This is a genomic window from Bradyrhizobium sp. UFLA05-109 (genome assembly GCF_054185165.1).
This window is the reverse complement of the sequence record NZ_JBBIAR010000006.1, coordinates 55,636-112,806: the sequence shown is the minus strand read 5'-3', so window position 1 is coordinate 112,806 and position 57,171 is coordinate 55,636. Positions and strand designations below refer to the sequence as shown.

The window sequence follows — 57,171 nt, the reverse complement described above, 5'->3', positions numbered from 1 at the left end:
CCGCGCTGTTCGGCATCCCGGTGGCGATGCTGATCGCGGGCTCGAGGACGGTGGAGAGCTACGTCTATCCGCTCTTGGTGTTCTCGCAGTCCGTGCCGAAGATCGCGATCGCGCCGCTGTTCGTGGTCTGGTTCGGCTTCGGCATCATTCCAAAAGTGATTTCCGCTTTCCTGCTCGGCTTCTTCCCCGTGGTGGTTTCTGCCGTGCAAGGCTTCAAGTCGGTCGATCCCGATATGGTCGATCTCGCCCGCGCCATGCAGGGCAGCCGCTTCCAGGTGTTCCGCGCGGTGAACCTGCCGCATGCGCTGCCGGCAATCTTCTCCGGCCTGAAAGTCTCGGTGACGCTCGCGGTGGTCGGCGCGGTGGTCGGCGAGTTCGTCGGTTCCAATTCCGGCATCGGCTACGTCATGCAGCGCTCAATCGGAACGTTCGACCTGCCGACGATGTTCGCGGCGCTGGTGATCCTGGCGCTGCTCGGCGTGGTGCTGTTCTGGATCGTCGACCGGATCGAGCGCCTCGTCATTCCCTGGCATGTCAGCCAGCGCGAGGACGTCATTTTCGCCTCATGAGCCAACCAACGGCCAGCAACGGCCGAAGCCAAAAAAAAGGAAATGGGAGGAGTAGCGATGAAGCGGTTGATAGGAGCTGTCTCGGTGGCGCTGATGGTGCTCGGCGTCGCGCCGGCGCAGGCCGCTGACAAGGTCGTGCTGATGCTCAACTGGTACGTCTATGGCGAGCACGCGCCGTTCTATTACGGTAAGGCCAAAGGCATCTATGCCGCCGAAGGCATCGACCTCGAGATCCAGGAAGGCCGCGGCTCGGCTGCAACGACACAGGCCGTTGCGGCCAAGACCGCCGACTTTGGCTATGTCGACGTCCCCACCATGATGCGTGCCGCGATCAAGGGCGCGCCCGTGATCGCAGCCGGCGTGCTGCTCCAGACCAGCCCGATGTCGGCAATGGGTTTCGTCGACAAGAACATCAGGAAGCCTGAGGACATCAAGGGCAAGACGGTGGCGATCACGCCCGCGGACTCGATGACGCAGATCTGGCCGCTGTTCCTGAAGAAGACGGGCCTGAAGGAGAGCGACTTCCAGACCGTTGCCGGTGACGGCCAGACCAAGCTCAACGCCGTCATCAACGGCCAGGCCGATCTCCTTCTCGGCTACGTCATGGACCAGTCGATGAAGATCAAGGATGCGACCGGCAAGGATGTCTATCCGATCAAGTTTGCCGACTACGGCATCAACATGGTCTCCTCGGGCATCATCGCCAACGCGGACTACGTGAAGGCCAATGCCGATCTCGTCCGCCGCTTCATGTCGGCAACGACCAAGGCAGTGGAAGCAGCCGAGAAGGACCCGAAGGCGGCCGCACAGTCGATCCTCGACGCCAATCCGAAGGGCGGCAAGATCGATACGCTGACGCAGGGCTTCGAGCTGACCATTCCGCTCTACCGCACGCCGGAGACGAAGAACAAGCGCCCGTTCGAGGTCACCGACCAGAACATGACCGATACGGTCAACCTGATGGTCGAATATGGCGGTCTCGACGCCAAGGCCAAGGCGAACCCGAAGGCGTTCTACACCAACGATTACCTGCCGAAGGGCGACTGATGAAATCGGCGGCCAGACCAAGCAACGCCGTGCAGCCGGCCGCCCATCTCAGGCTGGTGAGCGACCGGGCCGACAGCGACACGTCGGGCATTACGCTGTCCGGCGTGTCCAAAACCTACAAATCGCGCGACGGCGACGTGCCGTCGCTCAAACCGCTCGATTTCCATATCAATGAGGGCGAATTCTTCGTCGTGGTCGGCCCGTCCGGCTGCGGCAAGTCCACGCTGCTCAAGATGATCTCCGGGCTCTTGCCGCCGTCGAGCGGCGAGATACTGGTCGACGGCGAGACGGTAACGAGGCCGCACGGCAATGTCGGTATCGTCTTCCAGAACGCGCTGCTCCTCCCTTGGCGCAACATCCTCTCCAACGTGATGCTGCCGATCGACATGCAGCGGATGCCACGGGACCAGTATCTCGTCCGCGCCAAGCAGCTCTTGAAGCTGGTCGGCCTCGAAGGCTTCGAGAAGAAGCTGCCCTGGCAGCTCTCAGGCGGCATGCAGCAGCGCGCCTCGATCTGCCGCGCGCTGGTGCACGATCCCAAGATCATGCTGATGGACGAGCCGTTCGGCGCGCTCGATGCGCTGACGCGCGAGCGCATGAATGTCGAGCTGATGCGGATCCAGCGCGAAACCGGCAAGACGGTGCTGCTGATTACGCATTCGATTCCGGAGGCCGTGTTCCTCGCCGATCGCGTCCTGGTCATGACCGAGCGGCCCGGCGCCATCGCGGCGATCTACGAGGTGCCGCTGCCGCGCCCGCGCTCACTCGACGTCATGGCAGATCCGATCTTCACTGAGCTCGTGCAGCGGATCCGCAAGCATTTCTTCACGCAGGGGGCACTGGATTAAGGCAATGCGATTGGTTTCGGCCGCTACCAAGAAGACGGTGCGCTCCTTCCCCCGCCTGCGGGGGAGGGTTGGGGAGAGGGTGTCTCCACGATGGGACAATCCCCAAGAGGAAAGAACCCTCACCCGGCGCTACGCGCCGACCTCTCCCGCAAGCGGGAGAGGCGCGTCGCCCGCGGCTATACCGCTCGCCTCAAGTTCACTTCGCTTCGTTGTAACACCATGCCCCCGCGCCTGAAGCTGCGAGACATCGCATTCTTCGAACGTCCCGTGCGTTTTGCGAGGTCGTTCCGCTTTGGCGCGATTACGATCAACGCAACGCCCCAGCTCTTCGTCCGAGCCGAGATCGAGGTCGAGGGCAGAGGCGTTGCGGTCGGCGCCAGCGCCGAGCTGCTGGTGCCGAAATGGTTCGACAAGCGGCCGGATCGCTCGCCGGCACAGACCGTCGATGACCTCCGGCGTTCGCTTGGGATCGCGCGAGGGCTCTATCTGGCGCAATCGGGGTTCCATACCGCATTCGGCCTGCACGCCGCCTGTATCGGTGCGCATGTTGCCGCCTGCGCGAAAAGCGATATCCCAGCGCTTGCGGCTGCCTACGGCCCCGCCGAGATCGACAAGGCCGTTCTCGATGCGCTGCTGCGGGCGGTCGGGACAAGTTTCTTCGATGGCATGACCGAGAACATCGCCGGTGTCGATGCCCGGCTTGCGCCCGATCTGGTCCGCGCCGACATCGCAAAATTCCTCGGCGACCGTAAGCCGCTGGCGCGGGTCGCGGTCAGGCATACGGTTGGTCTCGACGACGCCATCGAAGGGAAGGGCGGCGTCGCCGATGCGCAGGAAAACGGCGGGGCGCGCCATTTCAAGCTCAAGCTTTCCGGTGATCCGCAAGATGATGCGAAGCGGCTGGCGCGCATCGGCGCCGAGCTTCGGACGCTCGGGCATGACTACATGGTTTCGCTCGACGCCAACGAACAATACGCCGATCCCGCCACGCTGCGCGTTCTGATTGATCGGCTCGACCGCGACGCAGCGCTGCGGCCGATCGCGGCACGACTGCTCTACATCGAGCAGCCGATGCCCCGCGATATCACCCGGCAAACGCCGCTCGGCTCGCTCGCGGCACGCAGCTTCATCATCGATGAGGCCGACGATACCTACGATGCGTTCCCCGCGGCGCGGGCGCTGGGCTATCACGGTATTTCGTCGAAATCCTGCAAGGGCCTCTACAAGTCGATCATCAACGCGACACGTGCGGCGAAGTGGAGCGCGGGCCGGGAGAGGTTCTTCATCACCAGCGAGGATCTGACCTGCCAGGCGGGCCTGGCACTGCAGCAGGATCTCGCCCTCGGCGCGTTCATCGGCATTGCCCATGCCGAGCGCAACGGCCATCACTATGTCGACGGCTTCGGCGATGCGCCCTCGGCCGAGGCAAGAGCGTTCGCTGCCGCGCATCCCGATCTCTATGCCGACGCTGGACAGGGCATCCGCCTTTCCATTCACGACGGCGATCTTTGCACGGGATCGCTCGTCACACCGGCCTTTGCGACGTCGGTCCATCCGGACTGGTCGGCGCTGGCACCGCTCAAAGAGCCAGGATCACTTCAGGAGCAATTGGCATGACCACGCAACGCCTCGGCCTCATCATGAACGGCGTCACCGGCCGCATGGGGCTCAACCAGCATCTGATCCGCTCGATCGTCGCGATCCGCGACCAGGGCGGCGTCAAGCTGAAGAACGGCGATCGCGTGATGCCCGACCCGATCCTGGTCGGCCGCAGCGTCGACAAGGTCGAGCGGCTGGCCAAACAGTTCAACATCGCGCGCTGGACCACCGATCTCGATGCGGCGCTCGCCGACAAGAACGACAGCGTGTTCTTCGACGCCGCGACCACGCAGGCGAGGCCGAACCTGCTGACTCGCGCCATCAACGCCGGCAAGCACGTCTATTGCGAGAAGCCGATTGCGACCAGCTTCGAGGAAGCTGTCGAAGTGGTGCGGCTCGCGAACGCGAAAGGCGTCAAGCACGGCACGGTGCAGGACAAGCTGTTCCTGCCAGGATTGAAGAAGCTCGCGTTCCTGCGCGATTCCGGATTCTTCGGCCGCATCCTCTCGGTGCGCGGCGAGTTCGGCTATTGGGTGTTCGAAGGCGGCTGGCAGGAGGCCCAGCGGCCATCCTGGAACTATCGCAATGAGGATGGTGGCGGTATCATCCTGGACATGGTCTGCCACTGGCGTTACGTGCTCGACAATCTCTTTGGTGACGTCGAGAGCGTGGTCTGCATCGGCAATACCGACATTCCCGAGCGCTATGACGAGCAGGGGCAGAAGTACAAGGCGACGGCCGATGATTCAGCTTACGCCACCTTCCAGCTCAAGGGCGGCATCATCGCCCATATCAACATGTCCTGGGTGACGCGCGTCTATCGCGATGACCTCGTCACCTTCCAGGTCGACGGCACGCTTGGCTCTGCGGTGGCGGGCCTCTCCGACTGCGTGATCCAGGCGCGGCAGGCGACGCCCCGGCCGGTGTGGAATCCCGACGAGAAACGCCTGCACGATTTCTACGGCGACTGGCAGAAGCTGCCGGACAACGTCTCCTACGACAACGGCTTCAAGGAGCAGTGGGAGATGTACATCCGGCACGTCTGCGAGGATGCGCCGTACAAGTTCACGCTGCTCGAAGGCGCCAAGGGCGTACAGCTCGCCGAATGTGCGCTGAAGAGCTGGAAGGAGCGGCGCTGGATCGACGTCGCGCCGATCAAACTCTGAGGAGGGAGCCATGAACAAGCCAGTCCCGCCGATGTCGTCATTGTCGCTCAAGTTGCCCAGGGCGGATCGTTCGATCGAGACCTATCGGCTCGCCGCCTCGCGCAGCTTCCCCGCAAAGCTCGAGGGCACTCTGAACCGCGTTGCGTTCTCGGCCGCACACATGGTGGCCGATCCGCTCGCCGACAACGATCCCTGGCTCTCCGCCGCTATCGACTGGGACAAGACCATTGCCTTCCGCGAGCACGTCTGGGATCTCGGCCTTGGTGTTGCCGAAGCCATGGACACCGCACAGCGCGGCATGGGGCTGGACTGGCCGACATCGCTGGAATTGATTACGCGCTCCGTCGCGGCCGCAAAGAGGCGTAACGCGCTGGTGTTCTCGGGGGCAGGCACCGATCACCTCGCGGTCGAGGACGCCAAAAGCCTCGACGATGTGATCCGCGCCTATGAAGATCAGATTGCGGCGGTCGAGAAGGTCGGCGGCCGCATCATCTTGATGGCTTCGCGGGCGCTTGCAAAACTCGGCCGCAATGCCGACGACTACGCCAAGGTCTATGACCGGGTGCTGTCGCAAGTCCGCGAGCCCGTCATCATCCATTGGCTCGGCGACATGTTCGATCCGGCGCTCACCGGATATTGGGGCACCAGGGATCTGGACAAGGCGATGGACACCGCCGTCGCCATCATCAAAGGCAATGCCCTCAAGGTCGATGGCGTCAAAGTCTCGCTGCTCGACAAGCAGCGCGAGATCGACATGCGCCGTCGCCTCGACAAGCGCATCAAGATGTATACCGGCGATGATTTCAACTATGCGGAACTGATCGCCGGCGATGAACAGGGCTTTTCGCACGCACTGCTCGGCATCTTCGATGCCATCGCGCCTGCGGCCTCTTATGCGCTGTCGCGGCTGGCGGTCGGCGATGAGGCCGGCTTCCACGATGTGCTTGGGCCGACGGTGCCGCTGTCGCGCCACATCTTCAAGGCGCCGACTCGCTTCTACAAGACCGGCGTGGTGTTCATGGCCTATCTGAATGGCCATCAGGATCATTTCACCATGGTCGACGGACAGGAGAGCGCGCGCTCGACGCTGCATCTGGCAGAACTGTTCCGGCTCGCCGACCAAGCCGGGCTGCTCGCCAATCCGGAAGCCGCGACACAGCGGATGAAGACAGTAATGGCTTGGCGCGGAATCGAGGCCTGATGCGCGATTTCTCTTCCGATCATCGCTGGCTGTCGCTGAACACGGCGACGGTCCGCAGGCAGGGCGATCTCGTCGCCATCATCGAGGCCTGCGCGCGGCACGGCATCCGCGCCATCGATCCCTGGCGCGATCAGGTCGCAGCCGTCGGGCTCGATCGTGCCGTCCGCGCGGTGCGCGACGCCGGGCTGGAGCTTTCAGGCTATTGCCGCGGCGGCATGTTCACGTCTGACGCTGCGCGCCGCACGGAGGTGCGCGACGACAATCGCCGCTGCGTGGACGAAGCCAAGGCGCTCGGCGCCTCCTGCATCGTGCTGGTCGTCGGCGGTCTGCCGCAATATTCACGGCCGGGCAGTGGCGCCTCGAAAGATATCGTCGCAGCGCGTGCGCAGGTTGAGGATGCTCTCGCTGAAATGCTCGATTACGCCAGACAAGCGGAATTGCCGCTTGCGATCGAGCCCTTGCATCCGGCCTATGCCGCGGACCGCGCCTGTGTGAACACGACGAAGCAGACGCTCGACATCTGCGATCGGCTCGACCCGGGCCGTAGCGGCATGCTGGGCGTTGCGCTCGACGTCTATCACATCTGGTGGGATCCGGAGCTGCTGGCCCAGATCGCGCGCGCGGGCCAAGACCGCCTGCTGGCGTTCCACGTCTGCGACTGGCTGGTGCCGACCAGGGACATCCTCAACGACCGCGGCATGATGGGCGACGGCGTCATCGACATCAAATCTGTGCGTGCCGCAGTCGAGGCCCAGGGCTATGCCGGCTATTCCGAGATCGAGATCTTCTCCAATGACTGGTGGGACAAGCCGATGGATGAGGTGCTGCGCACCTGCATCGAACGGCACCGGAGCGTGGTTTAAGGCGCGATGGGTTTTGGTTGAATCGATTGGACTCGGGCCTGCTTAACCTCTCCCGCTTGCGGGAGAGGTCGGCGCGTAGCGCCGGGTGAGGGCTCTCTCCGCTTGGGGCTTGTCCACTGTGGAGACACCCTCTCCCCAGCCCTCCCCCGCAGGCGGGGGAGCGAGCGCACCTGCTTTGTAGCCGCAATCAAGCCTAATCTCATCACGCTCTAGGGGCTGCCGGCAATCATTGGCTTGCCGTCCGCGGCATCGTGTTGAAGCGCGCCTTCTGCTCGCTGCTCAGCGTCGCATAGAACTCGTCCAACGCGGGCTGCACCCGATTGGCCGCCTCCAGCATGGCTTCGAGCCGCTTCTGCATGGCTTCCAGCCGTCCGACAGGTGTCAGCGGCACTTGATCGGGGCAGGCAGCTTGCAGTGCTTGAACCGCCTGTTTTGTCGCGTCGCTCAGGCGGTCGAGCGCTTCCTTCTGCTTGCCGTCCGGCTGTACCACTGCATCGATGCGTTCGATCGGCAGCTGCGTCAGGCTTGATTTCGGATCGCCGCAGCTCTCGCCCTGGGCATTCGCTTCCTGCTGCGGGGGCTGCTGTGGCGATCGCTCGCCGACATTGGGGCCGAGCGCGTTGAAGTGAGCCTGCTGCTCGTCGCTGAGCGAACCGTAGAACTTCTCGAGCGCCGGGCGAACGATCTTCACCGCTTCGAGCGTGGCGCTGACACGGCTCGTCATCGCGCGCAGGCGGCCGGGTGGCGTCAGCGCATAGGTATCGTTGCAGGATTGCTTGAACTTATCGGCAGCCCGCGCCGCGGCGGTCTTCAGGTCATCCAGCAGGCTGCGCTGCTCGGGCGTCGGCCGGACGGCCTGCGTGATCGACGCGAACGGCCAGGCGGTCACTCCCTTGTCCGGAGCGTCACACAATTGCCGGAGCGCCTGCGGGCTTGCGCTCGAGCCCCGCCGTGCGCGGTAGCTCCCACCGGTTTGCGGATAGTCATACGGGTTGGTGCTGGCATAGGCGGAATAGGCGCCATCCCCGCCCCAGAACACGGTGTCGACGAAGTCGTCGTAGGCATAGGCCCAATAGCCGGGGTCGTACGCGTAGGGCCAGAACGTGTAGTCGAAAATATCGGAATAGGCATACGGCCAGAACACCGGCCCAAGCCACGCCACGAAGGCCGCGGCATGGCGGTGCCGCCATGCCTGCCGGGGAGCCCAGCCGCTCTGCCGTGCGAGGAGCGCCGCCTGGCTTCGGGGATCGGCCTGCTCGCGGAAACGCTCTGCAAATCGCCCGCGCTCGGCGGCCTGCACAGCGGCGGCTCGTCCAACTGCGTTGGGCTCAGGTCCCAACCGTTGCAGGCGCGCCTGATCGCGCTGCTGCATGCCCTGCTCGCGCTGCAGCAGGCGGTTCTGCGTCTGCAGCTGTCGCTGCTGCGTACGTTGCGCCCGCAGGCCTTCCGGCTTCTGCGACTGCAATTGTTGCACGCGCTGTTGCATCCGATCGATTCGGGTTTGACGTTCCGCGCTTTGGCGCGACAGCGTTTCGCGCTGCCGTTGCTGCGCCGTTTGCTGGCGCTGCTGGATCTGCTGCTGATGCTGTTGCGCGCGCTGTTCCATCTGCTCCTGTCGCGATGGCCGCGCGCTCACGGCCGGTGGCGCGCTCGGGCGCGAGGGGGCGGCGATATGCGGCGTCGGCCGCGGGGCCATGGCGGGACGTTGCGGCGCTGCCGGCGGGCGATGGAATTCAGGACGCGGGGCCGCTATGTGCGGGGCTGCTCGCGGCGGCGGCGCAGCGAAGTGCGGGGCCGGACGTGGCGGCGGTGAAGCGAAGTGAGGCGCCGGATGTGGCGCCATCGCTGGTCGCTGCGGCATGGCCGGTGGATGGAACGCCGGCGCGGCAGGGCGTGCCATGGCTGGCGGCGCCGCCGGGTGGGGCATCGCAGGTGGCGCGGTTGGATGGGCAGCCGGTGCCGGCGGTCCACCTCTTCCATGGGGGGCCTGGGCGGACGCACTGAGGCTCGCCGCGATCATCGAGATACTAACCAAAAACGCCGAAAAACAAACGCCACGCGGAAGCATGACCGCAACTCCACGCTCGTTCCACTCGCCCGCAACCATCCAACGCGCAGGTGGCGAAATCGTTCGTTGCCGACTGCCGCCGGCCTTGCGGTGTTGCGACGCAGGCGACCGTCACCCCAGCTCGTTTTCCCTAAGCATTCTGGCCGGGAATGCACGACAAGTTCGAATTCACTCCTTGTCGCGGTGCTCGAGCTCCAGCGTCACCAGCCTCGCCAGCAGGGTTGCAGGATAGAGCTGTCCGAATATGGCCTCGAGATTGCAAAGGCTGCGAACGATGGGATGCACGGGTGCAACGTCGCCGTAGCCGGTCGTCGTCATGGTTGCGAAGCTGAAGTAGATCACCTGGCTTGCCAGCGCCGGACTATCTTGCACTTTCATGCCGGAAAAGGCTTCCGGCACGAGCGACCCGACGAAGGTGAAAAGGGCTGCGAAGATCACGGCGACCGTGAGATAGAGCAGGACGGCGCCGATGACGCGATGAAAATTGATGCGCCCGGGCGCAAAGGTCGCACGCGCCACCGCCCAGGCCATTGTGCTGCCGAGGATGAACCATGAGCCGGCGAAGAGGTTCAGGTCGAGCAGCGAGGGCGAGTGGAATCGCAGGACGGCGCCGATGACGATCATGACGAGTGCGAGCAGCATCGCCGCGACAGCGACCGGGCTCCCCGAGATGATGAAGATGCCGCAAACGAGCAGCAGGGCCAGTACGAGCTCGGACACCTGGAAGGCGAAGATCCCGAGGGCCTGGAGCGGCGAAACGACGAACATCATGACGACGAGAAGTCCCGTCAGTATCGTCAAGAGGGGATCCGCCCAACGCTTACGCAAGCTCTCGATGCTCATGTGAGTCCTCGCCACGCATCAGCCGATCGAGCACGGCACGCTCAGGAAGCCACGGAAGCGGACGCGTCCGCCGCGCAACGGTCGGCCGCGCAAGGTATAGTCCGGGAAGCGCGCCAGGAAACGCGAGATCGCGATCGCGCCTTCCAGCCGCGCCAGCGCCATGCCGGCGCATTGATGCGCACCGGTGGCGAAGGCGAGATGCCGGTTCGGCGTGCGCGCAATGTCGAAGACTTCGGGATCGGGAAATTGCGCGGGATCGCGGTTCGCAGCGCCAATGCACAGCGTGATCGACGTGCCGGCCTCCAGCGTCACGCCGCCGAGCTCGACGGGCTCGGTGGTCATGCGGTTGCCGAGCTGGTTCGAGCTCTCATAGCGCAGCGTCTCCTCGACCGCCGTCTTGATCAGGTCGGGATTCTGGATCAGCCGCTGCCTCTGATCCGGATGGCGGTCGAGTGCCACGAGGCCATTGCCGATCAGATTGGTGGTGGTCTCATGGCCGGCATTGAGCAGGAAGATGCAATTGTGCAGCAGCTCGGTCTCGGTCAACCGCTCGCCGTTATCCTCACCCTGGATCAGGCGCGTCAGCACGTCGCGCTCGGGGGTGCCGGGCTTCTGGCGGCGCCGTGCGACCAGCGTCGCGAGATAGGCGAGGAAATCCTTCACGGCCTTGTTGCCGCGCGCAAAAGCTTCCGGCGAGACGACTGGCTCGAGCGCGCCCAGGATCGCCAGCGACCAGTCGCGCAGCGGCTCGCGCTCGTCATGGGGGACGTCGAGCAGGTTGCCGATCACCTCGATGGGAATGGAGGCGGCGAAGTCGCCGATCAGTTCGCAGTCGCCCTTGGCAGCGATGGCATCGAGCAGCCGGTCGACCAGTGCGATGAGATCACCCTCCATGCTGGCGATGGCGCGCGGCGACAGCGCGCCCATGATCAGGCGCCGCACGCGGGTGTGCGCGGGCGGATCGTTGAAGACGAGGCTCGTGGTGTGGTGCTCGTAGAGCAGGGAGGCGCCGTATTTCGGCGCGAACTCCTTCTTCTTGTCCGAGCTGAATGATCTCGTGTTCTTGTAGGTAGTGACGAGATCGTCATAGCGCGTCAGAAACACCGTGCCGTTCGGCAGGCGCTTGACCGGCTCGTTCTCCCGCAGTGCACGATAGGTCGGGTAGGGGTTGTCGTAGAACTCGGGCGTCAGCCTCTCCAAATCGAAGCTCGCCGCCAGCTCTCTCGCGTGTGCGTTCATCCCGCTATACTCACCGGTTAAAGCCGATATGCCGTTATTGTTCTTCGAACGACGCAAGCGTCCGTCTAGACTTCTTCCGACTTGCTAGCCGACTGGACACCAAAATGCACGCGCGCACTGATGCTGATGCCCCGCCATCGTGGCCTGACGAGATCTTCGCGGTCCTGGAGCGCTTCGAGGTCCGGCAGGTGCCTTATGTGCCCGATGCCGGACACTCTCAACTCATCAAGCGCGTGCTCGCGTCCTCGACCATGCGTGGCATTCCGCTGACGACCGAGGAGGAGGGCGTGGCATTGCTCGCCGGCGCGTGGACCGGCGGACAGCGCGGCGTGCTGCTGATGCAGTCGAGCGGGGTCGGCAATTGCATCAACATGTTGTCGCTGGTGCCGATCTTGCGCTTTCCGTTCCTCACACTGGTGACGATGCGCGGCGAATGGGGCGAGTTCAATCCCTGGCAGGTGCCGATGGGATCGACCACGCAGGGCGTGTTCGAACTCTCCGGCGTCCAGGTGCTGCGTGCATCGCACGCCACCGAAGTGCCGGCCGTGTTGGAGGCCGCCGCGGCGCAGGCCTACAACGCGCTGACGCCGACCGCCGTCCTCCTGTCGCAGCGCCTGATCGGCGCCAAGGTTTTCACCAAATGAGCAAGACCAATCTCCTCGATCGCCGTCAGGTGGTCACTGCGCTGCTTGCGAACCGCAAGGATGTGGTTGCGATCGGCGGCTTAGGGGCCTCCACCAACGACATCAACGCGGCCGGCGACCACGCGCGCAACTTCTATCTTTGGGGCGGCATGGGCGGCGCCGCGATGATCGGCCTGGGGCTGGCGCTGGCCCAGCCAAAACTGCCGGTGCTTGTCATCACCGGCGACGGCGAGATGCTGATGGGGATGGGCAGCCTTGCCACCATCGGCCTGCAGAAGCCCGCCAACCTCTCGATCGTGGTGCTGGACAACGAGCGCTATGGCGAGACGGGTGGCCAGACCAGCCACACCTCGGCGGCTGCCGATCTCGTCGGCATTGCCAAGGCCTGTGACATCAAGGACAGCCGCGCGATCTCCACCATGGCAGAGGTCGAGGCCTTCGCCGCGTCCGTCCACGACATCTCGGCCGGCCCCCGCTTTGCCAATGTGAAGATCGACAGCGCCGAGCTGGAGCGAATCCTGCCCACGCGCGACGGGACCTACATCGTCAACCGGCTGCGCGGCGACCTCGGGTTCCCGCCGATCTAGCTCGCTGCTCGGCCGGTCACTTCCCGTCCAGCTTGCGGACGTGGGCGGCGACGATGAGCACGCCCGACACGATCAGGATGCCGCCGATCGTCTGCACCCATGTCATCCGTTCATCGAGGCCGAGATAGCCGGAGACGACGGTTGCGGCCGGTCCCAGTGCGCTGATCATTGCGACGCGGCTCGCGCCGATACGACGCAGTGCCTCCGCCATCATGAACAGGGGCATCACGGTTGAGAACACCGCCATGGCCAGCACGAGCTCGTAGACGCGAACGGGCAGCACGAGCGCGCTCAACGGCCGCAGCAGCAGGAACTGCATGATGCAATAGATGCTGGCTGCGGCGGTCGCGTAGGCCGTGAAACGGATCGAGCCGAGTCTGGCAACGACTTCGCCGCTGCCGACGAGATAGATCGAGAAGGTGACCGCGCTGAGCATCACGAGCAAAGCCCCCAGCCAGAAGTTTGGGTTCGGCGTGTCGAGCTGGCCGGAAAGCACCAGCGCGACGCCCGCATAGGTGATCAGCAGCGCAACGACTTCGCGCTGAGAAATTCGCTTGCCCAAAACCAGAGCGGAAATGATCACCACGATCGTCGGATACAGGAACAGCAGCAGGCGGCCGATCCCGGCGGCCACGAATTGCAGTCCGAACATGTCGAGAAAGCTCGACAGGTAGTAGCCGATGAAACCAAGCGCCGCGAGGGCCAGCGCGTCGCGTTTTGTGAGCGGGGCCGCAGCAGCCGTGGAACGGCGGTGAAGCGCGAGCGCCGCTGCCAGGAACGGCAGCGAGAAGATCATCCGCAGCGCCAGCAGCGTCACGGGATCGCTCATGTCCTCATAGGCAAGCTTCACGAAGATCGCGCGCAGCGAAAACGCGATCGCCGCGACGGCCGCCAGGCCGACACCGACGAGGTTGTGAGCGGCTGACGTCGGGCGGGCGGTGCTGACTGCACCTGGTATTTCTTCGTTGTCCGTGGCCGCCGTCATCTCTCACTCACTTTCGTTGGGACTCCAATTTGGGATACCAAAAATGGATGGAATGGGATACCAAAAAAGGATACCATTGCTCACGATGGCGAGCGGCAAATCGCGCGCGAAAGGCTGGAGATTTCGGCGTGTCGCAGATGCTGCTGATCCACGATCAGCTCAGGGAGATGATTCTCTCGCTGGACCTCGGGCCCGGCGAGCGTCTGAGTGAGCGCTGGCTGGAAGGTCGCTTCCAGAGCTCGCGCACGCCCATTCGTGCCGCGCTGGCGCGATTGGAGGGCGAGGGGCTGGTGCAGCGGGAGGGGCGGAACTGGACCGTGGCCCCGATCGACCTTGGTGAAATTGAAGCGCTGGCTGAATTCCGCGAACCGCTTGAGGTGACCGCGGTCCAGCTTGCCTGCGCGCGCGCGTCGCTCCCAGATCTCGATGCCATCGAAGAGATGCTCAACGCCTGCCGTCCCGACGTGCCGCGCGAGGAGTGGCACAAAGTCGGCACCGATTTCCACGTCGAGGTCGCCCGCCTCAGCGGCAATAAATTTCTCGTGACGGCAATTGAGGGCGTTATGACCAGACTCTCCCGAGCCCGTTGGCTCGAGGTCTGGACCGAGTCCTCGCGCGAGCAGGCTTGGAGCGAGCATCGGCGCATCCTCGGCTATATTCGCAGCCGGCAACCCGAGGAGGCTGCACGCGAATCCGCTGCACATGTGCGCGATACGCGGGATCGTCTGCTCCGCTCGCTGGACGCGGATCGACGCGGCCTCCGTGCTCGGGGATTTGCGATCGTCGGGGCGCGCTAAAATTCCACCTCACGCAGGTTGCGGTGCAGCAAATGGCTTGACTTTTGCGTGGGTGAGTGCTTACTCACTAACATGAGCTCATTGCGTATGACGAGCGACCTGAGGAGGCAACTCATCCTCGGTGCCGCTAAACGTTGTTTTGCCCGTCACGGGTATACCGGCACCACGACCAAGAGCGTGGCGGCCGCGGCTGCCATTTCCGAGGCGCTGCTGTTCAAGCATTTCCCGTCCAAGGCGGCGCTCTATGCCGAGATCCTCAGCGACGAGTGCGAGGCCGATCCCGCTCTGATGGAGCTGCTGGAACGGGAGCCGTCAACGGCCACCCTGGTCGAGTTGATCCGCGGCATGGTCCAGCATTTCGTCGCGATCGCGGATGGACCGGACCAGGAGGAGGCGCAGCGCCTGCGGCTGATGGTCACTAGCCATCTGGATGATGGCGAATTTGCCCGTCTGCTATATGCCAAGATCGAGCATCTGATCGGAGCCGTTTTCGTCGCCTCGCTGGAGCGCGCGGTCGCCGCTGGTGATGCGAGGCCCTGTGCAACGGCGCCGCTCAACCTGTTCTGGTTCGCGCACCATTCGGTGATGACGGCCGCGCTGACCAGGCTGCCGGCCACGCCTTGCCTCGCCTACAGCAAGGCGGACGATCTGGAGCGGCAGCTCTGTGAGTTTCTCCTGAGAGGTATCGGACTTAACGACGCCGCAATTGCTTCGCATCTGGGCCGCGGTTTGGCGCCGGGTGCCGGTGAAGCGGCGATTGCAGAAAGTGCATGACATGAACATCGTGGCTGAACACAAGATATCGGGCGAACCGATCGACAAGGCACCCAAGCGCCCGGTGAAGCCGGTGCGCTGGTTCATCATTGTCGGTTTGCTGCTCGGCGCACTCGTCGGCGGGCTGGTCTGGTTCAATTCTTTCCGTGGCCAGATGATCAAGCAGTTCTTCGCCAACAACAAGCCGCCGCCGGTGAGCGTCAGCGCGGCTGAGGCGAAGTCCGAGGCGGTGCCGAACCTGTTGACCGCGGTCGGCGAGCTTGCCGCCGTGCATCAGGTCAATGTCACCGCCGACGTCAACGGCCGAGTCACCGAGATCAAGTTCGAGCCGGGCGCGCATGTCGAGGAAGGCACGCCGCTGGTGCAGCTCTTCGACGCGCCGGAGCAGGGTGACCTCGCCAACTTCAAGGCGCAGGCAACCGTCGCACAGCTCTCGCTCGATCGCGCCAAGCAGCTCGCCTCACGCCAGTTCGGGCCGCAGGCGACCGTCGACCAGGCGCAAGCCTCCTACGATCAGGCGATGGCAGGCATCGCCAAGACGGAAGCCTTGATCTCGCAGAAGCTGGTGCGGGCGCCGTTCTCCGGCGATCTCGGCGTGCGCAAGGTCGAGGTAGGCCAATATCTCACCGCGGGCACGGCCATCGTGTCGCTCACGGATCTGTCGGTGCTGTGGGCCAATTTCACCGTGACGGAGAAGGACTCAGGCAATCTCAAGGTCGGCCAGACCGTGCGGCTGAAGGTCGACGCCTATCCGGGCCGCGTCTTCGAGGGCAAGATCACCACCATCGAGCCGCAGATCGCGAGTGACACCCGCAACATCCGCGTGCAGGCGACGATTGCGAATCCGGACAAGATCCTCAAGCCCGGCATGTTCGTGACCACCACCGTCGTGTTGCCCGATAAGCCGCCCGTGATCACCGTTCCGGAGACGTCGGTCGACTACACGCTTTATGGCGACTCGGTGTTCGTCATCACCGAAAAGCAGGGCGAGGACGGCAAGACCAGCCTCTCCGCGGTGCGTACCTTCGTGCAGACCGGCAATCGGGTCGAGGGCCGCGTCGAGATCCTGAAGGGCCTGAAGCCGGGCGACAAGGTCGTCGCCGTCGGCCAGCTCAAGCTGCAATCGGGTGCGGCGGTGGCGATTTCGTCCGATCCGGCGCCGTCCGTTCCGGCGCAGCCGCCGCGCTACTGATTAACGCGCTCGCGTGATCCGGCCTGACGCCGGATCACGCCACTCAAGCCAACGAATTCGAGATCGCCGCAATGGCCTTTACCGATATCTTCATCAAGCGACCGGTCCTGTCGGTCGTCGTCAGCCTGCTGATCCTGCTGATCGGCCTGCGCGCGGCGATGGTGCTGCCGATCCGGCAATATCCCAAACTGTCGAACACGGTCGTCAACGTCACGACGGTGTATCCCGGCGCGTCCGCCGACCTGATCCAGGGCTTCATCACCACGCCGATCGAGCAGGCGGTCGCTTCGGCCGAAGGCGTCGATTACATCACCTCGTCCTCGGTGCAGGGCACCTCGACGATCCAGATCTACATCAAGCTGAACTTCGACCCGAACCAGGCGCTCACCGAGGTGCTCGCCAAGGTGAACTCGGTCAAATATCTGATCCCAAAGGAATCCAACGACCCGATCGTCACCAAGACGACGGGCCAGACCACGGCCGTGATGTATCTCGGCTTTTCCTCGGAGGAGCTGTCGGGCTCGGCAATCTCGGACTATCTGACGCGCGTGGTGCAGCCGGTGCTGTCGACCGTCGACGGCGTGGCGTCGGCCGACATTCTGGGCGGTCAGACCTTTGCGATGCGGCTGTGGCTTGATCCCGTGAAGATGGCCGGTCGCAACGTGTCGCCTGGGGACATCGCGGCCGCGATCACCGCCAACAACTTCCAGTCGGCGGCCGGCCAGACCAAGGGCTATCTGATCGTCTCGAACATCTCGACGAACACGGGCCTGACCGACGTCAACCAGTTCAGGAAGATGATCGTCAAGGCCAAGGACGGCGGCTTCGTGCGGATGGAGGACATCGCGACCGTCGAGCTTGCTGCGCAAAGCACGGATGCGAGCGTCGCCTTCAACGGCGAGCACGCGATCTTTATCGGCGTGCAGGCCACTCCGCAAGGCAACCCGCTGACGCTGGTGAAGGGCGTGCGCGCGCTGTTCCCCGAGCTCGAGCGCAACCTGCCGCCGTCGATGAAGATGAAGGTCGCCTACGACTCGACCAAGTTCATCCAATCCTCGATCGACGAGGTCGAGAAGACGCTGGGCGAGGCCGTGATTATCGTCATCGTGGTGATCTTCCTGTTCCTGGCCTCGTTCCGCTCGGTGATCATTCCCGTCGTCACGATTCCCTTGTCGATGATCGGCGTCTGTACGCTGATGCTCGCATTCGGCTTCAGCTTCAACCTCTTGACGCTGCTCGCGATGGTGCTCGCGATCGGCCTCGTGGTCGACGACGCCATCGTGGTGGTGGAGAACATCCACCGCCATCTGGAGGAGGGCAAGACACCGGTGCAGGCGGCCCTGCAAGGCGCGCGCGAGATCGTCGGCCCCGTTGTCTCGATGACCATAACGCTCGCTGCCGTGTACGCGCCGATCGGCTTCCTTGGCGGCCTCACCGGCTCGCTGTTCCGCGAATTCGCGTTCACGCTCGCGGGCTCGGTGATCGTGTCGGGAGTCATCGCGCTGACGCTGTCGCCGATGATGTGCTCGGTGCTGCTCAAGAACACCGAAGAGGGCCGCTTCGCCAAGCTCGTGAACAAGGTGTTCGGCGCCGTGACGCGCTGGTACGGCCGCAGGCTCGACCGCTCGCTCGACTACAAGGCGGTGACCGGCCTGTTCGCGGTGACGATCCTCGGCCTCGTCGGCTTCCTCTATATGCACACCTCGAAGGAGCTGGCGCCGGAAGAAGACCAGGGCATCGTGTTTGCGGTGACCAAGGCGCCGAAATACGCCAATATCGACTATCTCGATTTCTACGGCGAAAAGCTCGACAAGAAGTTTCAAAGCTTCCCCGAGACCGATTTGCGCTTCGTGCTGAATGGCATCAACGGCCCGCAGGGCGGTATTGCCGGCATGCTGCTCAAGCCGTGGGACGAGCGCAAGCGTTCGTCGATCCAGTTGAAGCCGCTGGTGCAGGGTGAGCTCTCCAAGATCGAGGGCGTGCAGGCGTTCGCCTTCAACCTGCCGCCGCTGCCGGGTGGGCCGGGAGGCCTGCCGGTGCAGATGGTGATCAATTCGACCGCCGGCTTCCAGACCGTCTATGAACAGATGGAGAAGCTGAAGGACGCCGCGCGCAAGAGCGGCATGTTCATCGTCTCCGACAGCGATCTCGCCTTCAACCAGCCTACGGTGAAGGTGAAGATCGATCGTACCAAGGCGCAGGACCTCGGCATCAACATGCAGAACGTCGGTAGCGCGCTGGCCGTGCTGCTCGGCGGCAACTATATCAACCGCTTCAACCTGGAGGGACGCTCCTACCAGGTGATCCCGCAGGTTCCGCGGGAGAAGCGGCTCTCGCCGGAGGCGCTCGACGGTTACTACGTCACGACCAACACGGGCCAGCAGGTTCCGCTGTCCACCGTGCTGTCGATCGAGACCTCGACCGAACCGAACTCCCTGACGCACTATAATCAGCTGAACTCGGCGACCTTCTCGGCCGTGCCGATGCCCGGCGTGACCGTTGGCGCTGCGGTCGACTTCCTCGAAGGCGAGGCCAAGAAGCTGCCGCAAGGCTTCAGCCACGACTATCTCGCCGATAGCCGGCAATACGTGCAGGAAGGCAATCAGCTCGCGATCACCTTCGCTTTCGCGCTGATCATCATCTTCCTGGTGCTGGCGGCGCAGTTCGAGAGCCTGCGCGATCCGCTGGTCATCATGATCTCGGTACCGATGGCGATCGTCGGTGCGCTGATCCCGCTGTTCTTCGGCGCCGCGACGATGAACATCTACACCCAGGTCGGCCTGCTGACACTCGTCGGCCTGATCACCAAGCACGGCATCCTGATGGTGGAGTTCGCCAACGAGCTGCAGGTCAACGAACGGCTCGATCGCCGTTCGGCGATCGAAATGTCGGCCCGTATCCGTCTGCGGCCGATCCTGATGACGACGGCTGCGATGGTCACCGGCCTGATTCCGCTGTTGACCGCGACCGGTGCGGGTGCGGCCAGCCGCTTCTCGATCGGTCTCGTGGTCGTAGCCGGCATGTCGATCGGCACGCTGTTCACGCTGTTCGTGCTGCCGGCGGTCTATGTGGTGCTCGCGACCGACCACCGCGCCAAGACCGAATCGGAGCGGAACAAGCAGATCGAGGCGCTGGACGTCGGCTCCAGCGCGCTGCGGCCGACCTGAGGCCGTTCAATCCAAGGTGAGGAGCGGCAATGGCCATCGCCATTGCCGCTTTTTTCTTGTCCCGTGCTAGACTTGTGCCGCGCAAAGGTTGCACCGGGGCAGGGAAGGCATGATGAGGCGGCGCGAATTCCTGGGAGGGCTCGGCTGCGTTTCGCTGTTGTGGCCGGGCTCGGTCGCGGCACAGGGCGGCAAGATCTACCGTCTTGGCACGCTGACACCGATCGTGCCCATCACCGAGACAAGTCCAACCGGCAAGATCCTGATCAAGGTGCTCGGCGAGCGCGGCTTCAGTCTTGGCCAGAATCTGACTCTTGAGGCGCGGGGCGCGGCGGGCGATCTCACGAAGCTCCCCCCGCTGATCGCCGAGCTGAAGTCCAGGGGCGTCGACGCCATCGTGATCATTGGCTACCCGACGGCCATGGCCGCCAAGGCCGCGGGCGTGCCGACGGTCGCGGCCAGTGGCGTCGGCGACCCCGTCGAGACCCGGCTCATCGAAAGCCTCGCCCATCCCGGCGGCAACATCACCGGAATTTCGGATGTCGCGGCGACGCTCAGTGCCAAGCGGCTGGCGTTGTTGAAGGAGATGTCGCCGAAACTGACCAAGGTCGCCATGCTCTGGAACAAGGACGACCTCGGCATGACCATGCGCTATCAGGCATCGGCGAAGGCCGCCCAGGCGCTTGGGCTGACCGTGCAGGCGCTCGGTGTCCGCGAGCCCGACGATTTCGACGAGGCCTTCTCGGTGATGTCAGGCGATTTGCCGGACGGCATCCTGATGGTGGCGGATGCGCTCACCATTCTCAACCGCAAGCGGGTGTTCGAGTTCGCCGCCGTCCGGAAGCTGCCGGCGATCTACGAAAATGATGACTTCGCCCGCGACGGCGGGCTGATGTCCTACGGGCCGGACGTGTCGGAATGTTTCGAGCGGGCAGCAGCACTGGTCGCTCGCATTTTCAGCGGGGCGAACCCCGGCGATCTGCCGTTCGAGCAGCCGACCCGCTATCCCCTCGCGCTCAACCTGAAGACGGCGAAAGCGACCGGACTCGAGATTCCACCCACCTTGCTGGCCCTCGCGGACGAAGTCATCGAGTAACCTTGTGCGCTGCGGCAAGAGACAAGCACCGGCCTTCTTGCTAGGTTTGGCGGGATGAGCATTTCCCTCCATCCCGACACGCCGCAGGGCCGGTCGCTGCCTGGTAGCGCAGCGGCGAGCGATGCCGCTTCCGGGGAGGTCCCGCGGCCCGGGATCCGGAGCCGTCTGTTCACCAAATATGTCGGGCTGTTCGTGGCTGTCGTGGGTATTGCGCTGCTCGCCAACGGTCTCTTCGAGGTGTTCTTCTATTATCGCGAGCACAAGACCGCGCTGATCCGCGTTCAGCGCGAACAGGCCGAGGCGGCCGCCGCCAAGATCAGCCAGTTCGTCAAGGAGATCGAGAGCCAGCTTGGCTGGACCACGCAACTGCCATGGTCGCCTGGCTCGATCGAGCAGCGCCGCTTCGATGCGCTGCGGCTTCTGCGCCAGGTTCCGGCCATCACCGAACTCGCCCAGGTCGATTCGACCGGCAAGGAGCGCTTGCGCGTCTCGCGCCTGGCGATGGACGTCGTCGATAGCGGGATCGATCTCTCCACGGATGCGAAATTCACCGAGGCCGTTGCGCACAAGGTCTATTACGGGCCGGTCTATTTCCGGAGAGAATCCGAGCCCTACATGACGCTGGCGCTCGCCGGCACGCGCAAGGACGCCGGCGTCAGCATCGCGGAAGTCAATCTCAAGCTGATCTGGGACGTCGTTTCGCAGATCAAGGTCGGCGAGCATGGGCATGCCTATGTGGTGGGCTCACAGGGCCGGCTGATCGCGCATCCCGATATCAGCCTGGTATTGCGCAACACCGACATGTCGAGACTCGAACAGGTGCGCGCCGCGCAGGCCGGCGGCGGGACCATGCCTGACTCGTTGCAGGAGGCGACGAATATCCAGGGGCAGAAGGTGCTGACGGCGTCTGCGCCGATCGCGCCACTGGGCTGGACCATGTTCGTGGAGCTTCCGGTCGAGGAGGCCTATGCCTCGCTCTATGCCTCCCTGCAACGTCTCGCCATCGTGCTGCTCGCGGCATCCATCTTCGCAGTGCTCGCGGGGATCTTCCTGGCGCGCCGCATGGTCGGCCCGATCCAGGCGCTGCGCACCGGCGCCGAGCGCATCGGAGGCGGCGACTTCTCGCAGCGCATCTCGATCAAGACCGGCGACGAGCTGGAAGGGCTCGCCAACCAGTTCAACGACATGGGCGCGCGCTTGCAGGAGTCCTACGCGGATTTGGAAAACAAGGTCGAGCAGCGCACGGCGGAATTGAGCGAATCCCTGCAGCAGCAGACGGCGACCGCCGACGTGCTCAAGGTGATCAGCCGTTCCGCGTTCGATCTGAAATCCGTGCTGACAACGCTGACGGAATCAGCGCAGGCGCTGTGCGGCGCCACGCTCGGCATCATCTGCCTGCGCGATGGCGAGGTGATGCGGCTCAAAGCCGAGTCGGGCTGCACGCAAGCCTTCATCGATTTCATGCAGGCTCACCCGATCAGGCCGGGACGTGAGACCATCACCGGCCGCGTCTTCATGGACGGCAAGCCGGTTCACGTTCCCGACATTCGCGAGGACTCCGAATATGACTTCGGACAGGCGCCTGTGATCGGCCTCTATCGTGCCGTGCTCGCCGTGCCGCTGATGCGCGACAAGGCGGTTGAAGGTGTGCTTCTGCTGGGACGGCCCGATCCGGGCCCCTTCAGCCAGCGCCAGATGGACCTCGTCCAGACCTTCGCCGACCAGGCGGTCATTGCGATCGAGAATGTGCGCCTGTTCGAGCAGGTCCAGGAGCGCACCAAGGAGCTCTCCCAGTCCCTCGACGAGCTGCGCACCGCACAGGATCGCCTGATCCAGACCGAGAAGCTGGCCTCGCTCGGTCAGCTCACCGCCGGCATCGCGCACGAGATCAAGAATCCGCTGAATTTCGTCAACAATTTCTCGTCGGTCTCGACCGAGCTGATCGACGAGCTCAAAGAGGTGCTGCAAGGAGCCGGCCTCGACGACAAGGCCAAGGAGGAGGTCGCCGAGCTTACCCATATGCTCAAGGGCAACCTCGAGAAGGTGGTGCAGCACGGCAGGCGTGCGGACTCCATCGTCAAGAACATGCTGCTGCATTCGCGCGAAGGCTCGGGCGAGCGGCGGCCGGCGGACATCAACGCGCTCGTCGAGGAGAGCCTCAACCTCGCCTATCACGGCGCGCGTGCCGAAAAGCCGGGCTTCAACATCACGCTCAAGCGCGACCTCGATCCGGCCGCCGGCATGCTCGACATCTATCCGCAGGAGATCACCCGCGTCTTCCTCAACCTGATTTCGAACGGCTTCTATGCCGCGACCAAGCGCAAAGAGAGCGAGGGCGGTGAGTTTGAGCCGACGCTGAGCGCGTCAACCAGGAATCTCGGCAACAAGGTCGAAATCAGGATCCGCGACAACGGCACCGGCATCCCGCCCGAGGTGAAGGAAAAAATGTTCAATCCCTTCTTCACCACCAAACCGGCCGGCGAGGGAACCGGGCTTGGCCTGTCGATGAGTCACGACATCGTGGTGAAACAGCATGGCGGCACGGTCGACGTAAATACTGAGCCGGGTGCTTTCACCGAATTCATCATTACGCTGCCGCGCTTGCTGGCAGAAGGCAATACCGGAGGCAGGAATTGAACGTCTATATCCTTGTCGTCGACGATGAGCCCGACGTTGAGGCGCTGTTTCGTCAGCAGTTCCGCCGAGACCTGCGCGCGGGCCGTTTCCAGATGGAATTTGCCCCGTCCGCGCCGGTGGCGATCGAACGCGCCGTCGAAGTGCGCGATCCCTCGCTGATCCTGATCCTCTCCGACATCAACATGCCCGGCATGAGCGGGCTCGACATGTTGCCGAAGGTGCGCGCAGAACGCCCGGATGTGCCCGTGATCATGATTACGGCCTACGGCGATGCGGAAACACGGCGGAAGGCGATCGAGCGCGGCGCGGTGGGACTTCTGACCAAGCCGATCGATTTTGCGCTGTTGCGGCAGGAGATCGACACCAGGCTCGAGCAAGCGGCATGACATCCACGATTCTCGTTGTCGATGATGAACCCGATCTGGAGGCGCTGGTTCTCCAGAAGTTTCGCAGGCAGATTCGCGAGGGGCTCGTCAGCTTCATGTTTGCCCATGATGGCATCGAGGCACTGCAATCGATCGAGCTGCATCCGCATGTCGATCTGGTGGTGTCCGACATCAACATGCCGCGGATGGACGGGCTCTCGCTGCTCCAGAAACTCCAGGAGGCCGAGGACAAGAAGTCGACCATCATCGTCTCCGCCTATGGCGATATGAGCAACATCCGCACCGCGATGAACCGCGGCGCCTTCGACTTCCTGACCAAGCCGATCGACTTCGCGGATCTGGAGGCCACGATCCAGAAGACCATCCGCCACGTCGAGACGCTGCGCGAGGCGCGTCGCCGGCAGGCCGAAGCCGAGCGCGCGCATGCCTCGCTGTCGCGCTATTTCTCACCCGAGATCGCCAAGCGTCTGGCCGCGGCGAGCGGCGAGAGCGACGGCATGGACGTGCAGTGGCGCGACGTCGCGACCATTTTCACCGATATCACCGGCTTCACGACGCTGGTCGAGAGTGCGGCACCGGAGACGCTGGGCGAGCTTCTCAACGCCTATGTCGGCGGGATGACCGATGTTGTGTTCGAGCACGAGGGCACCGTTGCAAAGATCATCGGCGATGCCATCCAGGTGCTGTTCAACGCCCCCGGGGATCAACCCGATTTTGCGACGCGTGCGGTCGCCTGCGCGCACGATCTCGATATATGGGCCGAAGGCTTTCGGCAGCGCTGGAAAGACAAGGGCGTCAATTTTGGCGCGACACGCATCGGCGTCCACGCCGGGCCCGCACTGGTTGGTAATTTCGGCGGCAGCCGCTTCTTCGACTACACCGCCTATGGCGATACCATCAACACGGCGGCGCGGCTGGAAGCCGCCAACAAGTATTTGGGCACGCGTATCTGCGTCAGCGCCACCATCGCCAAGGGCGTAGCCAATTTCCAGGGGCGGCCGGTGGGTGACCTCATGCTGCGCGGCCGCAGCGAGCCGCTGCGCGCCTTCGAGCCGCTCCCGCAAGCAAAGTTCGAAATGCCTCTGACGACGCAATACTCCGAAGCCTTTGCCAAGCTTGAAGCCGGTGACGTCGCGGCCATGCCGGCCTTCGCCGCGCTGGTCGGCATGCACGCCGACGATGCGCTGGCCGGTTTTCACCTCAAGCGCCTGCTCAACGGCGCCAAGGGCGTCCGCATGCAACTGGAATAGGGCTTCGAAGATGACCCGCGAATTCGCCGCCGGCAATTATCGCTTCATTCCGTCCGTGTTCCAGTATTCGGCGGGTGCCGCCGCCGACCCCGGCTACGAGATCGAGCGCGTCCGCTTCGATCGTCTCCTGCCTCTCGCCGAGGGATTTGCGCAAGCCGCCAAATTTATCCAGGAGGCCGGGCGTCCGCTGACGGCGTTCTGCGCCTGCGAGCTGCGCTCGCCGGCCGCGTTCACGGAAGAGGGTTTCCGCAACTTCAATCTGCACTACGTCAAGACGCTGTCGGAGTGGGGCATCTTCGACGGCACCACCAATCCGGTAGCGCGCAGCAATGTCTGTCCCGAGATCGATCCGCCCGCCGAGCCTTCCTTCCACGCGTTCTCCTTCACGCGGCCGACGCGATCGAGCCCGCCGAGTTTCGTAATTGCCGGAGGCGCCGAGGCGCGAGAGGGAAGCGGCAGCTATGTCGAGCGCACCGTGCGCTACCGCGACCTGAGCCCGGAAGGCATCACGGAGAAGGTCCGCTCCACCACGTCGCAGATGGAGAGCCGCCTTTCGGCATTTGGTTTCGGCTGGAAGGAGACAACGGCCGTGCAGGCCTATTCGATCCGCGATTTCCACCACGCGCTGGCCGACGAACTGGTCCGTCGTGGCGCTTTGCGCTCCGGCCTGACCTGGCACTTTGCACGGCCGCCGGTGGTGGATCTCGAATTCGAGATGGATTGCCGGCGCGTGGTGCGCGAGGTCGTGATCTAGCGCTGGCGCGGATCGAGCGCATCGCGCAGGCCGTCGCCGAGCAGGTTCAGGGACAGCACGACCAGGAAAATCGCAAGGCCCGGCCATATCGCCATCCACGGCGCCTGCGTCAGGAAGCGCTGGGCGGCGTTGAGCATGCTGCCCCAGGACGGCGCCGGCGGCTGCTGGCCGAGCCCCAGGAATGAAAGCGCGGCCTCCGCGATGATCGCGGCGGCGATCGACAGCGTCGCCTGGACCAGGAGCGCCGGCAGGATGTTGGGCAGGATGTGAGCGAATGCGATCCGCCAGGACGGGTTGCCGAGCGCGCGCGCAGCTTCGACATAATCCTCGGCCTTGACGCTCAGCACCTGCCCGCGGGTCAGGCGAATGAACACTGGCGTTGCCGAGATGCCGATCGCGATCATGGCGTTGCCGAGGCTTGGACCCAGGAACGCCGCGAGCGCGATAGCCAGGATCAGGAACGGGCATGCGAGCATCGCATCGGTGATCCGGCTGATCAGCGCGTCGGTGAAGCCGCCGCGATAGCCGGCAAGCAGGCCGAGCGGTACGCCGATGCCAAGCGCAATCGCGACCGAGATAGCGCCAGCGAGCAGTGAGGCGCGCGCGCCATAGATGACGCGGCTCAATATGTCGCGGCCGAGCTCATCGGTGCCGAACCAATGCAGCGCGGTGGGGGCTTTTCGCACCAGGCTCCAGCTCGTGGCGACGGGATCATAGGGAACGATCAGCGGCGCCAGCAGGGCCAGCAGGATGAACACCGTCATCACGACGAGCCCCAGGACCGCCGCCTTGCGCTTGAACAGGCGTCGCCGGGCGCGGCGTGCGGGGCTGTCGAGCTCGCTCGTATCAGTGAAGGGATCGGCCGAGAGCGCGGTGTCGGCCATGGGCTAACCTCTTAGCCGCGGATTGACGAGGATATAGGCGATGTCGGCGATCAGGTTGAGCGTGATGTAGATCGTCGCGGTGACCAGCACGACACCCTGCACGACCGCATAGTCGCGGTTGAACACGGCGTCCACGATCAGCTTGCCGAAACCGGGTATCGAAAAGATCTGCTCGGTCAGTACCGCGCCCGACAAGAGTGTGCCGAGCTCGAGCGCACCGAGCGTGATCACCGGCGTCAGCGCATTGCGCATGGCGTGCTTGAGGATGACGGTCCGCTCCAGGAGGCCCTTGGCGCGCGCGGTGCGGACATAGTCGCTCTCCAGCACCTGAAGCATGGCGCTGCGCGTATGCCGCATCAAGATCGCGGCGATGGCATTGCCGAGCACGAAGGCTGGCATGATCGTGGCGGCAAGGCTCGCGCGCCAGTCCTCGGTCAGCGGCACATAGCCGGAGGCCGGCAGCCAGCCGAGCTCGATCGAGAACAGGAAGATCAGCATGATGCCGAGCCAGAAGTTCGGCGTCGAGATGCCCCACAGCGCGAACAGGTTGGCACCGTAGTCCCAGGCCGTGCCTTTCTTGACCGCCGAGACGATGCCGGCGGGAATGCCGATCAGGAACGCGATCAGGATCGCCATCGACGCGAGCTGCAGCGTCACGGGAAGCTTCTGCGCGATCAGCGTGCGCACCGGCATCTTGTTGCGCAGGGATTCGCCGAAGTCGCCGGTCAGAACGCCCTTCACCCAATAGGCGTATTGGACGGGGATCGGCTGATCGAGCCGGTATTGCCGGCGGATCTGCTCGATCACGGCGGGATCACGCTCCTCGCCGGCCATCACCAGCGCCGGATCGCCCGGCAGGAGTTGCTGGAGCGAGAAGATCAGCACCGACACGAAGAACAGCGTCGGGATGATCTGCGCGAGACGGCGGGCGAGGAAGTTCAGCATGGACGCTCCCATGTCCGGGGTGCGGCGCAACATGCAATGTTGCGACGCTCAACCGGGACCCATGCATCATTGTTTGGGGGTCTGGGTCCCGGCTCTGCGGTGCAGCGCTCGCGCGCCGCGCCGCGTCCGGGACACGAGCGGGTTGCCAAGCGCGTCACTTCAGCTTGAGGCCGACGACACGTACGAGGCCGTCCGGCATCTGCTTGTATCCTTCAAGCTTGGTCGTGTGAGCGATGATGATGCGGCGGTGGTAGAGATAGAGGATCGGTTCTTCCTCCTGAACCAGCTTCGCCAGAGTCTCATAGATCGCCTTGCGCTTGTCGGGATCGCTGACGAGCCGGGCTTCCTCGAGCGCCTTGTCGGCCTGTGCATTGTTCCACGCGCCGTAGTTCTGCGGCGCATCGCTGTGCAGGAAGATGTAGGAGTTGCCGTCGGGGTCGACGCGGCCGCTCCAGGCGAGCATGAAGGCCTGATAATCACCGGCCTCGGCCTGCTTGAGCCCGGTCGCAAACTCAGTGACACGGATCTTCATGTCGAAGCCGGCTTCCGCCGCCATCGACTGGATCACCTGCGCCGGCGTTTCGGTTTCCGCGCCTTTCGGCACCAGGAAATCGACGCTGACAGGCGGCGTCACACCGGCTTCCTTCAACAGCGCCTTGGCCTTCTCCACGTTGCGGGCGCGGACCGGAAACGCCTTCTGATAATAGGGGTGGTCGGGATTGACCCATTGGTTGCCGACCTGAAACTCGCCGTTGAAAACGACCTGGTTGATCGCCTCGCGGTCGATGGCCAGATCGAGCGCCTGGCGCACCTTTGCGGACTGGCTGAGCGGTCCTTTGGCCTTGTCCTTGCCGATGTTGAGCGTGACGCCCTGATAGCCGAGCTCGATCGCGGTCGCGACCTTCAGCCGCGAGTCGGCCCGCACGTCCTTCAGATCGGTCGCGAGCACCCGCTCGATCAGGTCGAGCCCGCCGGATTTCAGATTGGCAAGGCGCACGGTTGAATCGACGATCGGCTGGAACACGACGCGGTCGATGAAGATGTTGTCCTTGTTCCAATAGTCGGCGAATTTCTCGAAAACGATGCGGTCCTGCTGTACGCGTTCGACGAATTTGTAGGGACCGGCGCAGACCGGATGCAGGCCGAACTTGTCGCCTTCGGCCTTGGCCGCTTTCGGCGAGACCATCATGCCGGCGCGATCGGTGAGCTGTGCGAGCAGCGGCGAGAACGGCGCCTTCAGCACCAGCCTGATGGTGAGGGGATCGACCACCTCGACATGGTCGACCGAGGCGAGCTCGGGCTTGCGGAACGAGCCGGGGAGAGTGAGGTGCCGCTCGAGCGAGAACTTTGCCGCTTCCGCGTCGAACGGCTCGCCATCATGGAATTTCACGCCGGGCCGGAGCTTGATCACGAGCGCTTTGCCGTCGTCGGCGGTCTCGCTGGACAGCGCGAGCTGCGGCACGATGTTGAGCTTCTCGTCGATGTCGAACAGCTTGTCGCAGAATGCGGCGAACACGATGCGGCCGACATAGGTGCGCGCCATGGTCGGATCGAGGATATCGGGGTCCTCGGCAAGCCCGATACGCAGCGTGGTCTGGGCCTGCACGGCGCCGAGCGACATCAGCAATGTGGCGGTGGTGGCCGCGAGGCGGAACATCTTCATTGCATCATCCCCATAGCTGGCGGCTACCTAGGTGCCGGTGCATCTTGTATACCAACCCCGGAGGGGCCAGCGCCTTCCGTCTTTCGGCTGAAGGCGGTAACCAATTTCGCAAGCGCCGGCGACAACGCGTACGGGGCTGGCAGGACGGCGTCGGCCGGCGGCAGTTCCGCGACGCGGTGACACGCCGTGGCGTGGCCGCTGCCATCAGCCAAAAGTTGCGGTGCCTCGCTGCGGCAGCGGTCGATCACGAACGGGCAGCGAGTGTGAAAGCGGCAGCCTGCCGGCGGGTTGAGCGCGCTCGGCATCTCGCCCTTGAGCAGGATGGTGCTTCGCTTTGCGTGCGGCTGCGGCAAGGGGATCGCGGACAGCAGCGCGCGGCTATAGGGATGGCGCGGCGCGGCGAAGAGCGCGTCGGCTTCGGCCGTCTCGACGATGCGGCCGAGGTTCATCACCGCGACGCGGTCGGCGATATGCTTCACCACGGCAAGGTCGTGGGACACGAAGATGTAGGCGAGGCCGAGCCGGTCCTGCAATTCGCGCAGCAGGTTCAGGATCTGCGAGCGGATCGATACGTCGAGCGCCGAGACCGGCTCGTCGCAGATGATCAGCCCGGGCTCGACCGCGAGCGCACGGGCAATCGCGATGCGCTGGCGCTGGCCGCCCGAGAATTCGTGCGGATAGCGGCGCGCCAGCCGCGGCTCAAGTCCGACCAGCTGCAACAGTTCTTCGACGCGTTCGCGCCGCCGTGATGGCGGGACGAGGTCATGCAGCGCCAGCGGCTCGGTCAGGATCTGGCTGACCGTCATCCGGGGGTTGAGGGAGGCGTAGGGGTCCTGAAAGATGATCTGCGCCTTTCGGCGGAAGGCGCGCAGCGCGTTGGCGTCAAGCTTGAGCAGATCGCGCCCCTCGAAACGAACGCTGCCGGCGTCCGGCTCGATCAACCGCAGCACCAGGCGGCTGACCGTCGATTTGCCGCAGCCGGATTCGCCGACCAGTGCCAGCGTCTTGCCAGCTTCAAGTGTAAAGCTGACACCGTCGACGGCCTTGACGAGGGCCCTGGGTCTGCCGAGCAGCGAGCGCTCGGCGACGAAATGCTTGACCAGATTTTCGACCTCGAGCAGCGCTGTCATCGCGTCCACTCCTCGCGAGGACTTGTCTCGTGTCCCGGGCGCGGCGCAACGCGAAGTGTTGCGCCGCTGAACCGGGACCCAGCTCGTCGCAAAATGGGCCCCGGTTCAGCAGCGCACCACTGCACTGCGCTTGTGCTGCGCCGCGCCCGGGGCACGAGAGAAGAGAGCAGCGCCATCACGACACCAGCTGCTCGAGCGGCGCGCGGATGCAGCGCGAGAGGTGGCCGGTGCTGACTTCGGCAAGCGGCGGCGGCGCTTTCGTGCAGGCCTCCAGCATGAACGGGCACCTTGCAGCAAAGCGGCAGCCGGCCGGTGGCTGCGCCATGTTCGGCACCATGCCTTCGATGGTTGCAAGCTGCTCGGCGTGGTGGTCGAGCCGCGGGATCGAGCCGAGCAGGCCGACGGTGTAGGGATGCTGCGGCGAGGCAAACAACTCGTCCACCGGCGCGCGCTCGACGATCTCGCCGGCATACATCACGGCGACCTCGTCGCAGACTTCGGCGACGACGCCGAGATCATGGGTGATCAGGATGATGGCGGCGCCGCTCGCCGCCTTCAATTCGCGCATCAGCTCCAGGATCTGCGCCTGCAGGGTGACGTCGAGCGCCGTGGTCGGCTCGTCAGCGATCAAAAGACGGGGGTCGCAGGCGAGTGCCATCGCGATCATCACGCGCTGGCGCATGCCGCCGGAGAGCTTGTGCGGGTATTCGTCGATGCGCCGCTCGGGCGAGGGAATGTGGACGCGACGGAGCAGGTCGATCGCCCGCTCGCGGGCACCCTTCCTTGAGCCGCCGCGGTGGCGCAGGATCGTCTCGATGATCTGGTCGCCAATGGTGAAGCTCGGGTTGAGCGAGGTCATCGGTTCCTGGAAGATCATCGCGAGCCGGTTGCCGCGCAGGTCGCGCAGGCTCTTGTCGGAGCTTTGCAGGAGATCGATGCCATCGAAGCGGATCTTGCCGGTGACCTCGCTGGTCTGCTTCGGCAACAGTCCCATGATCGCAAGCGACGTCACGCTCTTGCCGCAACCGGATTCCCCGACGAGGCCGAGCGTCGCGCCGTTGACGACGCTGAGATCGACGCTGTCCACCGCGTGGGTGATGCGGCCATCGTCGCCATGGAAGCGGACGCGCAGGTTCTCGATCTCGATGAGGGGCGCCGCGCTCATTGCTCTGTCGTGCGGGCCGCCGCGATGCGGGCATCGATCACGGCGCGGTCGGTGATCCCGGCTGGGTTCCGGCGCGTCGGCAGCGATTCACGGAAATGCACCCAGAGCTCGTTGCTGACCTGCTCGAGCCGTGCCAGTTCGGCAAGCGGATCGGGATGATCATCGACGCGCAGGTCGAGCGCGGACCATTCCTCCTCGCCATGGATGAGCAGTGCAGCAGACTGCTTGCCGCGCTTGTCGCCGCCGGCGGCTTCGCCGGCGCGCATCGCCGCCAGCAGGCGGCGCGGGAAAGGCAAGCTGTCATTGGCGATGTAGGTTTTCGCGGTCTCGCTGAGGACGTCAGGACCGGCGAGCATGTTGCCGGCAATGGAGAGGCCGCTTCCCGCCGTGTGTCCGTACCAGTCGACGCAGTCGCGGCCGGTGTGCGCCGCAACCTCACCGCTGGCGTCCATGATGTGGACCTGGCGGCTTTCACGGCCATCGTCGGTCGCGAGCAGCGCCGCGAGCACGTCATGTGCATTCAGGCCTTCGCGCAACAGCTTGACGCCGTCGATGCCATAATAGGGATTGACGAAAGCCTGCGTCGCGATGGCGCCAAGGCCAGCGGCGATAAAGGGGACGCGCGCGCCGACGGCGAAAAAGCGCGTCGCGACCGCGATGCCGAATTGGCCGGTGGCAGGATTTCGCGCGATGATCGACCAGGTCATGTCGTGCTCGTCTCGGTCAGCGCCCCGCAGCGTATCCCTGCATGCCGCGCGGATTGGCGGCGGCACGTCGGCGCACCCCGACGCGCGATGCGGCGGTGAGGCGGCCCTCGGACCAGTCGGGACCGACCTCCACGATGTGCCCGCGCTCGCGCAAATTCTCGATCGTCGCCTTGGGCACGCGGTTCTCGACCACGAGCACGCCGGGACGCGCAGTGCGCGGCCAGAACGAGATCGGGAAATGCTCCGAATGCCAGGCCGGCGCGTCGATCGCCTCCTGGAGATTGAGGTTGCAGTGGACATGCCGCAGGAAGAACTGCGTGATCCACTGATCCTGCTGGTCACCGCCCGGGGATCCCCAGGCGAGATACGGCTCGCCGTCACGCAGCGCCATGGTCGGCGACAGCGTGGTGCGCGGACGCTTGCCCGGCGCGAGCGAGGCGGGGTGACCTTCCTCCAGCCAGAACATCTGGGCGCGGCTGCCGAGACAAAAGCCGAGCTCCGGAATGACCGGCGAGGATTGCAGCCAGCCGCCCGACGGCGTCGAGGACACCATGTTGCCGGCCTTATCGATGATGTCGAAATGCACGGTGTCACCGCGCACCTCGCCGAACCTGCCGACGGTGGGCTCGCCGGCGCCGAGCGCGCCGACAGCCTCGCGTTGGCCTTCGGCGCGGCGCAGCTTGACGACCCCGCCAAAGCCTTCGACCGAGCCGGGCCGGAAGTCGAGCGAGGCCTTGTCGGTGACCAGCTTGCGGCGTTCGTCGTTGTAGGCATCCGACAGGAGCGTCGCGACCGGGATCTCGTTGAATTTGGGATCGCCGTAGAACTTTTCGCGGTCAGCGAAAGCGAGCTTGGCGCATTCGATCTGGAGATGGATGAATTCGGGGCCCGTCGGATCGAGCCCGTCGAGGGCAAAACCCTTGAGCAGCGCGAGCTGTTGCAAGGTGACCGGACCCTGGCTCCAGATGCCGGCCTTGCAGACGGTGTAGCGGCCGTAGTCATAGGTCAGCGGCGTTTCGATGGTCGGCTGCCAGCGCGCCATGTCGTCGGCCGAGAGCACGCCACGATGCGGCGAGCCGCTGACGTCCATCACCTCCTGGGTCCGGCAGAACTTGTCGATGGCCTCGGCGACGAAGCCTTTCGACCAGGCGTTCCGCGCGCGCTCGATCTCGGCGTCGCGGCCACCGCCGCCGCTTTCGGCTTCGCTGAGAATGCGGGCGTAGGTCGCAGCGAGAGTCTTGTTGGTGAAGAGCGTGCCGGGTTTTGGAACTTCGCCATTTGGTAGGTAAACCGCTGCCGACGTCGGCCAGTGCTTGCGGAACAGCTGCTCGACGGTCTTGATGGTCGCGCAGGCACGCTCGACCAGCGGATAGCCGTCGCGTGCGTAGGAGATCGCGCCTTCCAGCACGTCGCGCACGCGCATCGTGCCGTAGTCGCGGAGCAGCATCATCCAGGATTCGAAGGTGCCGGGGACGCAGGCCGCGAGCAGGCCGGTGCCGGGCACCATGTCGAGACCTTCGCTCTTGTAGTGGGCGATGGTTGCGCGCGCCGGCGCCGGGCCCTGGCCGCAGATCACCTCGGTGCGGCCGCGCTTCACGTCGTGCACGATGATGGGCACGTCCCCACCGGGGCCGTTGAGATGCGGCTCGACCACTTGCAGGGTAAAGGCCACCGCGACGCCGGCGTCAAACGCGTTGCCGCCTTTTTCGAGGATGGCCATGCCGACGGCGGTTGCGATCCAGTGTGTGGTGGCGACGACCCCGAACGTTCCTTCGATCTCGGGCCGCGTCGTGAAGGGATCGGGATTGATGTTGCTGGCCATAAGAGATCACTTTTCTTGTTTGCGGCGACCGCAATTGATCACAGGCAAGACCCGCTGCCAATTGCGCGGTCAGCATGGCACGCGCGCGTCACGCCGGCACCGGCGCGGTGTTGACGGCGTGGCAGGCGACGCCGTCGATCAGTTGTGGCGTCTCCTTTCGACAGAGATCGAAGGCGAGGGGGCAGCGCGGATTGAAGGCGCAGCCCGGTGGTGGATTGATCGGGTTCGGGATCTCGCCCTTGACCGGAATACGCTGGCGGCCGGACATCGCCAGATCCGGCACCGCGCCGAGCAGCATCTTGGTGTAAGGCATGCGCGGGCGCGCGAACAGCTCACGTCCTTCGGCGATTTCGACGATGCGGCCGAGATACATCACGCCGACGCGGCTCGCCATGTGGCGGACGACCGCAAGGTTGTGGCTGATGAACATGTAAGTGAGGCCGAACTTGTCCTGGAGATCGCGCATCAGGTTGAGGATCTGCGCCTGCACGGACACGTCCAGCGCCGAGGTCGGCTCGTCGCAGACGATGAACTCGGCGTCGGACGCCAGCACGCGCGCGATCGCGATGCGCTGGCGCTGGCCGCCGGAGAACTCATGCGGGTATTTCAGCCGGTCGTCGGGATGCAGTCCGACCAGGCTCAACAATTCGCCGACGCGAGCCTGGATGTCGCGCTCGCCCTGGATCAGGTCGAAGGCGCGGATCGGCTCGGCGATGATGGCGTCAACCCGGAAACGCGGATTGAGACTCGCATAGGGATCCTGGAAGATCATCTGGATGCGGCGGCGTAGGCGGCGACGCGCCGGCGCCTGCTTTGGATCAGTCATCGAAACGCCGTCGATCAGGACCTGGCCCGAGCTCGGCGGCAGCAGCCCGACGATCATCCGTGCAACCGTCGTCTTGCCCGAGCCGGATTCTCCGACCAGCGCAAAGGTCTCGCCCTTGTTGATGTCGAAGGTGACGCCGTCGACGGCCTTGAGATATTCGAGATGGCCGCCCTCGAGCACCCGGTTCAGCCATGGCTTCGAGACGTCGAAGACGCGGCGCAAGTTCCTGGCCTGGACGAAGGGGGCGCTCATGCTGCGCTCTCCGCAGGGACGGTGTCATAGAGGTGGCAGGCCACCAATTGTGCGCCCTGGGCAAGCGGCTCGGGCCGCTCGACCCGGCAGCGGTCGAACGCAAAGGCGCAGCGCGGATTGAACGAACAGCCGCGCGGGATCGCCGACAGGCGCGGCATGGAGCCCGGGATCTGCACCAGGCGCTTGTCCTCGCCGGCGAGCGTCGGGATCGCGCCCATCAGGCCTTTGGCGTAGGGGTGCAGCGGATTCTTCACGACGTCCTGCACCGGGCCGATCTCGGCGACGCGGCCGGCATACATCACCGCGACGCGGTCGGAGGTCTCCGCGATCACGCCCATGTCGTGGGTCACCAGCATCACGGCGGTGCCGTGGTCGCGTCCGAGCCGCTTGATCAGCGAGATGATCTGCGCCTGCACGGAGACGTCGAGCGCGGTGGTCGGCTCGTCCGCGATGATCAGCTCGGGCTCGGCGCAGATCGCGAGTGCAATCACCACGCGCTGACGCATGCCACCGGAGAATTCGTGGGGATAGCCGTCGATGCGCTTTTCCGGCGCGGGGATGCCGACCTCGGCGAGGAGATCGATGGCGCGGCGTCGCGCGGCCTGCTCGGACAGGTTCAGATGCGTGCGGATCGTCTCCACGATCTGGTCGCCGATCTTGTAGAGCGGGTTCAGCGAGGTCAGCGGATCCTGGAAGATCATCCCGATCCGCTTGCCCCTGACACGGCGCATTTCCTCCGGTGGCAGGTTGTCGATGCGCGTGCCGGCGAGAAAAATCTCGCCGCCGGCGATTCGGCCGGGCGGATCGATCAGGCCAATCACGGAGAGCCCGGTGACCGACTTGCCGGCGCCGGATTCGCCGACCACGCCCAACACCTCGCCCTTGGCGATGTCGAAGGAGACGCCGTCGATCGCGCGCAGCGTGCCGCGACGGGAGGCAAACTCCACCTGAAGGTTACGCACGGAGAGAACTGTGTCGGTCATGGACGAGGTGGACTCACCTGAGCTTGGGATTGAGCGCGTCGCGCAGCCAGTCGCCCAGCAGGTTGATGGAGAGGATCAGCACCGCGAGCGCCAGTCCCGGGAAGGCGACGATCCACCATTCGCCGGCGAACAGGTAGTTGTTTCCGATGCGGATCAGCGTGCCGAGCGAGGGCATGGTCTCGGGCATGCCGGAGCCGAGAAACGACAGTGTCGCCTCGGTGATGATCGCGAGCGCGAGGTTGATGGTGGCAATCACCAGGATCGGCCCCATCGTGTTCGGCAACACGTGGCGCAGCATGATCACGGGCGCGGGCAGGCCGATCAGCTGCGCGGCGGCGACATAGTCCTTGTTCTTCTCGACCATCACCGAGCCGCGTACCGTGCGGGCATATTGCACCCAGAAGCTCAGGCCGATTGCGAGCACCAGGACGCCGAGCATGCTCATCTCGTCGAGCTTGTTGCCGAGCACCGACTTGGCGATGCCGTTGATGAGGAGCGCGATCAGGATCGCGGGGAAGGAGAGCTGCACGTCGGCAACGCGCATGATCAGGCCATCGACAGCGCCGCCGAAATAGCCGGCCGTCAGGCCAAGGAGGATTCCGAGCGCGCCGGAGAACACGACGCCGAGGACGCCGACGAGAAGAGAGATCCGCAAGCCGTAGAGGATCGCGGACAGGACGTCGCGGCCCTGCTCGTCGGTGCCGAGCAGGAACGGGCTCTGACCGTCCGCGGTCCAGAGCGGCGAGATGCGCGAGTTCAGGAGCTGGAGCTGCGCCGGATCAAACGGGTTTTGCACGGCGAGCACGGAGGCGAAGATCGCCAGCAGAAAGAACAGCACCGTGATCGCAGCCGCGATCATGGTGATCTTGGAACGGCGGAAGGAGTAGAACAGGTCGCTCTCGACAGCGCGCTTGAACCAGCCGGAACGGGCTGCGCCGCGCGCGAGGGGCTCTTCCGCTTTGTGCTGGACGACGGCCTCGCTCATCTCAGTGTGCCCGGCTGACCGTCGAGCGCAAACGCGGATCGACGATGGTATAGAGGATGTCGACGACGAGATTGATGGTGACGAAGATCAGGGACACCATCATCAAATACGCCGCCATGATCGGGATGTCGACATTCTGCACGGCCTGCACAAACAACAGCCCCATTCCCGGCCACTGGAATACGGTCTCGGTGATGATCGCAAATGCAATTACCGAGCCAAATTGCAGGCCCGCCACGGTGATCACCGGAACCAGCGTATTGCGCAACGCGTGGCCGAAATGGATCGCGCGCGTCGTGAGGCCGCGGGCGCGAGCAAAGCGGATATAGTCGGTGCGCATCACCTCCAGCATCTCGGCGCGAACCAGGCGCATGATCAGCGTCATCTGGAAAAGGCCGAGCGTGATCGACGGCATGATCAGCGCCTTCAATCCGGAGAGCGTGAGCAGCCCCGTCGTCCACCAGCCGATATGCACGACGTCGCCGCGGCCGAACGAGGGCAGCCAGCCGAGCGTCACCGAGAACAGATAGATCAACAGGATGCCAATCAGGAAGGTCGGCAGCGAGATGCCGATCAGCGAGATTGCCTGGAATGCGTGGGCCAGCAAGCTGTCGCGGCGGAGCGCCGAATAGACACCCATCAGAATGCCGCCGACCATCGCGAAGATGGTGGCGCAGATCGCGAGCTCCAGCGTCGCCGGCATCCGCTCCATCAACAGGTTCGTGACCGGAAGGCGGAACTGGTAGGAAATGCCGAATTTGAATTGTGCCGCATTGGCGACATAGCGGCCGAACTGCACGATGACGGGATCGTCGAGGCCGAGCGATTGGCGGATCGCGGCGCGTTCGGCGCCGGAGGTGTCGATTCCGACCATCTGGTTCACGGGATCGCCGGCGAAGCGGAACATCGAAAACGAAATGATCCCGACGGCGATCATGACGCCGATCGCCTGGATTGCCCGGCGAAGCGTGAAAGCGAGCATCGGTTCCTTTCAGGTCTCTTCAGAGGCCCGCATCATTGCGCAACTCTAAACGGCAAGTCCCGGAAGCCGAGGCTTCCGGGACTTCACAACACGTCAATACTTACTCTTCCTGCTTGGTGGCCCAGTAGAGCAGGACCTGGTTGTCCGCGCGCTGAACCAGTTTCACCTTCTTCGATACGCCCCAGGCCAGCGCCTGCTGATGCAGCGGGATATAGGCGTAATCCTTGTTGGCGATCTCGAAGGCCTGCTTGATCAGCAGATTGCGCTTGGTCACATCGGGCTCGACCAGGATCTTGTCCGTGAGCTCGTCGACCTGCTTGTTGCAGTAGCCGCCGAGGTTGGCTTCGCCGCGGTTGGGATCCTTCGGATCGTCGCGACAGCCCATGATGTCGTGCAGCACGTTCTGGGAGTCCATCGTGGCCGGCGTCCAGCCCAGCAGGAAGAACGAGGTCTTGAAGCCGCCCGGCTTCAGGACCTTGGCGAAATATTGCGCCTTGGGCTGCGCCAGCAGGCTCACCTTGACGCCGATGCGGGCCAGCATGCCGACCACGGCCTGACAGATCGCGGCGTCATTGACGTAGCGGTCGTTCGGGCAGTCCATCGTGACCTCGAAGCCATCGGGATAGCCGGCCTCCGTCAAGAGCTTCTTGGCGCCATCGAGATCGAATTTCGGCCGCGTGAACTCCTTGGACAGCGGATAGAGCTCCGGTGCGACCATGAGGGCTGAGGGCGTCGAGAGCCCGCGCATGACACGGTTCTTGATCAGCTCGACGTCGATTGCCTTGTAGAAGGCCTCGCGGACGCGGACGTCCTTGAAGGGGTTCTTGCCCTTGATATTCGAGAACAGGAGCTCGTCGCGCGACTCGTCCATGCCGATGAAGATCGTACGCAGTTCCGGCCCGGACAGCACCGTCGCATTGGGGCTCGCATTGACGCGCTGGATGTCCTGGATCGGAACCGGCTCGATGACGTCGACCTCGCCCGACAACAGCGCCGCGACGCGCGTCGCGTCCGAGGCGATTGGCGTAAAGATGATCTCCTTGAGATTGTGTTCGGGCTTCTTCCAGTAGTTCGGATTGGCCTTGAACACGGTCTTCACACCGGGCTGATGGCTCTCGATCGTGAAGGGGCCGGTGCCATTCTCATGAAGCGAGGCGTAGCTCGGAGTCGTGGCGGCGACCGGCGTCGGTGCCACCGCATTGTTCGCCTCAGCCCATTTCTTGTCCATGATGTACCAGACGTCCCACTGCCCATGGAGGATGGGGTTGGGCGAGCTGAGGACGAAATCGACGGTGTAGTCGTCGACCTTGACGACTTTGGCGTCGGCGGGGAGACGGTTCTGCAGGTTCGAACCCGGGGCGCGCACGCGCTCGGCGGAGAACACGACGTCGTCGGCGGTGAAGGGGTCGCCATTGTGGAATTTCACGCCCTTGCGCAGGTGAAAGCGCCAGCGGGTCGGCTCCGGTATTTCCCAGCTTTCCGCCAGGGCCGGGATGATCTTGAGGTCCTTGTCCCGCTCGACGAGGCCTTCATAGACATGGCCGAGATGGGCATGGGTGGTGCTTTCATTGAGCGTGTAGGGATCGAGCGATTTGAGCTCGCCTTGGTTGGCGTAGCGCAGCGTCTGACTCACGGCCGGTGAGACCGTAAACGCAAGCGCCGAGGCGAGCGTCATCGCTAAAAGACCCTGACGTACCGACATTCTTGACCCTCTCCACTCCGCCGTGCCGTGATTTTTGATTGTTCGGCCGGCTTATGAATCCATGTTGCCCAGAGTTTTTGCACCGTGCAAGCGCCATTCCAGCAAGGAACGCGCCAACTTGCGCCGCTGTGCAGCAATGCTGACCGATAGTCCGACAGATCGCCCACCCGCGACATTCGACTTTTGATTGACCATATTGACCGATTGCGGGAGCGGCCATGTGGCGCCCGCATCAGGTCGCTTGCGTCGTACCACAACTCGCGGTGATACTGCGGCAAGGCCGCCCGAATCCGATCAGGAGGGGACATGAAGGTTAACATCGAAATCGACTGCACTCCTCTCGAGGCCCGCCAGTTCTTCGGGTTACCCGACGTGGGGCCGATGCAGACGGCAGTCATGGACAAGTTGCAGCAGCAGGTGCTGAGCAACATCGAAAAGGTCTCGCCGGAATCGCTGATCCAGAGCTGGTTCTCCTTCGATCCGAAGCTGGCCGAGCAGTTTCAGAACATGTTCGTGACGATGGCCGGGCTCGGCGCGCCGCGCAGCAGCGACAAGAAGAAATAATGCCGGTTGAGCCGGACGGAGCAGAGCTGTCGTCCCGGCTCCGTCCGCCGGGCCTCGGGCTCCTGCTCGCCGAAGCGCGCGGCCTGTTCGAATTCAACGCCAGCCTGTTGCTGTCGCCGCTTCTGATGCAGGCGCCGAAGGGCGACGGCCATCCGGTGCTGGCGCTGCCCGGCTTTCTCGCCAGCGACCTGTCGATGGCGCCGATGCGCCGCTATCTGCACGAACTCGGCTATGACGCCCAGGCCTGGCGGATGGGCCGCAATCTCGGCGGGCTGGCGCGCGTTCGGGACGCGCTGCGTGCCCGTCTGGCGGAAATTCATGCCGCGACCGGGCGCAAGGTCAGCCTCGTCGGATGGAGCCTCGGCGGCGTCTATGCCCGCGACCTCGCGCTCCAGGCGCCCGATATGGTCCGCTATGTCATTACGCTCGGCAGCCCCTTCGCCAATGACGTGCGGGCGACCAATGCGACGCGGCTCTATGAAGCGCTGTCGGGCGAACGGGTCGAGGACTTTTCCGAACTGCGCGAGGCCATCGCCGGCGACCTGCCGGTGCCGAGCAGCTCGATCTTTTCGCGCAGCGACGGCATCGTGCACTGGCGCACCTGCCAGTGCCGGCCCTGCGAGCGTGCCGAGAACATCGAGGTCTATTTCGCGAGCCATATCGGGCTCGGGGTCAACCCCGCAGCGCTCTGGGCCGTGGCCGATCGGCTGGCACAACCGGAAGGGGAGTTCTGGCCATTCGACCGGGCGGGCCCGTTTGCCATTGCATATGCCCCGCCGGACCCTACAGTATCGGCCTGACAAGAAGCGCCGGTAAGGCGCCAGTCCAATGTGTGGGAGGAAACTATGGGTGACGGTAAGAAGCTGTCGTCGCTGGACGCGTCGTTTCTCTATCTTGAAACGCCGGAGATGCCGATGCATGTCGGTAGCATGGCGATCTTTCGCCTGCCTGACGACTACAAGGGCGACTTCTTCGAAGACTTCAAGGCGATGATCGCCTCGCGGCTGCACATCGCGCCGATCCTGAAAGCGCGCCTCGAAAAGGCGCCGCTCGATATCGATCATCCCTCCTGGGTCGAGGACGACCAGTTCGACATCGATCGTCACATCTTCCGCGCCAGCCTGCCAGCGCCGCGCGACCGCGCCACCCTCGAGCGCATCGTCGGCTGGATGCATGCCAAGCTGCTGAACCGCGCCCGTCCGCTCTGGGAGTTCTACGTGTTCGAGGGCATGAAGGACAACGAGGTCGGTCTCTATTCCAAGATGCACCATGCCGCGATCGACGGCGGTGCCGGCGCAGCCTTGACCAACATGATCTACGACGTCTCGCCGATCCCGCGACAGGTCGAGCCGCCGGTGGGCGGGGCGAAGCCAGGCCAGGAACCGCGCGACATCGCCGCCAATCTGCTCGATTCCTACCAGCAGCTCTTCACCCAGCCGCTCGAGGCCTCGCAAGCCGCCAAGAACCTGCAACTGCCGCGCACGGGCAAGAGCGACATCGGCTCGATCCTGTTCGACAATGCGATGTACCAGATCGAAAGCGCGGTACGCTTTGCCGGCAACATTCCGACCGTGCTGAAGAGCGTCTCCGACGTGCTCGGCAAGATCTCCGATCCGAACTCGCGCGAGAGCCTTGCCAGCATGGTCTCGCCGCCGACCATGCTCAACAAGTCGATCTCCTCCGAGCGCAGCTTTGCTGGCGTCTCGATTCCGTTATCGCGCGCCAAGGCGCTCGCCAAGCAGGCCGGCGGCAAGCTCAATGACGTGGTGCTCGCGCTCGCCTCCGGCGTGGTGCGGCGCTATCTCCAGCAATACGGCACGCTGCCCGCGAAATCGCTCACTGCGGCGGTGCCGATCTCGCTCCGCGAGGAGGGCAACACCGAGGCCAACAACCAGGTGTTCGGCATGATCTGCTCGATCGCCACCAATGTCGACGATCCCAAGGGACGGCTGGAGGCGATCATCGCGCAGTCGACCAAGGCCAAGGAGATGTCGCATCCGCTGCGCGCGCTGATGCCGCAGGTCTCCAATATCTCGATGCTTGGCGCGCCGATGATGGTGCAGATCCTGGCGCTGCTCTACAGCCGCTCGAATCTGTCGGACGTGCTGCCGCCGGCGGCCAACATCACCGTCTCCAACGTGCCGGGGCCGCGGCAGACGCTCTATGCCGCGGGTGCCGAGCTGCTGCACATCTATCCGGTGTCGATCTCCACCCACGGGCAGGCGCTCAACATCACCGTGCAGAGCTACCGCGACCAGCTCGATTTCGGCTTCATCGTCGGAGCCAACATCATCCCGCACGTGCAGGTGATGTGCGACATGCTGCCGGAGGAGTTCGCCGCGCTGGAAGCGGCCCACGCGCCGCCCGCGGCCGACGTCAAGGGCGCCGCCGAGTAGGAAAGTTTGCCAGGAATCCTGTGATGATTGAAATGCCGCCGCTCAAGTTCGTGCAGACGAACGGAATTCGCATGGGCTATTACGAGGCGGGCCCGAAGAGCGACAAGCCGCCGATGGTGCTGTGCCATGGTTGGCCGGAGCTCGCCTTCTCCTGGCGTCACCAGATCAAGGCGCTGAGCGAGGCCGGCATCCGCGTGATCGCGCCGGACCAGCGCGGCTATGGCGCGACCGATCGGCCGGAGCCGGTCGAGGACTACGACATGGAACATCTGACCGGCGATCTCGTCGGTCTGCTCGACCATCTCGAAATCGGCAAGGCGATCTTCGTCGGACACGACTGGGGCGGCTTCATCGTCTGGCAGATGCCGCTGCGCCACCCTTCGCGCGTCGCCGGCGTCGTCGGCGTGAACACGCCGCATTGGGACCGTGCGCCGGCCGATCCGATCGAGCTGTTCCGCAAGCGGTTCGGCGACCAGATGTACATCGTGCAGTTCCAGGACCCGGCGCGCGAGCCGGACAGGATTTTTGGCAGCCGCGTCGAGCAGACCTTCGATGCCTTCATGCGCAAGCCGCTGCCACGGCCGGACGCGAAGCCGACCGAGCCGCCGGTTGCCGGCGTCGGGGCGTCGCCAAAGACCAACCTGGCGTTTCCGCAGATGATTGCGGCCTACGATGCAAAATTCGATCCGCGCACGCCGATCCTGTCGGCCGAAGAGAAGAAGGTGTTCGTCGACACCTTTGCGAAAACCGGCTTCACCGGCGGCATCAACTGGTACCGCAACTTCACCCGCAACTGGCAGAACTCCAAGGACCTGGATCATCACGTGCGCGTGCCGTCTCTGATGATCATGGCCGAGAACGACGCGGTGCTGCCGCCCTCGGCTGCCGATGGCATGGAGAGGCTGGTGCCGGATCTCGAAAAGTATCTCGTCAGGGACAGCGGCCATTGGACGCAGCAGGAAAAGCCGGAAGAGGTCAGCGCCAAGCTGATCGAATGGCGTAGAAGGCGGTTCGGGTGACGACGCGGTCATCGGTGTGAGTTGTGCTGTCGTTCCGGGGCGGTCCGCAGGACCGAACCCGGAACCTCGAGATTCCGGGTTCGATGCTGCGCATCGCCCCGGAATGACGCAATTGGGGGAAGCGTAGCTAAATGTCATCCAAGAACCGTCTGGACCCGATCCCGCGTCCGCCGACCAAGCCGGTGGTCGGCAACATGCTGTCGCTGGATTCGGCCGCGCCCGTGCAGCATCTGACGCGTCTTGCCAAGGAGCTCGGCCCGATCTTCTGGCTCGACATGATGGGGTCGCCGATCGTCATCGTCTCCGGCCATGATCTCGTCGACGAGCTCTCCGACGAGAAGCGCTTCGACAAGGTGGTACGCGGCGCGCTGCGACGGGTGCGCGCCGTCGGCGGCGATGGCCTGTTCACGGCCGACACCAACGAGCCGAACTGGAGCAAGGCCCACAACATCCTGCTCCAGCCCTTCGGTAACCGCGCCATGCAATCCTATCACCCGAGCATGGTCGATATCGCCGAGCAGCTCGTCAAGAAATGGGAGCGGCTCAACGCCGACGACGAGATCGACGTCGTCCACGACATGACCGCGCTGACGCTGGATACGATCGGTCTCTGCGGCTTCGACTACCGCTTCAACTCGTTCTACCGGCGCGACTACCATCCGTTCGTCGAGTCACTGGTGCGCTCGCTCGAGACCATCATGATGACCCGAGGCCTGCCGTTCGAGCAGCTCTGGATGCAGAAGCGGCGGAAGACGCTCGCCGAAGACGTGGCCTTCATGAACAAGATGGTCGACGAGATCATCGTCGAGCGGCGCAAGAGCGCGGAAGGCTCGGACGACAAGAAGGACATGCTCGCGGCCATGATGACCGGCGTCGATCGCACGACCGGCGAGCAGCTCGACGACGTCAACATCCGCTACCAGATCAATACGTTCCTGATCGCGGGACACGAGACCACCAGCGGTCTGTTGTCCTACACGATTTATGCGCTGCTCAAGCACCCGGACATTCTCAAGAAGGCCTATGACGAGGTCGACCGCGTCTTCGGTCCCGACGTCAATGCCAAGCCGACCTACCAGCAGGTGACGCAGCTCACCTACATCACACAGGTTTTGAAAGAGGCGCTGCGGCTGTGGCCGCCGGCGCCGGCCTACGGCATCTCGCCGCTGAAGGACGAGACCATCGGCGGCGGCAAGTACAGGCTGAAGAAGGGCACCTTCACCACGATCCTGGTGACGGCGCTGCATCGCGACCCCGGCATCTGGGGACCCAACCCGGATGCGTTCGATCCCGGGAACTTCAGCCGCGAGGCGGAAGCCAAGCGCCCCGTCAATGCCTGGAAGCCGTTCGGTAACGGCCAGCGCGCCTGCATCGGCCGAGGCTTTGCCATGCACGAGGCCGCGCTTGCGCTCGGCATGATCCTCCAGCGCTTCAGGCTGATCGACCATCAGCGCTACCAGATGCAGCTCAAGGAAACGCTGACGATCAAGCCGGAAGGGTTCAAGATCAAGGTCCGTCCGCGCGCCGATCGCGAACGCGGCGCCTATTCCGGCCCCGCGACGCTGAGCACGAGTGCAGGCGCGGCTGCACCACGCGCCACCACGCGCCCGGGACATAATACGCCGCTGCTGGTGCTCTATGGCTCCAATCTCGGCACGGCTGAAGAGCTGGCGATGCGCGTTGCCGATCTTGCTGAGGTCAACGGCTTTGCCAGCAAGCTCGCGCCGCTCGACGATTATGCCGGCAAGCTGCCGGTGGAGGGTGGTGTGCTGATCTTCTGCGCCTCCTACAATGGCGCGCCGCCGGACAACGCCACGCAGTTCGTCAAATGGCTGCATGGCGCCATGCCGAAGGACGCGCTCTCAAAAGTGCGCTACGCCGTGTTCGGTTGCGGCAACAGCGACTGGGCCGCCACCTATCAGTCCGTGCCGCGCTTCATCGACGAGCAGCTTTCGGCCCATGGCGCACGCAGCCTCTATGCGCGCGGCGAGGGCGATGCGCGGAGCGATCTCGACGGCCAGTTCGAGACATGGTTCGCCGCTGCCGCGCCCGCGGCCGTGAAGGAGTGGGGGCTGACGCAAAACTTCAGCCGCAGCGCCGACGACGAGCCGCTCTACAAGGTCGAGCCGGTCGCACCCGGTGCGGTCAACGCGATCGCTGCGCTGGGCGGAACAGCGGCGATGAAGGTCCTGGCCAACGACGAGCTCCAGAGCAAGAGCGGGCCCAACCCGTCCGAGCGCTCGACTCGTCATATCGAGGTGCAGTTGCCGCAAGGTGTAAGTTACCGCGTCGGCGACCATCTCAGCGTGGTCCCGCGCAACGATCCGGCGTTGGTCGATGCCGTGGCACGCCGCTTTGGCTTCCTGCCGGCCGACCAGATCAAGCTCGCGGTGGCTGAAGGCCGCCGCGCGCAATTGCCGGTTGGCGAGAGCGTGTCGGTCGGTCAGCTCCTGACCGATTTCGTCGAGCTCCAGCAGGTTGCAACGCGCAAGCAGATCCTGATCATGTCGGAACACACGCGCTGCCCGGTGACCAAGCCGAAGCTGCTTGCCTTCGTCGGCGACGACACGGAGGCTGGCGAGCGCTACCGTGCCGAGATCCTGGCCAGGCGCAAATCGGTATTCGATCTCTTGATCGAATATCCGGCCTGCGAGCTGCCGTTCCATGCCTATCTCGAAATGCTCTCGCTGCTGGCGCCGCGCTATTACTCGATCTCGTCTTCGCCCTCGGTCGATCCGGCACGATGCAGCGTCACCGTCGGTGTGGTCGGCGGCCCAGCTGCTTCAGGTCGTGGCAACTACAAGGGCATCTGCTCGAACTATCTCAGCGATCGCCGCGCAGGCGACACGATCTACGCCACGGTGCGTGAGACAAAGGCCGGCTTCCGCCTGCCGGATGATTCGTCGGTGCCGATCATCATGATCGGCCCGGGCACGGGTCTTGCGCCGTTCCGCGGCTTTCTTCAGGAGCGCGCCGCGCGGAAAGCCAAGGGCGCTGAGCTGGGGCCGGCGATGCTGTTCTTCGGCTGCCGTCACCCCGATCAGGATTTTCTTTATGCCGACGAATTGAAGGCAGCTGCAGCGAGCGGCATCACCGAGCTGTTCACCGCATTCTCGCGTGCCGAGGGGCCGAAGACCTATGTGCAGCACGTGCTCGCTGCGCAGAAGGACAGGGCATGGAGCCTGATCGAGCAGGGCGCGATCATCTATGTCTGCGGCGATGGCGGCAAGATGGAGCCCGACGTGAAGGCGGCGCTGCTCGCGATCTATCGTGAGAAGAGCGGCAGCGATGCTGCCGCCGGCGCGCGCTGGATCGAGGAGCTTGGTACAAAGAACCGCTACGTGCTCGACGTCTGGGCGGGCGGATAGCCGAGCCGCGCTGTTGTAGCCCGGATGGAGCGAAGCGAAATCAGGGTCGGTCTTTCATGGAGGGAACACTCCCGGATTGCGCTTCGCTCCATCCGGGCTACGAAGCAAATCGTGCTAAAGCTCATCGGATGATTCCCTGGGAAAAACTTGATACCGCCGGGATACCCGGCTCCGATGGCGAGCTGCGTCTGATGCGCCGCGGCAAAGAGTTCTCCATCATGCTCGGCACCAACGAGCTGATGAACAGCCGCCTGTCGGGCTCCGAGGCTGCACTCGCGACGCTTGCAGCCAAACAGATCGAGAAGGTCGCCAAACCCGTTGTCCTCATCGGCGGATTGGGTATGGGCTTTACGCTGCGTGCGGCGCTCGCCGTGCTCGGAAGCAAGGCGCAGATCGTGGTGGCCGAGCTGGTCCCTGCCGTGGTGGCATGGGCGCGAGGTCCGATGGCCGAGATTTTTGGCGACAGTCTCAACGACCCTCGCGTTGATATACGCGAAGCAGATGTTGGGCAGTTGATCGAAGGACATCCGCTCGGGTTCGATGCGATCCTGCTTGACGTCGACAATGGCCCGGAAGGTCTCACCCGCAAGGCCAATGACGCCTTGTACGATGTCACCGGGTTGAAAGTCGCCCACACGGCGCTGCGGCGGGGCGGCGTGCTTGCAGTCTGGTCATCCGGGCCACATGCGAAGTTTTCACGCCATCTTCGTGCTGCGGGCTTCGAGGTCAACGAGGTCAACGTCCGCGCCACCGGAAAAGGCGGTGGCGCGCGCCACGTGATCTGGATTGCGAAGAAGAGCTAGGCCATTTTCGCCGCCGTACGCCGTCTGCGTCAGAACATCGTGTTGTTGTTCGCGGGATTGTCGGGAATGGGCTGGACGACGTCCCAGTGCTCGACGATCTTGCCGTTTTCCAGCTTGAAGATATCGACGATCGCATTGCCCCTGGTGCCGGGCTCGCGAACAGCGTGAACGTGCAGGATGACGTAGTCGCCGTCGACGAACGAGCGCTTGATCTCGCTGTGCGAGTTGGGGAGCTTTTCGCGCAGGAAGCCGATGAATTTGCGAAAACCCTCCGGGCCGTCGGGAGCGTTTGGATTGTGCTGAACGTAACGATCGCCGACATATGCAAGCGCAGCGTCGGCGTCCTTCTGATTGAGGCCCTTCTCATAGAAGGCAAGCACGTTGCTGCGATTGGCTTCCTCTTTCGCGTCGCCAGCAGTCGCACCGCCGCTCGCGAAGGACAGCAGGAGGATTGAGGCGGCGATCATCGCGCCCGACCGGAAGATGAGATGCATGGTGAGCTCCGAGAGGCCGTGGCCTCTTTCCCTCGCGATTGCAGAACGTCTGTATAGCTTTCGCGCCGGCCTGCCGTAAGAGAGTATCCGGTAGCTCACATAGTCACCGGGAGGAGACTGGTCACACTGTCCTACGCCGCCTTCGCCGCCGCCCCGTGTGCGTGCTTGTCGACGGCGTCGATGATTTGCGGCCAGAAGCGCATCGGCAGTGCGTGGCCCATGCCGTCGATCATCAGAAGTGTTGCGTTGGGGATCGATGCCGCGGTGTCCTTGCCGCCTTCGGGGTGCACCAGCGGATCCACGGTACCGTGGATGACGAGCGTTGGCGTCTTGATGCCGTTCAAGCGCTCCTTGCGGCTGCCGGAGGCGAGCACGGCGCGCAACTGCCGCCCGACGCCGGCCGGATTCAGTCCGCGCGCGAACACTCGTTCGGCGCGGCCGGGATCGAGCGCCTCTTCCTCCGGAAAATGGCCGGCGCGCAACACTTTCCAGGTCTGGCCGTAGCGCACGATGAATTCCTCCTTGCTGCGCGGCGGCGGCGCCATCAGCATGGCAGCCGCCTCGCGGGTCGGCGGCGGTACGCGTGGATTTCCCGTCGTCGACATGATCGAGGTGAGCGAGCGCACGCGCTGCGGAAACGACAGCGTGATTTCCTGCGCGATCATGCCGCCCATCGAGGCGCCGACGAGATGCGCCGACTTGATCCCGAGCGCGTCCATCAGGCCGACCGTATCCCTGGCCATGTCGATCAGCTTGTAGGTGGCGGCCACGGGAATCTTCAGGAAGCGCAGCTTCAACAGCTCGAACGGCGTCAGCCGCTTGCCGCCGGTAAGATGGCTGGACTTGCCGATGTCGCGATTGTCGAAGCGGATCACGCGAAAGCCGCGTGCGGCGAGCTGTTCGCAGAATGCGTCGTCCCAGTGGATCATCTGGGCACCCAGGCCCATGATCAGCAGCAGAGGCTCGGCGTTGTCGTTGCCGAAAATCTCATAGCAGATGTCGATGCCGTTGGCGCGGACGGTCTGCGGCGGCTGATGAGCGGAAGCATTCACGGGCATGTTCCCCTTGCTGGCGACCAACGTTGTATCGCACGGTTTGCCGCCGCAAAGAAGCCGCGTGCGCGACATCAGGCCGCCGCTCGTGGGTTGACCCGCCCGTCACAACGGTGTGGTATGGCGCGAAAAGAAGGGCAACACAGCTCTCGACCTGGAGGACGCCGATGACCGACAAGATCAATGATCCGGTCGCCTTGTGGCAGAAGATGATTGGCGAGATGGAGAAGGGCTTCAACTCGTTCGCCACCAAAGCGATGGAGACGCCCGAATTCTCGCAGGCCATGAACCGGGCCGGCGGCGTTGCTGCGGGTGCTCAGAAGCAGTTCGGCGACTCATGGAGAAATACCTTCTGTCGATGAATCTGCCGAGCCGTGAGCAGATGACCGGAATTGCCGAACGGCTGCAATCCATCGAAAGTCAGCTCGGCGAGATCAAGTCCATGCTCAGCCAGATGTCAGGCGCCTCTGTTGGATCGCAGATGAGCGCGGCGCCGAGGCCGCCGCGGACCAAACGTCCCCCATCCGGAGAGCCGAAATGAATGCGCGGACGGGACTTGATTTCGCAGAGATCCCGGAGCGCATCCAGTCCGAGGTGCAGCGCGCCATCATGCGCAGCATCAAGGGCGTCGAATATTTCTCGACCTCCGGCCCCAAGCTCGGGTCGACGCCGAAGGACGTGCTGCATTCGCGCGGCACGATGAGCCTCTATCACTACCGCCCGATGTCGGACGAGATCTACCGCGTGCCGGTGCTGATCGTGATGGCCACCACCAACCGCGGCTACATCCTCGATCTCGTGCCGGGCCAAAGCTTCATCGAGTTCCTCCTGAAGCGCGGCTACGACGTTTACATGCTCGACTGGACCGCGCCGCGGCCGGAAGAGAAGAGCCTGGCGATGGAGGACTACGTTCTCGACTTTATCCCCGATTGCATCCGCCGCGTGCAGCAGGATTCCGGAGAGGAGGACGTCTCCATCATTGGCTATTGCTTCGGCGGCGTGCTTTCGCTGCTCTACGGCTCGATCGTCAACGACGGGCCGATGAAAAATCTGATCTGCTTCACCACGCCCATCGATTTCCGCGAGATGAAGCTGTTCTCAAATTTCTCCGACCGCCGCTATTTCGACGTCGATCGTCTCGTCGACAGTATCGGCAACGTGCCGCCGGAGATGATACTCTCCTCCTTCGAGATGCTGCGCCCGGCCTCGCGCACGGTGAGCCAGATCCAGCTCTGGGAGAACATCTGGAACGATGAGTTCGTGAAATCCTACCGGATGTTCGACCGCTGGGCGACCGATACGCTGCCGCTCGCCGGCGAATATTTCCGCGCCATCACCAAGGACCTGATGTGGGACAACAAGCTCTTCAACGACACCATGTCGGTCGGGGGACGAGCGGCAAAGCTCGAAGACATCAAGGTGCCGATCCTGCATGCGGTGGCCGAGCACGATCACATCGTGCCGTATGAAGCCGCGAAGCACCTGATCACGAAGATCGGGTCCGAGGACAAGGAAGAGGTGATGCTGAAGGGCGGCCACGTCTCGCTCGTCGCCGGCGCCAACGCGGTTCGGCGGCTGTGGCCGAAACTGGACTCCTGGCTGGGGAAGAGATCGACATGAGTGAACCGCGCTCCTATCCGCGTCACGTCAAGACGGATGCTGGCGACGTCGAGATCCGCCTGATGTCGCCGGCGGACGAAGCGGCCGTGCTCGCTTTCGGCAAGGCGCTGCCGCCTCATGATCTCCTGTTCCTGCCGCGCAACATCAGCGAGCCGAAGGTGCTCTCGGCCTGGGTCAAGGAGATCGAACGCGGTGCGATCACGAGCCTGCTGGCGGTCAGGGGTGGCACGGTCGTCGGCTGCGGCACGCTGGTGCGCGATCCGCATTCCTGGTCGCCGCATGTCGGCGAGATCCGGATGGTGGTGTCATCAGACGTGCGCGGGAAGGGAGTCGGACGGGCGGTGTCGCAGGAGACCTTTGCGCTCGCGCTCGGTGCTGGCCTCGAAAAGCTCTCGGTCCAGATGACGGTCGATCAGCAGGCAGCGATTGCCCTGTTCGAGAGCCTCGGCTTCAAGGCCGAAGCGCTGTTGCGCGACCATGTCCGGGATATCGACGGCAAGACCCACGACATCGTCGTGCTCGGGCACAACATCGCGCAGGTCCAGGCCCAGATGGAGGCCTACGGACTGCCAGGCGCTGTCCAGCACTAGAGCCCGGCAGTCAGGCTCAGTTTGGATCCAACGGATCCCGAAGCGGCTAGGGAGGCATCACAATGCCTTCCGTAAAGGCTTTTCACGATTTCGTGATATCGCAGTGCAATATGAATATTGCATCGCACAATTAACTATGCCATATAAGCCGTGCCCCGGGCCAATCCGGACGGGGTGAGCCCATAGCTCAGACAATTGAGGATGGAGAGACCCCATGACGACCGAAACCAACCCCGCTTTCGAGGGCTTCAAGGACGCGTTCAAGAACATCCAGAACCTGGAAGTTCCCGAGGCTGCCCGCGAATTCGTCAAGAAGACTGCCAACACCGCCAAGGACCGCGCTGCCGAGGTTTTCGCTGGCTCCGAGCGGGTGACCGCCGCCATCGAGAATGCGGTGACCGATTCCGTCTCCGAGGCCGGCAAGATCAGCCGCAACATCCAGCAGGCGATCTATGAGGACGCCGAGGCGTTCTTCTCCGGCATCGACAAGCTCGCTTCGGCCAAGTCGATCAGCGAAGCCGTCGAGATCCAGTCCGGCCTGCTCCGTGCCCGCAGCGAAGTGTTCGTCTCGCGCGCCAAGGCGACCACTGACTATCTCGGCAAGCTCGCCGCCAACGGTGCGAAGTCCGCTCAGGACAATTTCGCGAAGGTCTACAAGACCGCCTGATGTGTGCGTCTAAGTCGAGAAACTGAGTTTTTTAAGGCCCGCTTCGGCGGGCCTTGTTTTTTTCGCTCTCTCGTCATTGCGAGGAGGCGGAGCGACGAAGCAATCCAGCGTCCTTCCGCGGAAAGATTCTGGATTGCTTCGCTTCGCTCGCAATGACGGATACTGTGATCCGGTCATGACCACACCCGGCACCTTCTCCTTCGATGCTCCCGGCGATGCCGAGCGCGCAGCCGAACTGCGGCGCGTGAAGGCGCTGGCGACGTTCGTGCTGGCTTCGACGCTCGCGCTGTTCGTGGTCGCGAAATGGCTGCTCAACGTGCATCCCATATTCGGCTTCATCGCGGCGTTCGCGGAAGCCGCGACCATCGGCGGGCTCGCCGACTGGTACGCCGTTGTAGCGCTGTTCAAGCGGCCGCTCGGCTTGCCGATCCCGCACACCGCGATCATCCAGAGCAATCAGGCCCGCATCGCGGACAAGCTCGGCGAATTCATCCAGGTGCATTTCCTCGAGGCGGGCCCGGTCGAGGCGAAGCTGAACGAGATCGACTTCGGCTCTTTCGTTGCCGACTGGCTGCGCGAGCGCAAGCGCAGCGACGATCTCGCGCGCTTTGCGCTGCGGCTGTTGCCGGAGGCGTTTTCCGCGACCGAAAGCTCGGGCCTGATGACCTTCATCATCCGCCGCATGTCGTCGCAACTGCAAGCCATCAACCTGGCGCCGCTCGCGGCCGGCACGCTGCGCGGCTTCGTGGCGGAGGGGCGGCACCAGGTGCTGTTCGACGATCTCCTGCGCGTCATGCACGACACGCTGACGGGCAAGGAGACCATGGCGATGATCCGCGAGAAGGTGCGCGCTGAGTTGCCGACTTTGCTCAGGCTATACCGTGCTGACAAGTTTCTCGTGAACAAGATCGTGGCCTCCGCCAGCGCCTTCTTCGAGGAGGTGCGCGGCGATCCCAAGCATCCGTTCCGCGGCGAGTTCGACCGCATGGTGCTGGCCTTTGTCGACCGGCTCGGCACCGACCAGACCTATATCGACCGCATCGATGGCCTGAAGCGGGATCTGCTGGCGCGGCCCGAGCTAGCGGATCTGGCGCGCACTGTCTGGGCCAACACCCGCGCCTTCATCGAGCGCAGCGCGTCCGGCGAGACGCAGGTGCTTCAGCATCATCTCGCAGGCATGCTCGTCGCGGCTGGCGAGGCGCTCGCGGGCGACGCTGAGCTCCGCGGCGAGATCAACAAGGGCCTGGTCACGGTGCTACGCAGCTTCATCGCCGATCAGAAGAGCGGCGTCTCGACCTTCATCTCCGACCAGGTCAAGGCGTGGAATATGACGCAGTTGATTTCGCTGATCGAAATCAACATCGGCCGCGACCTGCAATACATTCGCTTCAACGGCTCGCTGATCGGCGGACTCGCAGGCCTTGCGCTGTACACGGGTGAATTCCTGCTTCGATTGCTGTGACTTTTGCGTCACGCCCCTCAGCTTTAACGCGCGGGCCTATTGTCGCTCCCGTTTTCACCGGCTTGAATGTCGGGAACCGGCCGCCTAGCTGATTCATGTTGCGCTGCGGAACGATCAAGAAGCCGTCGTCTTGGAATTCATGCCCATCTACCGGCAATCGCGGCCGGTGCCTCCAGAGGAAACAGTGATGACCGCTACAGCCCAGACGCTGCGCCCGCCCTCCCGCACCCTGATGTTTCTGGAGGGGCGGGCGATCCACGAGCTCGGCGCATTCCTCGGCGCGCTGCCGCTCCTCAGCCTCGCGCCGCGCGGCGACGGCCATCCGGTGCTGGTTTTGCCCGGCCTTGTTGCTTCCGACGCTTCCACGCGGCCGCTGCGTTCGTTCCTCAAGGGCAAGGGCTATGCCGTCAGCGGCTGGCGCCAGGGCCGCAACTATGGCCTGCGCCCGGGCGTGCAGCATGCGATGGTCGATCTCGTCCAGGAGCTCAGCGATATCCATGGTCGCAAGATCAGCCTGGTCGGCTGGAGCCTAGGGGGTCTCTACGCGCGCCAGCTCGCCAAGATGACGCCGGAGCGCGTGCGGCAGGTGATTACGCTCGGCAGCCCCTTTGCAGGCGATCCGCGCTCGACCAACGCCTGGCGCGTCTATGAATGGGCGAGCGGGCGCAAGGCCGACGAGGTCGATCCGCGCTTCGGCGGCGAACTCGCCGTCCCGCCGCCGGTGCCGACCACCGCCATCTTCAGCCGCACCGACGGCGTCTGCGCCTGGCAAGGCTGCATGGAGAAGACGGGTGCCCAGACCGAGAGCATCGAGGTCGAAAGCAGCCATTGTGGCATGGGTCACCACCCTGCGGCGGTTTACGCGGTGGCCGATCGTCTGGCGCAGAAGGAAGGCCAGTGGCAGCCTTTCGATCGCGGCGGCTGGCGCAGCCTGGCTTATCCGGATCCGCATCGGTGAGCGGACCTTCATGGTTCGAGACGCGCGGCTTTGCCGCGCTCTTCACCATGAGGGTTGTGATTGAATCCCCGCGATAGCTGTTCGACCTCACCCTGAGGAGGCTCGACGCGCCGTCTCGAAGGATCAAGCCCAGCTTTGGCATTAGCGCAAATCGCGCTATGCCTCCCACATGGCGCATCCGCTTTCCCGCATCGTCGACCAGCTCAAGCGCGAGCCGTCGCGCACCGGCTCCATCGTCATCACCGTGTTCGGCGATGCCATCGTGCCGCGCGGCGGCTCTGTGTGGCTCGGCACATTGCTCGAATTCTTTGAAAGCCTCGACATCGACAGCGGCGTCGTTCGTACTGCGATGTCGCGGCTTGCCGCCGACGGCTGGCTGACGCGCGAAAAGGTGGGCCGCAACAGCTTTTATCGCCTCGCCGAAAAGGGGCGTCAGACCTTCGAGGCCGCGACGCGTCACATCTACGATCCGCCGCCATCCGACTGGACCGGCCGCTTCGAGCTGCTGCTGATCGGTAACGGCGAGGACCGCGACGCCTCGCGTGAGGCGCTGCGCAATGCCGGCTTTGGCAGTCCGCTGCCGGGCGTGTGGGTTGCGCCATCGGGCGTGCCAGTGCCCGACGAGGCAGCCGGGGCGATCCGCCTCGAGGTCTCGGCCGAGGATGACAGCGGCCGCCGCCTGCTCAGCGCGAGCTGGCCACTCGATCGTACCGCCGATGCCTATCTGAAATTCATGAAGATGTTCGAGCCGCTGCATGCCGCGATTGCACGCGGCACCGACCTCTCCGACGCCGACGCCTTCACCGCGCGCATCCTCTTGATCCACTACTATCGCCGTGTGGTGCTGCGCGATCCCCTGCTGCCGGGCGAGTTGCTGCCGGCGGACTGGCCGGGCAGGGCGGCACGCGAGCTCTGCAGCGAGATCTATCGCGCGCTCCTGGTCACGTCGGAACAATGGCTTGATGACCATGGAACCAACGAAAAGGGACCATTGCCGGCCGCGCGGAAGCTCTTGGAAAGGAGGTTCGAGGCTTGAGTTTTATGTTACAGAATTATCTTGCATGATGTAATTTCTGTTATATATTGCCTTCCAACAAATCGGGAGGATGCGCATGTATACCCAGGCGCTGAATACGGCCGAGGCAGACGATCGCGGCCTCGAGGATGCCGCTAAGGCTGCGCAGTTCCAGGCGCGCATCGATGCCGAGGAGCGCATCGAGCCGAACGACTGGATGCCGGTCGCCTATCGCAAGACGCTTACCCGCCAGATCTCGCAGCACGCCCATTCCGAAATCGTTGGAATGTTGCCCGAGGGCAATTGGATCACCCGCGCGCCGACGCTACGGCGCAAGGCAGCGCTGCTCGCGAAAGTGCAGGACGAATGCGGCCACGGGCTCTATCTCTATGCCGCCGCCGAGACGCTCGGCTCATCGCGCGAGGAGCTGGTCGATGCGATGCTCGCCGGCAAGGCCAAGTATTCCTCGATCTTCAACTATCCGACCCTGACCTGGGCCGACATCGGTACCATCGGCTGGCTGGTTGATGGCGCCGCGATCATGAACCAGATCCCGCTGTGCCGCTGCTCGTATGGTCCCTACGCGCGCGCGATGATCCGCGTCTGCAAGGAGGAGTCCTTCCACCAGCGCCAGGGGTACGAGATCATGCTGACGCTATGCCGCGGCTCGGATGAGCAGAAGGCGATGGCGCAGGACGCTTTGAACCGCTGGTGGTGGCCGGTGCTGATGATGTTCGGGCCGCCCGATGCTGCGAGCCAGCACAGCGACACCTCGACGAAATGGAAGATCAAGCGCTTCTCCAATGACGAGCTGCGCCAGAAATTCGTCGATGCCACCGTGCCGCAGGCGCAGTATCTCGGCCTCACCATTCCCGATCCCGGCATGACGCAGGATGCCGACGGACACTGGCGCTACAGCGAGATCGACTGGACCGAATTCAAACAGGTGCTCGCCGGCAACGGCCCCTGCAACCGCGACCGCATCGCCGCGCGCCGGAAGGCGCATGACGAAGGCGCCTGGGTGCGTGAGGCCGCTGCCGCCTATGCGGCGAAACGCCAGCATCGCCAGACCGCGCAAGCCGCCGAATAGGGAGATCACGATGGCCACGCCGAACACGCCGCTGTGGGAAGTCTTCATTCGCAGCCGCAACGGGCTCGCGCACAAGCATGTCGGCTCGCTGCATGCGAGCGACGCCACCATGGCCTTGCAGGCCGCCCGCGACATCTACACACGCAGAGGCGAGGGGCTGTCGATCTGGGTGGTGCCCTCGACCGCGATCACCGCAAGCGATCCCGCGGAGAAGGGCATGATGTTCGAGCCGGCGGAATCCAAGATCTACCGGCATCCGACGTTTTATGAGGTGCCTGAAGACGTGGGGCACATGTGATGCCAGTCGCCAACATCCAG

General features: G+C 64.1%; 51 protein-coding genes and 1 pseudogene (2 of these 52 cut by a window edge). 34 read left to right on the top strand and 18 right to left on the bottom strand.

Annotated elements, in window-relative coordinates; translation table 11 throughout:
- The 7 genes from Q3C01_RS05950 to Q3C01_RS05920 form a co-directional block, all read left to right on the top strand.
- Nucleotides 1–569, top strand: partial view of an ABC transporter permease gene (locus Q3C01_RS05950; RefSeq protein WP_458144404.1) — the 3' portion only. 241 nt of this gene lie to the left of the window's left edge; the window shows 569 of its 810 coding nt (coding positions 242–810); its start codon lies beyond the left edge, outside the window; it ends in the stop codon at nt 567–569.
- A gap of 57 nt (nt 570–626) precedes the next feature.
- On the top strand, nt 627–1,616 hold the full coding sequence (locus Q3C01_RS05945) for an ABC transporter substrate-binding protein (RefSeq protein WP_458144403.1): 990 nt from the start codon (nt 627–629) through the stop codon (nt 1,614–1,616).
- Nucleotides 1,616–2,464, top strand: coding sequence for an ABC transporter ATP-binding protein (locus tag Q3C01_RS05940; RefSeq protein ID WP_458144402.1), 849 nt, complete (start codon nt 1,616–1,618; stop codon nt 2,462–2,464). The genes Q3C01_RS05945 and Q3C01_RS05940 overlap by 1 nt, the downstream gene beginning before the upstream one ends.
- A gap of 219 nt (nt 2,465–2,683) precedes the next feature.
- Nucleotides 2,684–4,081 (top strand): enolase-like domain-containing protein, encoded by a 1,398-nt coding sequence (locus Q3C01_RS05935; protein ID WP_458144401.1) that lies wholly within the window; start codon nt 2,684–2,686, stop codon nt 4,079–4,081.
- Nucleotides 4,078–5,229 (top strand): Gfo/Idh/MocA family protein, encoded by a 1,152-nt coding sequence (locus Q3C01_RS05930; RefSeq protein ID WP_458144400.1) that lies wholly within the window; start codon nt 4,078–4,080, stop codon nt 5,227–5,229. The genes Q3C01_RS05935 and Q3C01_RS05930 overlap by 4 nt, the downstream gene beginning before the upstream one ends.
- A gap of 10 nt (nt 5,230–5,239) precedes the next feature.
- On the top strand, nt 5,240–6,430 hold the full coding sequence (locus Q3C01_RS05925) for a dihydrodipicolinate synthase family protein (protein WP_458144399.1): 1,191 nt from the start codon (nt 5,240–5,242) through the stop codon (nt 6,428–6,430).
- Nucleotides 6,430–7,293 carry a sugar phosphate isomerase/epimerase family protein gene (locus Q3C01_RS05920; RefSeq protein WP_458144398.1) on the top strand — a complete coding sequence of 288 codons (864 nt, stop codon included), beginning with the start codon at nt 6,430–6,432 and terminating at the stop codon, nt 7,291–7,293. Before Q3C01_RS05925 ends, Q3C01_RS05920 begins: the two co-directional genes overlap by 1 nt.
- Before the next feature lie 226 nt (nt 7,294–7,519).
- On the opposite strand, the gene Q3C01_RS05915 is transcribed toward Q3C01_RS05920, so the two are convergent.
- The 3 genes from Q3C01_RS05915 to Q3C01_RS05905 all read right to left on the bottom strand — a co-directional run bounded on the left by Q3C01_RS05915 (nt 7,520) and on the right by Q3C01_RS05905 (nt 11,443).
- Complete coding sequence (locus tag Q3C01_RS05915; protein WP_458144397.1) at nt 7,520–8,899, bottom strand: Spy/CpxP family protein refolding chaperone; 1,380 nt, start codon at nt 8,897–8,899, stop codon at nt 7,520–7,522.
- 630 nt (nt 8,900–9,529) lie between these two features.
- Entirely contained in the window at nt 9,530–10,204 is a 675-nt protein-coding gene (locus Q3C01_RS05910; RefSeq protein WP_458144396.1) for an ion channel, read from the bottom strand.
- An 18-nt stretch (nt 10,205–10,222) separates the two neighbouring features.
- Entirely contained in the window at nt 10,223–11,443 is a 1,221-nt protein-coding gene (locus Q3C01_RS05905) for a cytochrome P450 (protein ID WP_458144395.1), read from the bottom strand.
- 104 nt (nt 11,444–11,547) lie between these two features.
- On the opposite strand from Q3C01_RS05905, the gene Q3C01_RS05900 reads away from it, so the two are divergent.
- Entirely contained in the window at nt 11,548–12,087 is a 540-nt protein-coding gene (locus Q3C01_RS05900) for a phosphonopyruvate decarboxylase (RefSeq protein ID WP_458144394.1), read from the top strand.
- Complete coding sequence (locus Q3C01_RS05895; RefSeq protein WP_458144393.1) at nt 12,084–12,674, top strand: thiamine pyrophosphate-dependent enzyme; 591 nt, start codon at nt 12,084–12,086, stop codon at nt 12,672–12,674. Before Q3C01_RS05900 ends, Q3C01_RS05895 begins: the two co-directional genes overlap by 4 nt.
- Before the next feature lie 16 nt (nt 12,675–12,690).
- On the opposite strand, the gene Q3C01_RS05890 is transcribed toward Q3C01_RS05895, so the two are convergent.
- A complete protein-coding gene (locus tag Q3C01_RS05890; protein ID WP_458144392.1) occupies nt 12,691–13,659 on the bottom strand; it encodes a DMT family transporter in 969 nt (322 codons plus the stop codon).
- A 128-nt stretch (nt 13,660–13,787) separates the two neighbouring features.
- Between Q3C01_RS05890 and Q3C01_RS05885 the strand changes: the two genes are divergently transcribed.
- The 9 genes from Q3C01_RS05885 to cnbZ all read left to right on the top strand — a co-directional run bounded on the left by Q3C01_RS05885 (nt 13,788) and on the right by cnbZ (nt 25,709).
- Nucleotides 13,788–14,456, top strand: coding sequence for a GntR family transcriptional regulator (locus tag Q3C01_RS05885; RefSeq protein WP_458144391.1), 669 nt, complete (start codon nt 13,788–13,790; stop codon nt 14,454–14,456).
- Between the two features lie 87 nt (nt 14,457–14,543).
- Nucleotides 14,544–15,230 (top strand): TetR/AcrR family transcriptional regulator, encoded by a 687-nt coding sequence (locus Q3C01_RS05880; protein WP_458144390.1) that lies wholly within the window; start codon nt 14,544–14,546, stop codon nt 15,228–15,230.
- Nucleotide 15,231: 1 nt separating this feature from the next.
- A complete protein-coding gene (locus tag Q3C01_RS05875) occupies nt 15,232–16,422 on the top strand; it encodes an efflux RND transporter periplasmic adaptor subunit (RefSeq protein ID WP_458144389.1) in 1,191 nt (396 codons plus the stop codon).
- 71 nt (nt 16,423–16,493) lie between these two features.
- Complete coding sequence (locus Q3C01_RS05870) at nt 16,494–19,589, top strand: MexW/MexI family multidrug efflux RND transporter permease subunit (RefSeq protein WP_458144388.1); 3,096 nt, start codon at nt 16,494–16,496, stop codon at nt 19,587–19,589.
- 112 nt (nt 19,590–19,701) lie between these two features.
- Entirely contained in the window at nt 19,702–20,682 is a 981-nt protein-coding gene (locus tag Q3C01_RS05865) for an ABC transporter substrate-binding protein (RefSeq protein WP_458144387.1), read from the top strand.
- A gap of 54 nt (nt 20,683–20,736) precedes the next feature.
- Nucleotides 20,737–23,319, top strand: a complete 2,583-nt coding sequence (locus Q3C01_RS05860; RefSeq protein ID WP_458144386.1) for an ATP-binding protein — start codon at nt 20,737–20,739, stop codon at nt 23,317–23,319.
- Entirely contained in the window at nt 23,316–23,705 is a 390-nt protein-coding gene (locus tag Q3C01_RS05855; protein ID WP_027525497.1) for a response regulator, read from the top strand. Before Q3C01_RS05860 ends, Q3C01_RS05855 begins: the two co-directional genes overlap by 4 nt.
- A complete protein-coding gene (locus tag Q3C01_RS05850) occupies nt 23,702–24,955 on the top strand; it encodes an adenylate/guanylate cyclase domain-containing protein (protein WP_458144385.1) in 1,254 nt (417 codons plus the stop codon). Before Q3C01_RS05855 ends, Q3C01_RS05850 begins: the two co-directional genes overlap by 4 nt.
- Before the next feature lie 10 nt (nt 24,956–24,965).
- Entirely contained in the window at nt 24,966–25,709 is a 744-nt protein-coding gene (gene cnbZ, locus Q3C01_RS05845; RefSeq protein WP_458144384.1) for a 2-amino-5-chloromuconate deaminase CnbZ, read from the top strand.
- On the opposite strand, the gene Q3C01_RS05840 is transcribed toward cnbZ, so the two are convergent.
- The 12 genes from Q3C01_RS05840 to Q3C01_RS05785 all read right to left on the bottom strand — a co-directional run bounded on the left by Q3C01_RS05840 (nt 25,706) and on the right by Q3C01_RS05785 (nt 39,755).
- Complete coding sequence (locus Q3C01_RS05840; RefSeq protein ID WP_458144383.1) at nt 25,706–26,593, bottom strand: ABC transporter permease; 888 nt, start codon at nt 26,591–26,593, stop codon at nt 25,706–25,708. The two genes, cnbZ and Q3C01_RS05840, sit on opposite strands and share 4 nt — an antisense overlap.
- 3 nt (nt 26,594–26,596) lie before the next feature.
- Nucleotides 26,597–27,538 (bottom strand): ABC transporter permease, encoded by a 942-nt coding sequence (locus Q3C01_RS05835; protein WP_458144382.1) that lies wholly within the window; start codon nt 27,536–27,538, stop codon nt 26,597–26,599.
- Between the two features lie 154 nt (nt 27,539–27,692).
- Nucleotides 27,693–29,201, bottom strand: coding sequence for an ABC transporter substrate-binding protein (locus Q3C01_RS05830; protein WP_458144381.1), 1,509 nt, complete (start codon nt 29,199–29,201; stop codon nt 27,693–27,695).
- A 23-nt stretch (nt 29,202–29,224) separates the two neighbouring features.
- On the bottom strand, nt 29,225–30,331 hold the full coding sequence (locus Q3C01_RS05825; protein WP_458144380.1) for an ABC transporter ATP-binding protein: 1,107 nt from the start codon (nt 30,329–30,331) through the stop codon (nt 29,225–29,227).
- Nucleotides 30,332–30,506: 175 nt separating this feature from the next.
- Nucleotides 30,507–31,496: an ABC transporter ATP-binding protein gene (locus tag Q3C01_RS05820; protein ID WP_458144379.1), complete on the bottom strand. Its 990-nt coding sequence runs from the start codon at nt 31,494–31,496 to the stop codon at nt 30,507–30,509.
- Nucleotides 31,493–32,203, bottom strand: a complete 711-nt coding sequence (locus Q3C01_RS05815; protein WP_458144378.1) for a DUF1028 domain-containing protein — start codon at nt 32,201–32,203, stop codon at nt 31,493–31,495. Before Q3C01_RS05815 ends, Q3C01_RS05820 begins: the two co-directional genes overlap by 4 nt.
- Nucleotides 32,204–32,219: 16 nt before the next feature.
- Nucleotides 32,220–34,025 carry a gamma-glutamyltransferase family protein gene (locus Q3C01_RS05810; protein WP_458144377.1) on the bottom strand — a complete coding sequence of 602 codons (1,806 nt, stop codon included), beginning with the start codon at nt 34,023–34,025 and terminating at the stop codon, nt 32,220–32,222.
- A gap of 88 nt (nt 34,026–34,113) precedes the next feature.
- Complete coding sequence (locus Q3C01_RS05805) at nt 34,114–35,103, bottom strand: ABC transporter ATP-binding protein (RefSeq protein ID WP_458144376.1); 990 nt, start codon at nt 35,101–35,103, stop codon at nt 34,114–34,116.
- Nucleotides 35,100–36,086, bottom strand: coding sequence for an ABC transporter ATP-binding protein (locus Q3C01_RS05800; protein WP_458144375.1), 987 nt, complete (start codon nt 36,084–36,086; stop codon nt 35,100–35,102). Before Q3C01_RS05800 ends, Q3C01_RS05805 begins: the two co-directional genes overlap by 4 nt.
- A 13-nt stretch (nt 36,087–36,099) precedes the next feature.
- Complete coding sequence (locus Q3C01_RS05795; protein WP_458144374.1) at nt 36,100–37,071, bottom strand: ABC transporter permease; 972 nt, start codon at nt 37,069–37,071, stop codon at nt 36,100–36,102.
- Between the two features lies 1 nt (nt 37,072).
- Nucleotides 37,073–38,053, bottom strand: a complete 981-nt coding sequence (locus Q3C01_RS05790; RefSeq protein WP_458144373.1) for an ABC transporter permease — start codon at nt 38,051–38,053, stop codon at nt 37,073–37,075.
- Nucleotides 38,054–38,153: 100 nt separating this feature from the next.
- Complete coding sequence (locus Q3C01_RS05785) at nt 38,154–39,755, bottom strand: ABC transporter substrate-binding protein (RefSeq protein WP_458144372.1); 1,602 nt, start codon at nt 39,753–39,755, stop codon at nt 38,154–38,156.
- Nucleotides 39,756–40,061: 306 nt separating this feature from the next.
- Here Q3C01_RS05785 and Q3C01_RS05780 point away from each other — a divergent pair, with 306 nt between their 5' ends.
- The 6 genes from Q3C01_RS05780 (at nt 40,062) to Q3C01_RS05755 (ending at nt 47,905) form a co-directional block, all read left to right on the top strand.
- Nucleotides 40,062–40,319, top strand: a complete 258-nt coding sequence (locus tag Q3C01_RS05780; protein ID WP_458144371.1) for a DUF6489 family protein — start codon at nt 40,062–40,064, stop codon at nt 40,317–40,319.
- Nucleotides 40,319–41,119, top strand: a complete 801-nt coding sequence (locus Q3C01_RS05775; protein ID WP_458144370.1) for an esterase/lipase family protein — start codon at nt 40,319–40,321, stop codon at nt 41,117–41,119. Before Q3C01_RS05780 ends, Q3C01_RS05775 begins: the two co-directional genes overlap by 1 nt.
- Before the next feature lie 45 nt (nt 41,120–41,164).
- On the top strand, nt 41,165–42,715 hold the full coding sequence (locus Q3C01_RS05770) for a WS/DGAT/MGAT family O-acyltransferase (protein WP_458144369.1): 1,551 nt from the start codon (nt 41,165–41,167) through the stop codon (nt 42,713–42,715).
- 23 nt (nt 42,716–42,738) lie between these two features.
- On the top strand, nt 42,739–43,734 hold the full coding sequence (locus Q3C01_RS05765) for an alpha/beta fold hydrolase (protein WP_458144368.1): 996 nt from the start codon (nt 42,739–42,741) through the stop codon (nt 43,732–43,734).
- Nucleotides 43,735–43,865: 131 nt separating this feature from the next.
- Nucleotides 43,866–47,102, top strand: a complete 3,237-nt coding sequence (locus tag Q3C01_RS05760) for a bifunctional cytochrome P450/NADPH--P450 reductase (protein ID WP_458144367.1) — start codon at nt 43,866–43,868, stop codon at nt 47,100–47,102.
- 128 nt (nt 47,103–47,230) lie between these two features.
- A complete protein-coding gene (locus Q3C01_RS05755) occupies nt 47,231–47,905 on the top strand; it encodes a spermidine synthase family protein (protein WP_458144366.1) in 675 nt (224 codons plus the stop codon).
- 29 nt (nt 47,906–47,934) lie between these two features.
- On the opposite strand, the gene Q3C01_RS05750 is transcribed toward Q3C01_RS05755, so the two are convergent.
- Nucleotides 47,935–48,399 carry a nuclear transport factor 2 family protein gene (locus Q3C01_RS05750; RefSeq protein WP_458144365.1) on the bottom strand — a complete coding sequence of 155 codons (465 nt, stop codon included), beginning with the start codon at nt 48,397–48,399 and terminating at the stop codon, nt 47,935–47,937.
- A gap of 131 nt (nt 48,400–48,530) precedes the next feature.
- The gene (locus Q3C01_RS05745; protein ID WP_458144364.1) at nt 48,531–49,457 is read right to left on the bottom strand and encodes an alpha/beta fold hydrolase; all 927 of its coding nucleotides are present in this window, start codon (nt 49,455–49,457) and stop codon (nt 48,531–48,533) included.
- Between the two features lie 161 nt (nt 49,458–49,618).
- On the opposite strand from Q3C01_RS05745, the pseudogene Q3C01_RS05740 reads away from it, so the two are divergent.
- From Q3C01_RS05740 to paaC, 10 genes and pseudogenes are all read left to right on the top strand, one after another.
- A pseudogene (locus tag Q3C01_RS05740) lies at nt 49,619–49,992 on the top strand (hypothetical protein).
- The gene (locus Q3C01_RS05735; RefSeq protein ID WP_458144363.1) at nt 49,989–51,071 is read left to right on the top strand and encodes an alpha/beta fold hydrolase; all 1,083 of its coding nucleotides are present in this window, start codon (nt 49,989–49,991) and stop codon (nt 51,069–51,071) included. Before Q3C01_RS05740 ends, Q3C01_RS05735 begins: the two are co-directional and overlap by 4 nt.
- Nucleotides 51,068–51,661: a GNAT family N-acetyltransferase gene (locus Q3C01_RS05730; RefSeq protein ID WP_458144362.1), complete on the top strand. Its 594-nt coding sequence runs from the start codon at nt 51,068–51,070 to the stop codon at nt 51,659–51,661. The genes Q3C01_RS05735 and Q3C01_RS05730 overlap by 4 nt, the downstream gene beginning before the upstream one ends.
- 214 nt (nt 51,662–51,875) lie before the next feature.
- Nucleotides 51,876–52,328: a phasin gene (locus Q3C01_RS05725; RefSeq protein WP_458144361.1), complete on the top strand. Its 453-nt coding sequence runs from the start codon at nt 51,876–51,878 to the stop codon at nt 52,326–52,328.
- A gap of 175 nt (nt 52,329–52,503) precedes the next feature.
- Complete coding sequence (locus Q3C01_RS05720) at nt 52,504–53,790, top strand: DUF445 domain-containing protein (protein ID WP_458144360.1); 1,287 nt, start codon at nt 52,504–52,506, stop codon at nt 53,788–53,790.
- A gap of 187 nt (nt 53,791–53,977) precedes the next feature.
- The gene (locus Q3C01_RS05715) at nt 53,978–54,748 is read left to right on the top strand and encodes an esterase/lipase family protein (protein ID WP_458144359.1); all 771 of its coding nucleotides are present in this window, start codon (nt 53,978–53,980) and stop codon (nt 54,746–54,748) included.
- Nucleotides 54,749–54,917: 169 nt separating this feature from the next.
- Nucleotides 54,918–55,784, top strand: a complete 867-nt coding sequence (paaX, locus tag Q3C01_RS05710) for a phenylacetic acid degradation operon negative regulatory protein PaaX (protein ID WP_458144358.1) — start codon at nt 54,918–54,920, stop codon at nt 55,782–55,784.
- A 76-nt stretch (nt 55,785–55,860) separates the two neighbouring features.
- A complete protein-coding gene (paaA, locus tag Q3C01_RS05705; RefSeq protein ID WP_458144357.1) occupies nt 55,861–56,853 on the top strand; it encodes a 1,2-phenylacetyl-CoA epoxidase subunit PaaA in 993 nt (330 codons plus the stop codon).
- A gap of 10 nt (nt 56,854–56,863) precedes the next feature.
- Nucleotides 56,864–57,151, top strand: a complete 288-nt coding sequence (gene paaB, locus Q3C01_RS05700) for a 1,2-phenylacetyl-CoA epoxidase subunit PaaB (protein ID WP_458144356.1) — start codon at nt 56,864–56,866, stop codon at nt 57,149–57,151.
- Nucleotides 57,151–57,171: the start of a 1,2-phenylacetyl-CoA epoxidase subunit PaaC gene (paaC, locus tag Q3C01_RS05695; protein ID WP_458144355.1), read on the top strand. 756 nt of this gene lie beyond the right edge of the window; 21 of the gene's 777 nt are visible here — the first part of the coding sequence; its start codon is at nt 57,151–57,153; the stop codon falls past the right edge of the window. The genes paaB and paaC overlap by 1 nt, the downstream gene beginning before the upstream one ends.

Excerpts from the sequence above, each read along its gene's own strand:
- Q3C01_RS05945 (WP_458144403.1), top strand. The coding sequence starts at position 627 with ATGAAGCGGTTGATAGGAGCTGTCTCGGTGGCGCTGATGGTGCTCGGC.
- Q3C01_RS05940 (WP_458144402.1), top strand. The coding sequence starts at position 1,616 with ATGAAATCGGCGGCCAGACCAAGCAACGCCGTGCAGCCGGCCGCCCAT.
- Q3C01_RS05935 (WP_458144401.1), top strand. The coding sequence starts at position 2,684 with ATGCCCCCGCGCCTGAAGCTGCGAGACATCGCATTCTTCGAACGTCCC.
- Q3C01_RS05930 (WP_458144400.1), top strand. The coding sequence starts at position 4,078 with ATGACCACGCAACGCCTCGGCCTCATCATGAACGGCGTCACCGGCCGC.
- Q3C01_RS05925 (WP_458144399.1), top strand. The coding sequence starts at position 5,240 with ATGAACAAGCCAGTCCCGCCGATGTCGTCATTGTCGCTCAAGTTGCCC.
- Q3C01_RS05920 (WP_458144398.1), top strand. The coding sequence starts at position 6,430 with ATGCGCGATTTCTCTTCCGATCATCGCTGGCTGTCGCTGAACACGGCG.
- Q3C01_RS05915 (WP_458144397.1), bottom strand. The coding sequence starts at position 8,899 with ATGGAACAGCGCGCGCAACAGCATCAGCAGCAGATCCAGCAGCGCCAG.
- Q3C01_RS05910 (WP_458144396.1), bottom strand. The coding sequence starts at position 10,204 with ATGAGCATCGAGAGCTTGCGTAAGCGTTGGGCGGATCCCCTCTTGACG.
- Q3C01_RS05905 (WP_458144395.1), bottom strand. The coding sequence starts at position 11,443 with ATGAACGCACACGCGAGAGAGCTGGCGGCGAGCTTCGATTTGGAGAGG.
- Q3C01_RS05900 (WP_458144394.1), top strand. The coding sequence starts at position 11,548 with ATGCACGCGCGCACTGATGCTGATGCCCCGCCATCGTGGCCTGACGAG.
- Q3C01_RS05895 (WP_458144393.1), top strand. The coding sequence starts at position 12,084 with ATGAGCAAGACCAATCTCCTCGATCGCCGTCAGGTGGTCACTGCGCTG.
- Q3C01_RS05890 (WP_458144392.1), bottom strand. The coding sequence starts at position 13,659 with ATGACGGCGGCCACGGACAACGAAGAAATACCAGGTGCAGTCAGCACC.
- Q3C01_RS05880 (WP_458144390.1), top strand. The coding sequence starts at position 14,544 with ATGACGAGCGACCTGAGGAGGCAACTCATCCTCGGTGCCGCTAAACGT.
- Q3C01_RS05875 (WP_458144389.1), top strand. The coding sequence starts at position 15,232 with ATGAACATCGTGGCTGAACACAAGATATCGGGCGAACCGATCGACAAG.
- Q3C01_RS05870 (WP_458144388.1), top strand. The coding sequence starts at position 16,494 with ATGGCCTTTACCGATATCTTCATCAAGCGACCGGTCCTGTCGGTCGTC.
- Q3C01_RS05865 (WP_458144387.1), top strand. The coding sequence starts at position 19,702 with ATGAGGCGGCGCGAATTCCTGGGAGGGCTCGGCTGCGTTTCGCTGTTG.
- Q3C01_RS05860 (WP_458144386.1), top strand. The coding sequence starts at position 20,737 with ATGAGCATTTCCCTCCATCCCGACACGCCGCAGGGCCGGTCGCTGCCT.
- Q3C01_RS05850 (WP_458144385.1), top strand. The coding sequence starts at position 23,702 with ATGACATCCACGATTCTCGTTGTCGATGATGAACCCGATCTGGAGGCG.
- cnbZ (WP_458144384.1), top strand. The coding sequence starts at position 24,966 with ATGACCCGCGAATTCGCCGCCGGCAATTATCGCTTCATTCCGTCCGTG.
- Q3C01_RS05840 (WP_458144383.1), bottom strand. The coding sequence starts at position 26,593 with ATGGCCGACACCGCGCTCTCGGCCGATCCCTTCACTGATACGAGCGAG.
- Q3C01_RS05835 (WP_458144382.1), bottom strand. The coding sequence starts at position 27,538 with ATGCTGAACTTCCTCGCCCGCCGTCTCGCGCAGATCATCCCGACGCTG.
- Q3C01_RS05830 (WP_458144381.1), bottom strand. The coding sequence starts at position 29,201 with ATGAAGATGTTCCGCCTCGCGGCCACCACCGCCACATTGCTGATGTCG.
- Q3C01_RS05825 (WP_458144380.1), bottom strand. The coding sequence starts at position 30,331 with ATGACAGCGCTGCTCGAGGTCGAAAATCTGGTCAAGCATTTCGTCGCC.
- Q3C01_RS05820 (WP_458144379.1), bottom strand. The coding sequence starts at position 31,496 with ATGAGCGCGGCGCCCCTCATCGAGATCGAGAACCTGCGCGTCCGCTTC.
- Q3C01_RS05815 (WP_458144378.1), bottom strand. The coding sequence starts at position 32,203 with ATGACCTGGTCGATCATCGCGCGAAATCCTGCCACCGGCCAATTCGGC.
- Q3C01_RS05810 (WP_458144377.1), bottom strand. The coding sequence starts at position 34,025 with ATGGCCAGCAACATCAATCCCGATCCCTTCACGACGCGGCCCGAGATC.
- Q3C01_RS05805 (WP_458144376.1), bottom strand. The coding sequence starts at position 35,103 with ATGAGCGCCCCCTTCGTCCAGGCCAGGAACTTGCGCCGCGTCTTCGAC.
- Q3C01_RS05800 (WP_458144375.1), bottom strand. The coding sequence starts at position 36,086 with ATGACCGACACAGTTCTCTCCGTGCGTAACCTTCAGGTGGAGTTTGCC.
- Q3C01_RS05795 (WP_458144374.1), bottom strand. The coding sequence starts at position 37,071 with ATGAGCGAGGCCGTCGTCCAGCACAAAGCGGAAGAGCCCCTCGCGCGC.
- Q3C01_RS05790 (WP_458144373.1), bottom strand. The coding sequence starts at position 38,053 with ATGCTCGCTTTCACGCTTCGCCGGGCAATCCAGGCGATCGGCGTCATG.
- Q3C01_RS05785 (WP_458144372.1), bottom strand. The coding sequence starts at position 39,755 with ATGTCGGTACGTCAGGGTCTTTTAGCGATGACGCTCGCCTCGGCGCTT.
- Q3C01_RS05780 (WP_458144371.1), top strand. The coding sequence starts at position 40,062 with ATGAAGGTTAACATCGAAATCGACTGCACTCCTCTCGAGGCCCGCCAG.
- Q3C01_RS05775 (WP_458144370.1), top strand. The coding sequence starts at position 40,319 with ATGCCGGTTGAGCCGGACGGAGCAGAGCTGTCGTCCCGGCTCCGTCCG.
- Q3C01_RS05770 (WP_458144369.1), top strand. The coding sequence starts at position 41,165 with ATGGGTGACGGTAAGAAGCTGTCGTCGCTGGACGCGTCGTTTCTCTAT.
- Q3C01_RS05765 (WP_458144368.1), top strand. The coding sequence starts at position 42,739 with ATGATTGAAATGCCGCCGCTCAAGTTCGTGCAGACGAACGGAATTCGC.
- Q3C01_RS05760 (WP_458144367.1), top strand. The coding sequence starts at position 43,866 with ATGTCATCCAAGAACCGTCTGGACCCGATCCCGCGTCCGCCGACCAAG.
- Q3C01_RS05755 (WP_458144366.1), top strand. The coding sequence starts at position 47,231 with ATGATTCCCTGGGAAAAACTTGATACCGCCGGGATACCCGGCTCCGAT.
- Q3C01_RS05750 (WP_458144365.1), bottom strand. The coding sequence starts at position 48,399 with ATGCATCTCATCTTCCGGTCGGGCGCGATGATCGCCGCCTCAATCCTC.
- Q3C01_RS05745 (WP_458144364.1), bottom strand. The coding sequence starts at position 49,457 with ATGCCCGTGAATGCTTCCGCTCATCAGCCGCCGCAGACCGTCCGCGCC.
- Q3C01_RS05735 (WP_458144363.1), top strand. The coding sequence starts at position 49,989 with ATGAATGCGCGGACGGGACTTGATTTCGCAGAGATCCCGGAGCGCATC.
- Q3C01_RS05730 (WP_458144362.1), top strand. The coding sequence starts at position 51,068 with ATGAGTGAACCGCGCTCCTATCCGCGTCACGTCAAGACGGATGCTGGC.
- Q3C01_RS05725 (WP_458144361.1), top strand. The coding sequence starts at position 51,876 with ATGACGACCGAAACCAACCCCGCTTTCGAGGGCTTCAAGGACGCGTTC.
- Q3C01_RS05720 (WP_458144360.1), top strand. The coding sequence starts at position 52,504 with ATGACCACACCCGGCACCTTCTCCTTCGATGCTCCCGGCGATGCCGAG.
- Q3C01_RS05715 (WP_458144359.1), top strand. The coding sequence starts at position 53,978 with ATGACCGCTACAGCCCAGACGCTGCGCCCGCCCTCCCGCACCCTGATG.
- paaX (WP_458144358.1), top strand. The coding sequence starts at position 54,918 with ATGGCGCATCCGCTTTCCCGCATCGTCGACCAGCTCAAGCGCGAGCCG.
- paaA (WP_458144357.1), top strand. The coding sequence starts at position 55,861 with ATGTATACCCAGGCGCTGAATACGGCCGAGGCAGACGATCGCGGCCTC.
- paaB (WP_458144356.1), top strand. The coding sequence starts at position 56,864 with ATGGCCACGCCGAACACGCCGCTGTGGGAAGTCTTCATTCGCAGCCGC.